Origin of the sequence: Janthinobacterium sp. BJB426, from assembly GCF_002735705.1 — a bacterium.
Classification (GTDB): domain Bacteria; phylum Pseudomonadota; class Gammaproteobacteria; order Burkholderiales; family Burkholderiaceae_D; genus Janthinobacterium.
In genome coordinates this window covers 226,093-282,867 of record NZ_PDZL01000003.1, presented here as the reverse complement: position 1 = coordinate 282,867, position 56,775 = coordinate 226,093, and the positions used below count along the sequence as shown (strand labels likewise).

General features: G+C 63.7%; 54 protein-coding genes (2 of these 54 cut by a window edge). 38 read left to right on the top strand and 16 right to left on the bottom strand.

Annotated elements, in window-relative coordinates:
- From folE2 to CSQ93_RS28755, 6 genes are all read left to right on the top strand, one after another.
- A protein-coding gene (gene folE2 / locus CSQ93_RS06780; protein WP_199534292.1) for a GTP cyclohydrolase FolE2 crosses the window boundary here: on the top strand, window positions 1–85 show its 3' end. The gene continues 836 nt to the left of window position 1, outside the view; only the last 85 of its 921 coding nucleotides appear in the window; its start codon lies off the left edge, out of view; its stop codon occupies window positions 83–85.
- A gap of 24 nt (window positions 86–109) precedes the next feature.
- Complete coding sequence (locus tag CSQ93_RS28760) at window positions 110–268, top strand: hypothetical protein (protein WP_158301156.1); 159 nt, start codon at window positions 110–112, stop codon at window positions 266–268.
- 87 nt (window positions 269–355) lie between these two features.
- On the top strand, window positions 356–1,174 hold the full coding sequence (gene blaOXA, locus CSQ93_RS06775; protein ID WP_099377370.1) for a class D beta-lactamase: 819 nt from the start codon (window positions 356–358) through the stop codon (window positions 1,172–1,174).
- Window positions 1,171–1,566: a hypothetical protein gene (locus CSQ93_RS06770; protein WP_099377369.1), complete on the top strand. Its 396-nt coding sequence runs from the start codon at window positions 1,171–1,173 to the stop codon at window positions 1,564–1,566. Before blaOXA ends, CSQ93_RS06770 begins: the two co-directional genes overlap by 4 nt.
- 74 nt (window positions 1,567–1,640) lie before the next feature.
- On the top strand, window positions 1,641–4,106 hold the full coding sequence (locus tag CSQ93_RS06765) for a penicillin-binding protein 1A (RefSeq protein ID WP_099377368.1): 2,466 nt from the start codon (window positions 1,641–1,643) through the stop codon (window positions 4,104–4,106).
- A gap of 131 nt (window positions 4,107–4,237) precedes the next feature.
- The gene (locus CSQ93_RS28755) at window positions 4,238–5,137 is read left to right on the top strand and encodes a DUF6236 family protein (RefSeq protein WP_158301155.1); all 900 of its coding nucleotides are present in this window, start codon (window positions 4,238–4,240) and stop codon (window positions 5,135–5,137) included.
- 16 nt (window positions 5,138–5,153) lie between these two features.
- Here the strand turns inward: CSQ93_RS28755 and CSQ93_RS06760 are convergent, their stop codons facing one another.
- From CSQ93_RS06760 to CSQ93_RS06745, 4 genes are all read right to left on the bottom strand, one after another.
- On the bottom strand, window positions 5,154–5,888 hold the full coding sequence (locus tag CSQ93_RS06760; RefSeq protein WP_099377367.1) for a hypothetical protein: 735 nt from the start codon (window positions 5,886–5,888) through the stop codon (window positions 5,154–5,156).
- A complete protein-coding gene (locus CSQ93_RS06755; protein WP_099377571.1) occupies window positions 5,885–6,451 on the bottom strand; it encodes a hypothetical protein in 567 nt (188 codons plus the stop codon). The genes CSQ93_RS06760 and CSQ93_RS06755 overlap by 4 nt, the downstream gene beginning before the upstream one ends.
- 77 nt (window positions 6,452–6,528) lie before the next feature.
- On the bottom strand, window positions 6,529–6,816 hold the full coding sequence (locus tag CSQ93_RS06750; protein WP_099377366.1) for a putative quinol monooxygenase: 288 nt from the start codon (window positions 6,814–6,816) through the stop codon (window positions 6,529–6,531).
- Between the two features lie 93 nt (window positions 6,817–6,909).
- A complete protein-coding gene (locus CSQ93_RS06745; protein WP_099377365.1) occupies window positions 6,910–7,482 on the bottom strand; it encodes an FMN-dependent NADH-azoreductase in 573 nt (190 codons plus the stop codon).
- 162 nt (window positions 7,483–7,644) lie between these two features.
- Between CSQ93_RS06745 and CSQ93_RS06740 the strand changes: the two genes are divergently transcribed.
- Window positions 7,645–8,040, top strand: a complete 396-nt coding sequence (locus CSQ93_RS06740) for a winged helix-turn-helix transcriptional regulator (protein ID WP_099377364.1) — start codon at window positions 7,645–7,647, stop codon at window positions 8,038–8,040.
- Window positions 8,041–8,046: 6 nt separating this feature from the next.
- On the opposite strand, the gene CSQ93_RS06735 is transcribed toward CSQ93_RS06740, so the two are convergent.
- On the bottom strand, window positions 8,047–8,943 hold the full coding sequence (locus CSQ93_RS06735) for a LysR family transcriptional regulator (RefSeq protein WP_099377570.1): 897 nt from the start codon (window positions 8,941–8,943) through the stop codon (window positions 8,047–8,049).
- Between the two features lie 145 nt (window positions 8,944–9,088).
- Between CSQ93_RS06735 and CSQ93_RS06730 the strand changes: the two genes are divergently transcribed.
- From CSQ93_RS06730 to CSQ93_RS06705, 6 genes are all read left to right on the top strand, one after another.
- Window positions 9,089–10,303, top strand: coding sequence for a 3-hydroxybenzoate 6-monooxygenase (locus CSQ93_RS06730; protein WP_099377363.1), 1,215 nt, complete (start codon window positions 9,089–9,091; stop codon window positions 10,301–10,303).
- Entirely contained in the window at window positions 10,300–11,352 is a 1,053-nt protein-coding gene (gene gtdA, locus CSQ93_RS06725) for a gentisate 1,2-dioxygenase (protein ID WP_099377362.1), read from the top strand. The genes CSQ93_RS06730 and gtdA overlap by 4 nt, the downstream gene beginning before the upstream one ends.
- Before the next feature lie 21 nt (window positions 11,353–11,373).
- Window positions 11,374–12,081, top strand: a complete 708-nt coding sequence (locus CSQ93_RS06720) for a fumarylacetoacetate hydrolase family protein (protein ID WP_099377361.1) — start codon at window positions 11,374–11,376, stop codon at window positions 12,079–12,081.
- Between the two features lie 64 nt (window positions 12,082–12,145).
- Window positions 12,146–13,507 carry an MFS transporter gene (locus tag CSQ93_RS06715; RefSeq protein WP_099377360.1) on the top strand — a complete coding sequence of 454 codons (1,362 nt, stop codon included), beginning with the start codon at window positions 12,146–12,148 and terminating at the stop codon, window positions 13,505–13,507.
- Window positions 13,504–14,148, top strand: coding sequence for a maleylacetoacetate isomerase (gene maiA / locus CSQ93_RS06710; protein WP_099377359.1), 645 nt, complete (start codon window positions 13,504–13,506; stop codon window positions 14,146–14,148). The genes CSQ93_RS06715 and maiA overlap by 4 nt, the downstream gene beginning before the upstream one ends.
- Before the next feature lie 22 nt (window positions 14,149–14,170).
- Window positions 14,171–15,262 carry a porin gene (locus CSQ93_RS06705; RefSeq protein ID WP_099377358.1) on the top strand — a complete coding sequence of 364 codons (1,092 nt, stop codon included), beginning with the start codon at window positions 14,171–14,173 and terminating at the stop codon, window positions 15,260–15,262.
- A 4-nt stretch (window positions 15,263–15,266) separates the two neighbouring features.
- Here the strand turns inward: CSQ93_RS06705 and CSQ93_RS06700 are convergent, their stop codons facing one another.
- Window positions 15,267–16,307: a helix-turn-helix transcriptional regulator gene (locus CSQ93_RS06700; protein WP_158301154.1), complete on the bottom strand. Its 1,041-nt coding sequence runs from the start codon at window positions 16,305–16,307 to the stop codon at window positions 15,267–15,269.
- A gap of 222 nt (window positions 16,308–16,529) precedes the next feature.
- Here CSQ93_RS06700 and CSQ93_RS06695 point away from each other — a divergent pair, with 222 nt between their 5' ends.
- Entirely contained in the window at window positions 16,530–18,521 is a 1,992-nt protein-coding gene (locus CSQ93_RS06695; RefSeq protein ID WP_099377356.1) for a glycoside hydrolase family 3 protein, read from the top strand.
- Between the two features lie 11 nt (window positions 18,522–18,532).
- Here CSQ93_RS06695 and CSQ93_RS06690 read toward each other — a convergent pair whose 3' ends face one another.
- Window positions 18,533–19,720, bottom strand: a complete 1,188-nt coding sequence (locus CSQ93_RS06690; RefSeq protein ID WP_099377355.1) for a phytanoyl-CoA dioxygenase family protein — start codon at window positions 19,718–19,720, stop codon at window positions 18,533–18,535.
- A 114-nt stretch (window positions 19,721–19,834) separates the two neighbouring features.
- Between CSQ93_RS06690 and CSQ93_RS06685 the strand changes: the two genes are divergently transcribed.
- From CSQ93_RS06685 to CSQ93_RS06650, 8 genes are all read left to right on the top strand, one after another.
- A complete protein-coding gene (locus CSQ93_RS06685) occupies window positions 19,835–20,878 on the top strand; it encodes a LacI family DNA-binding transcriptional regulator (RefSeq protein WP_099377354.1) in 1,044 nt (347 codons plus the stop codon).
- Window positions 20,879–21,045: 167 nt separating this feature from the next.
- Window positions 21,046–21,501, top strand: coding sequence for a homoprotocatechuate degradation operon regulator HpaR (hpaR, locus tag CSQ93_RS06680; RefSeq protein WP_233516081.1), 456 nt, complete (start codon window positions 21,046–21,048; stop codon window positions 21,499–21,501).
- A gap of 365 nt (window positions 21,502–21,866) precedes the next feature.
- A complete protein-coding gene (locus tag CSQ93_RS06675) occupies window positions 21,867–23,033 on the top strand; it encodes a porin (RefSeq protein WP_233516080.1) in 1,167 nt (388 codons plus the stop codon).
- A 28-nt stretch (window positions 23,034–23,061) separates the two neighbouring features.
- Entirely contained in the window at window positions 23,062–23,586 is a 525-nt protein-coding gene (locus tag CSQ93_RS06670; protein ID WP_233516079.1) for a sorbitol dehydrogenase family protein, read from the top strand.
- Window positions 23,587–23,595: 9 nt separating this feature from the next.
- Window positions 23,596–25,206, top strand: a complete 1,611-nt coding sequence (locus tag CSQ93_RS06665) for a GMC family oxidoreductase (protein WP_099377351.1) — start codon at window positions 23,596–23,598, stop codon at window positions 25,204–25,206.
- A complete protein-coding gene (locus CSQ93_RS06660; RefSeq protein ID WP_099377350.1) occupies window positions 25,203–26,603 on the top strand; it encodes a cytochrome c in 1,401 nt (466 codons plus the stop codon). The genes CSQ93_RS06665 and CSQ93_RS06660 overlap by 4 nt, the downstream gene beginning before the upstream one ends.
- 113 nt (window positions 26,604–26,716) lie before the next feature.
- Window positions 26,717–27,169 carry an RrF2 family transcriptional regulator gene (locus CSQ93_RS06655; RefSeq protein WP_099377349.1) on the top strand — a complete coding sequence of 151 codons (453 nt, stop codon included), beginning with the start codon at window positions 26,717–26,719 and terminating at the stop codon, window positions 27,167–27,169.
- A complete protein-coding gene (locus CSQ93_RS06650) occupies window positions 27,156–28,145 on the top strand; it encodes an NAD(P)/FAD-dependent oxidoreductase (RefSeq protein WP_099377348.1) in 990 nt (329 codons plus the stop codon). The genes CSQ93_RS06655 and CSQ93_RS06650 overlap by 14 nt, the downstream gene beginning before the upstream one ends.
- Here CSQ93_RS06650 and CSQ93_RS06645 read toward each other — a convergent pair.
- The gene (locus tag CSQ93_RS06645) at window positions 28,073–28,840 is read right to left on the bottom strand and encodes an SDR family oxidoreductase (protein WP_099377347.1); all 768 of its coding nucleotides are present in this window, start codon (window positions 28,838–28,840) and stop codon (window positions 28,073–28,075) included. The genes CSQ93_RS06650 and CSQ93_RS06645 overlap by 73 nt on opposite strands.
- 123 nt (window positions 28,841–28,963) lie before the next feature.
- Between CSQ93_RS06645 and CSQ93_RS06640 the strand changes: the two genes are divergently transcribed.
- From CSQ93_RS06640 to CSQ93_RS06625, 4 genes are all read left to right on the top strand, one after another.
- Entirely contained in the window at window positions 28,964–29,887 is a 924-nt protein-coding gene (locus tag CSQ93_RS06640) for a LysR family transcriptional regulator (protein ID WP_099377346.1), read from the top strand.
- Window positions 29,888–30,177: 290 nt separating this feature from the next.
- Window positions 30,178–32,370, top strand: coding sequence for a sugar kinase (locus tag CSQ93_RS06635; RefSeq protein WP_099377345.1), 2,193 nt, complete (start codon window positions 30,178–30,180; stop codon window positions 32,368–32,370).
- An 11-nt stretch (window positions 32,371–32,381) separates the two neighbouring features.
- On the top strand, window positions 32,382–34,337 hold the full coding sequence (locus CSQ93_RS06630; protein WP_158301153.1) for a hypothetical protein: 1,956 nt from the start codon (window positions 32,382–32,384) through the stop codon (window positions 34,335–34,337).
- A gap of 29 nt (window positions 34,338–34,366) precedes the next feature.
- The gene (locus tag CSQ93_RS06625; RefSeq protein WP_099377343.1) at window positions 34,367–35,065 is read left to right on the top strand and encodes a hypothetical protein; all 699 of its coding nucleotides are present in this window, start codon (window positions 34,367–34,369) and stop codon (window positions 35,063–35,065) included.
- A 41-nt stretch (window positions 35,066–35,106) separates the two neighbouring features.
- Here CSQ93_RS06625 and CSQ93_RS06620 read toward each other — a convergent pair whose 3' ends face one another.
- From CSQ93_RS06620 to CSQ93_RS06590, 7 genes are all read right to left on the bottom strand, one after another.
- Entirely contained in the window at window positions 35,107–36,234 is a 1,128-nt protein-coding gene (locus tag CSQ93_RS06620) for a metallophosphoesterase (RefSeq protein WP_099377342.1), read from the bottom strand.
- Between the two features lie 72 nt (window positions 36,235–36,306).
- Window positions 36,307–37,821: an ATP-binding response regulator gene (locus tag CSQ93_RS06615; protein WP_099377569.1), complete on the bottom strand. Its 1,515-nt coding sequence runs from the start codon at window positions 37,819–37,821 to the stop codon at window positions 36,307–36,309.
- On the bottom strand, window positions 37,808–39,631 hold the full coding sequence (locus CSQ93_RS06610; protein WP_099377341.1) for an ATP-binding protein: 1,824 nt from the start codon (window positions 39,629–39,631) through the stop codon (window positions 37,808–37,810). Before CSQ93_RS06610 ends, CSQ93_RS06615 begins: the two co-directional genes overlap by 14 nt.
- Window positions 39,628–40,713, bottom strand: coding sequence for an ATP-binding SpoIIE family protein phosphatase (locus CSQ93_RS06605; protein WP_233516078.1), 1,086 nt, complete (start codon window positions 40,711–40,713; stop codon window positions 39,628–39,630). Before CSQ93_RS06605 ends, CSQ93_RS06610 begins: the two co-directional genes overlap by 4 nt.
- Window positions 40,710–41,144 carry an ATP-binding protein gene (locus CSQ93_RS06600; protein ID WP_233516077.1) on the bottom strand — a complete coding sequence of 145 codons (435 nt, stop codon included), beginning with the start codon at window positions 41,142–41,144 and terminating at the stop codon, window positions 40,710–40,712. Before CSQ93_RS06600 ends, CSQ93_RS06605 begins: the two co-directional genes overlap by 4 nt.
- 10 nt (window positions 41,145–41,154) lie before the next feature.
- Window positions 41,155–41,517 (bottom strand): STAS domain-containing protein, encoded by a 363-nt coding sequence (locus CSQ93_RS06595; RefSeq protein WP_034785745.1) that lies wholly within the window; start codon window positions 41,515–41,517, stop codon window positions 41,155–41,157.
- A gap of 7 nt (window positions 41,518–41,524) precedes the next feature.
- Complete coding sequence (locus CSQ93_RS06590; RefSeq protein ID WP_099377339.1) at window positions 41,525–42,412, bottom strand: STAS domain-containing protein; 888 nt, start codon at window positions 42,410–42,412, stop codon at window positions 41,525–41,527.
- Between the two features lie 219 nt (window positions 42,413–42,631).
- Here CSQ93_RS06590 and CSQ93_RS06585 point away from each other — a divergent pair, with 219 nt between their 5' ends.
- The 4 genes from CSQ93_RS06585 (at window position 42,632) to CSQ93_RS06570 (ending at window position 46,381) form a co-directional block, all read left to right on the top strand.
- Complete coding sequence (locus CSQ93_RS06585) at window positions 42,632–43,045, top strand: hemerythrin domain-containing protein (protein ID WP_099377338.1); 414 nt, start codon at window positions 42,632–42,634, stop codon at window positions 43,043–43,045.
- Window positions 43,046–43,080: 35 nt separating this feature from the next.
- On the top strand, window positions 43,081–44,262 hold the full coding sequence (hmpA, locus tag CSQ93_RS06580) for an NO-inducible flavohemoprotein (RefSeq protein WP_099377337.1): 1,182 nt from the start codon (window positions 43,081–43,083) through the stop codon (window positions 44,260–44,262).
- Between the two features lie 128 nt (window positions 44,263–44,390).
- On the top strand, window positions 44,391–44,699 hold the full coding sequence (locus tag CSQ93_RS06575; RefSeq protein WP_099377336.1) for a DUF485 domain-containing protein: 309 nt from the start codon (window positions 44,391–44,393) through the stop codon (window positions 44,697–44,699).
- A complete protein-coding gene (locus CSQ93_RS06570) occupies window positions 44,696–46,381 on the top strand; it encodes a cation acetate symporter (RefSeq protein ID WP_099377335.1) in 1,686 nt (561 codons plus the stop codon). The genes CSQ93_RS06575 and CSQ93_RS06570 overlap by 4 nt, the downstream gene beginning before the upstream one ends.
- Before the next feature lie 62 nt (window positions 46,382–46,443).
- Here CSQ93_RS06570 and CSQ93_RS06565 read toward each other — a convergent pair whose 3' ends face one another.
- A complete protein-coding gene (locus tag CSQ93_RS06565) occupies window positions 46,444–46,899 on the bottom strand; it encodes an RrF2 family transcriptional regulator (RefSeq protein WP_099377334.1) in 456 nt (151 codons plus the stop codon).
- 351 nt (window positions 46,900–47,250) lie between these two features.
- Here CSQ93_RS06565 and ppc point away from each other — a divergent pair, with 351 nt between their 5' ends.
- The 8 genes from ppc to CSQ93_RS06525 all read left to right on the top strand — a co-directional run.
- A complete protein-coding gene (gene ppc, locus CSQ93_RS06560) occupies window positions 47,251–50,004 on the top strand; it encodes a phosphoenolpyruvate carboxylase (RefSeq protein ID WP_199534286.1) in 2,754 nt (917 codons plus the stop codon).
- Between the two features lie 32 nt (window positions 50,005–50,036).
- Window positions 50,037–51,047 carry a type I glyceraldehyde-3-phosphate dehydrogenase gene (gene gap, locus CSQ93_RS06555; RefSeq protein ID WP_099377333.1) on the top strand — a complete coding sequence of 337 codons (1,011 nt, stop codon included), beginning with the start codon at window positions 50,037–50,039 and terminating at the stop codon, window positions 51,045–51,047.
- A gap of 86 nt (window positions 51,048–51,133) precedes the next feature.
- The gene (pyk, locus tag CSQ93_RS06550; protein ID WP_199534285.1) at window positions 51,134–52,594 is read left to right on the top strand and encodes a pyruvate kinase; all 1,461 of its coding nucleotides are present in this window, start codon (window positions 51,134–51,136) and stop codon (window positions 52,592–52,594) included.
- A 37-nt stretch (window positions 52,595–52,631) separates the two neighbouring features.
- Entirely contained in the window at window positions 52,632–52,925 is a 294-nt protein-coding gene (locus CSQ93_RS06545) for a hypothetical protein (RefSeq protein ID WP_158301152.1), read from the top strand.
- An 84-nt stretch (window positions 52,926–53,009) separates the two neighbouring features.
- Complete coding sequence (locus tag CSQ93_RS06540) at window positions 53,010–53,285, top strand: hypothetical protein (protein ID WP_099377331.1); 276 nt, start codon at window positions 53,010–53,012, stop codon at window positions 53,283–53,285.
- 135 nt (window positions 53,286–53,420) lie between these two features.
- On the top strand, window positions 53,421–53,927 hold the full coding sequence (locus CSQ93_RS06535; RefSeq protein ID WP_099377330.1) for a sigma-70 family RNA polymerase sigma factor: 507 nt from the start codon (window positions 53,421–53,423) through the stop codon (window positions 53,925–53,927).
- A complete protein-coding gene (locus CSQ93_RS06530; RefSeq protein ID WP_158301151.1) occupies window positions 53,924–54,904 on the top strand; it encodes a FecR domain-containing protein in 981 nt (326 codons plus the stop codon). Before CSQ93_RS06535 ends, CSQ93_RS06530 begins: the two co-directional genes overlap by 4 nt.
- A gap of 136 nt (window positions 54,905–55,040) precedes the next feature.
- Window positions 55,041–56,775 carry the 5' portion of a TonB-dependent siderophore receptor gene (locus CSQ93_RS06525; protein ID WP_233516076.1) on the top strand. The gene runs 725 nt beyond the window's last position, so 1,735 of the gene's 2,460 nt are visible here — the first part of the coding sequence; it begins with the start codon at window positions 55,041–55,043; its stop codon lies beyond the right edge, outside the window.

Genomic DNA, 56,775 nt, shown 5'->3' with positions numbered 1-56,775 from the left:
GGCGCGTGTTACCGTACGGCATATGGAAAGCCTGCATCCGCACGATGCCGTGGCGCAGGCGGGCAAGCTTGCCGGAGAATACTAGTCAACCACCGTGAAGGAGGGCAGCATGCCGGAGAAAATCGAACGGGACGTCAACGATGACAGCCTGGAAGAAGAAGTGGAACGCGAACGGCGCGAGCATGCGCTGATCGACGAGGAAAAGCTGGGCATGGACGAGCTGGAAGAGGAGCGGCTGAAGCGGGAGCGCCAGCCGGGCGGTCACTAACGTCAAGGCAATGTTATCAGCGCTGGCATCGCGCCGTGCTGCCCGGTACAATTTCGCTTTGTCCTTCTCCCCCAACCCCGGAGGCCCATGAAATATCGCGCATTGTTCCAGTTTATCCTCGGCCTGACGGCCGCCACCCTGGCCGCTTCGCAGGCCCAGGCCGCCACCATCTGCACCGCCATGGCCGACGCCAAAACAGGCGCCGTCTTGCTGCAAGAGGGCAATTGCCTCGACAGAGTCACGCCCGCATCCACGTTCAAGATCGCGCTCAGCCTGATGGGCTATGACGCCGGCTTCCTCAAGGACGAGCACAAGCCGGCCCTGCCGTACCGCCAGGGCTATGTGGACTGGGGCGGCGAAGCCTGGCGCCAGGATACGGACCCGTCGCACTGGATGCAGTATTCCGTCGTCTGGTATTCGCAGCAGATCACGCAGGCTCTGGGCGCCGAGCGCTTCCAGAAATACGCGAAGGCTTTGCGCTATGGCAATGCGGACGTCTCGGGCGATCCGGGCAAGGAGAACAGCCTGGAGCGTTCGTGGATCAGCTCTTCGCTGAAAATTTCACCACTGGAACAGCTGGGCTTTTTGCGCAAGCTGGTCAATTACCAGCTGCCCGTGACGAAACAGGCGATGGAAGCAACGCAGCGCCTGACCCGCCTGGCGGACGTGGGCGGCTGGCAAGTGCATGGCAAGACGGGCGCCGCCTTCCCGCGCAAGGCCGACGGCAGCTTTGACGAAGCGCATGGCTACGGCTGGTTCGTGGGTTGGGCCAGCAAGGGCGAGCGCAGCATCGTCTTTGCGCGCCTGGTGCAGGATGACAAGAAGGGTGAGCAGTCGGCCGGCTTGCGCACGCGCGAGGCCATGCTGAAGGAATTGCCGGCGCTGCTGGAGCAGGCGCAGAAGTGACGGCCAGCATCGTCGTCGCCACCTTCATCGCCACCGATGGCGAGTACCTGGAAGCCGTCATCGACGTGGATGGCCAGCGCCTGCACGTGATGGACGAGTTCGGCGGCGGGCAGATGGCCGCTGGCACGCAAGTCCAGCTCGAACTGTGGCCCATGGCCAGCGAACTTGACGACTGGGACGCCATCTTCCGCGCCAACCCCGGCCGGGAGCAGGGCTTGCGTCGCCTCGATGGCTGGCGCTACCTGGCGCTGGGCGTCGTGACCCAGGTCGATCCCGTCATCTGCGACTGCGGCCTGCTGCAACTGGAAAACCCGTTTACGACGCATGACGCGCGCTGCGTGGGCGCGTATGTCGGCGTCACCCTGGCGCGCCTGGATGCTTGCCTGGCGTAAATTCCGGCCCGCTTTGTTGCCCGCCCTATATACTTGCTGAAACGGATTTTCCGGCATCAGACAAGGTTACAAGCATGGCATCAGGCATGGAGCAGTTTCAGGAAAAAGCACGGCAGGCATGGACATGGGCGCGCGCGCAAGCCTTGCGCGTGGCGGGAGTGACGTGGACAAAGGCGGTGGCGCTGTACCGGCGCGGCCACGCGCACCTGATGACCCTGCCGCCCGTGCGGCGCGCGCTGGTGCTGGGGCTATGGTCTTTCCTGGCCGTGCTGGCGCTGCTGACCTTGTACATGCTGTTGCTGATTCCCCTGACGCCGAGCATCCATGACTTGCGCCAGGCGCGCGCGGCCGCGCCGAGCACCATGGTCAGCGCCGATGGCGAGGAACTGGCCCGCTTCGACCAGGGCTTGCAGGAACGGGTCACCTTGAAGCAGATTTCGCCGAACGTGATCAGCGCCTTGATCTCGACGGAAGATCACCGCTTCTACGACCACCACGGCATCGATTTTACGCGCACGGCGGGCGCCGTCTTGCACACCGCAAGCGGCAACCCCCAGGGCGGTTCCACCATCACGCAGCAACTGGCGCGCAATATGTTCCCCGAGGAAATCGGCCGCTCGCGCAACCTGAACCGCAAGCTGAAGGAACTCATCACGGCCCTGAAAATCGAGGCCACCTACAGCAAGACGGAAATCCTGGAAGCCTATCTGAATACGGTACCCTTCCTGTACAACACTTACGGCATCGAAATGGCGGCCCGTACCTATTTCGACAAGCCCGCCTCGCGTCTCGATATCCTGGAAAGCGCCACCCTGGTCGGCATGCTCAAGGGTACGAATTACTACAATCCCGTCGGCAATCCCGAACGTTCTTTACAGCGGCGCAATGTGGTGCTGGGGCAGATGCGCAAGCACGACGTCATCGACGAGGCGCGCTACAAGCAGTTGATCAAGCGTCCGCTGCGCCTGCATTTCGAGCGTCAGAGCGAGCGGGCGCAATCGGACAGCCATTTCACGGCCTATGTGCGCAAGTGGCTGATCGACTGGGCCGACGAGAACGACTACAACCTGGAGCGTGACGGCTTGATCGTGCACACCACGCTCGACCATGACTTGCAGCAGGCGGCCGAGCGCGCCGTCGAACGCCAGGCGAACGCCCTGCAGGCGATCGCTGACGTGGAATGGAGCCGCGCGGGCGTGCCGTCGTCCACCTCGACAGGCATGTACGCGGGCATGCAGGGCGGCAGCGTGCCCTTCGATTATTTCTGGAAATCCCACCCGGCCTTGCTTGACGCCTTCGTGCGCGAGTCGGGTGACTACCGCAAGCTGATGGCCGCCGGTGGCACGCCGGAGGCGGCTTTGGCACAGCTGAAGGGCGACCGCGCCTTCATGGCGGCCCTGCGCAAGTCGAAGACGCGCCTGGAAGCGGGCTTTACGGCCATGGACCCGGCCACGGGCGCCGTGCGCGCCTGGGTGGGCAGCCGCGACTTTGCGCGCGAACAATTCGACCACGTGTCGCAGGCGGCGCGCCAGCCCGGTTCCACATTTAAACCCATCGTGTATGGCGCGGCGCTGGAAAAGGGCTTGAGTCCCGAGCACGTCTACCGCGATGCCGTGATGGATATCAAGGCGTCCGATGGCACGATTTGGCGCCCGACGGACATGAGCGGCACCACGGGGCGCGACATGACCATGCGCGATGGTCTCGTGTATTCGAAAAACACCATCACGGCGCAAGTGATGCAGGACGTGGGCTTGCCGCCGATCATCAAGCTGGCGCGCGCGCTGGGTATTCGCGACAGCAAGCTGGAAAAAGTGCCGTCCCTGGCGCTGGGCACCAGTCCCGTCACCTTGCTGGAAATGGTCAACGCCTACGCCAGCATCGCGGCCCAGGGCGAAGCGCGCCTGCCGTTTGTCGTCACGCACATCACCGACCGCGAAGGCAAGCTCATCGCCCGCTTCGGCGAAGACAAGCCCAAGCGCGCCATGCAGGAAGCATCGGCCGCCACCCTGACGGACATGATGCGCGGCGTCATCGACCGCGGCACGGGCACGGCCATCCGCAGCCGCTTCGGCATCCGCTCCGACGTGGCCGGCAAGAGCGGCACCACGCAAAACAATGCGGACGGCTGGTTTATTTTGATGCATCCGGAACTGGTGGGCGGCGCCTGGGTCGGCTTCAATGACGCGCGCGTCACCATGCGCAGCAATTACTGGGGCCAGGGCGGCCACAACGCCGTGCTGGTGGTGGGTGACTTCTTCAAGACGGCGCTCGACACGGGAAAACTGTCGCGCGACGCCATCTTCCCCGGCGGCAAGCCACCTCCGCCGCTGCGCCACGTGGAGCCAGTCGACGAGCCCGAGGATGAACCGGTGGAAGAGCCGGGTGACTTGCTGCAAGAGGGCGCGCCGCCGGCGCCGCTGGCCATGCCGGCCGAAGGCGAGGGCGGGCAGGAGTCGCATGGCAAGGCGGTGCAGGAGCCGGCTCCCGCACCGGCTCCTATGCCGCAGCCAGCACCGGTGCCAGCCCTTGTGCCTTAATTTGATTTGAATCGATGTGTATTATTATAGTTGTATGACTCTTGTTTTTCGAAGTTTTATTTAAGTTTGGGTGTTTTTTGATGAGAATCTATATTTAATGAGAAATAACTATATAAATTCGAAAGAAAATTATGGGCGAAGCAAAAAGTCGTAAGCTACATGAGGAAAATTTCGGCAAGGTGCCAAAAGTAAAGGCATATCGGGGTCTTGTTATTAGTCCGCCTTTAGAGATCGAAGGATCAAGATTGTTGGTAAAGTCTGCAGCACTTGATCCACAAGAGTTAAGATTTGCATTGCTTTTCTGGGATAAACTCGTCTGGCCATCATCAAGGGCTATCCATATTGGCAGTGGGCCAAATGAATTGTTTCTTGAAAGTGCTGGCATACTTAGCAGGCCTGACTACACTTTTAATGGTGATGGAGCGCAAGGTGTAGCATTGGGTTATTTTGCAGCGTTTCAGGATAGGGAAAAGGCTGAACCTGGTGTATGGGCAATGTCACAAGGTGAGAGATCGTTAAATTTAATAGGCCAATATCAGGAAAAAGAAAAAGGTGCACTTTTGGAGTTGCATAGGGCTATTCCGCTTCCTTCAATCGACGTTCCCCTGCAGGAAATACTGGAATTTAAGGAAAAAAGGAAAGATGAATTATGGCTCCTTAGAAATCGTCTGGATTCTCTCTTATCTGATCTTGATGTTGCTGATGATCGCGAATTGGCTTTTGCAAAACAGATTAAAGAGATCGATGAGGCTTGCGCAAATTTGATTGCTGTTGGTCGAGACTGGAAATTTCCGGTCCTCTTGTCGAATCTAAAGGCCTCATTTAATCTCACCCCAAGTAAATTTTTACCAGCTATTGCTGGGGGATGGGCAATGGGAAAAGAATATGGGTTAACTGCTGCAGCTACTGCTGCTGGAGTTGCTGGCCTCGTTAGTACACTTGAAATAAAAGGTGACTTTGGTTTGCGCGGAGTGCTTAAACCAAATAGTCCCTATCAATATGCATTTCATATTGATAGGGAACTTGGGTGAACGAAATATCACATACTTACACCGTATTGCGCCGCAACCCCGCTTCGCGCACGAACACTTGCAACGCGGCCATGGTCTGCTGGTGCAGCGTTTTCAGTTCCGCTCGCAGCGCGGGCGTGATGGCCAGGTTGCCGTTCGCTTCCTTGCGCACTGGCAGGCCCAGTACCTGCGCCATTTCCACCGGGTAATTTGTGAAGTCGCCATACGGCCGCTTGCCGTCGACGGACGGAGTGGGCCAATAGCCTTCGGCCAGGTAGTCTTCCGCCGCCATGCCCAGCATTTCCAGCGGCATCCACGACTGTTGCCGCAGCAGTGTCACATGCTGCCTGGTCAGGGCGAAGGGTACCTTGCCGTTGGCATAGCTGCCAGGCTTCAGGTCGGCCATCTGCACGAAGTGGGGCAGCAGCAGCGCCGCCTCCATCAGGCGCTGCGCGGCCAGCGCCGTATCCTTGCTGGCAATGGCCTGCATGGCCAGTTGCAGGGTATCGCCCTTGCCCAGCGGGTAGGCTGGATTGAGCATGGGCGCGCCGCTTTCCACGGGCGACCAGCCGATGTTGAAGCGCCGTATCAGCGCCAGATGCTGCACATTGAGCACCGAGGGCAGCGGAGCGTCGAGGGTGGCCAGGATGCGCTGACGCACGGCGCTGGGCAGGTCCTTGTCTGCCGCGCGTGCGAGTACGGGCGAACACAGCAGGACGCCGGCGAGGCGCAGCAGCTGGCGGCGCAGGGGCTGGATCAGGCGCGGCATCATGGCGTCGTCAAGTCCTGGCGCTGGAACTCGATGCGGTTTTCCTGGTAGTCCCACTTGGTGTAGGGCCCGAACACGCGCCGGTTTTCCTTGCTGTCGGCATTCGACAGCTCGCGCTTCATGCGCCGTACCAAAGCGGGATCCGTGAGCGGCGCCGTCGTGGCGGCGAACACGTCGTGCCGCACGCTCTGTTTGGCGTCGGCGCCGCGCGAGATGATGGTGAGCTTGCGTGAAGCAGGATCGAAGTACACGCGCATGGCGAAGGTATTCATGTCCTGCAGATACAGGCCGTCGTCGCGCTGCTGGGCGTAGAAATAATCGCCGCAGACTGCCTTCGGCTCGCGTTTCCACTCGCAGGACAGGGCGATCAGCAGGTGCCGCTCGTCGAGTTGCTTGACCGAAATGCGTCCTTTGGAGTAACCCCAGGTGCTGGCCGGCACGGTTGCCGACGAGGCAAGATTGTATTCGCCCACCAGCTTGGTCAGGGGAGCTTGCGCCGACGCGCCGGCGCAGAGGATCAGGGCGGCGGCCGCAAGGGCGCCTTGTATCTTGGAAAATGGTGTCATGATGGCCATAAAGAAAAGTTGCCATATTATAGATGGCAACTTTCCAATATGGCCACGCGCTAGCGCAGTGCCGGCCGTTACTTCAGCTTGCTCAACTCGGCCACGTCGATCTTGACGGTCTTGTCGCCCACGGCGGCCACCAGCGTCTTGAAGTGGGGCGTCGCGTAATGCGCCGTCAGCGCGTCCTGGTTGCTCCACTCTTCCAGCATGATGAAGCGCGTAGGAATCTTGTTGTCGAGGTGTAATTCGTAGCGCAGGCAGGCGCTTTCCGTGCGGCTCGGCGCTACGACGGCTTCCAGGGCGGCGCGCACGGCGTCGATATGGTCAGTTTGGGCATCGATGGTGGCGACGACGATCAGGGTCATGGTGGTCCTTGTGGTTGGGGTGCCAGCAGCTTAGCGCATCTGGCGCTTCCTTGCCGGCTGCGCCGCGACGGCTTGCGGCGCAGCGGGCACTCCTTACGCGGCTTGCAGCGCCCCGATCTGCTCGAAGGCCCCCGTCAACGCTTGCGCCCTGGCTGCGTCGCTGACCTTGACGCCTTCGGCGCGCACGATCTCGATCTGCGTGACGCCGAGGAAACCGAGGAAGGCGCGCAGATGGCTTTCCTGGTGTTCCAGTGCCGCCATCGGCGTGTCGGCGCCGTAATAGCCGCCGCGCGTCGAGGCGATGATCACGCGCTTGCTGCCCAATAAACCTTCGGGGCCGTTGGCGCCGTACTGGAAGGTTTTGCCGGGCACGGCCAGCGCATCGAGCCACGATTTGAGCTGGCTGGGGATGGCGAAGTTGTACATGGGCGCGCCGATGACGATGACGTCGGCGGCCAGCACTTGCTCCAGCGCGCCGGCCAGCACTGCGCCGTCGGCGGCGCTGGGGGCAGCCGTAAATTGCGGCAATGGTTGCGCGGCCAGGTCATGGTACTGGACGGTGGCGCCGGGCGCGGCCGTTTGCAGGCGGGCGACGATGGCGGAGGACAATTGGCGGCTGAGGGAATGCTCGCCGAGGATGCTCGAATCGATGTGCAGGATGTTCATGTGGGCCTTCTTGGGTGGTATGATCGGGTGGTATGCTTTTGTAACCGAGTTAAATATAGTGACTATCAAATGAACGCACAAGAAGGCACTTTTTCCACACTGGGGCACACAGATGTGACTATTGGCGATGCCGCCGCGCAAGGAGAGGAGCTGGAACGGCGCATGCGCGACGAGGGCGGCCATGCGGGCGTGGCTGATTCCTGCCGCCCGATCACGGACATCCTCACGCGCGTGGGCGACAAATGGAGCGTGATGGTGGTGATATTGCTGGGCAATGGCACCAAGCGCTTCAACGAGATGCGCCGCCTGATCGGCGGCATCTCGCAGCGCATGCTGACATTGACCTTGCGCGGGCTGGAGCGCGACGGCCTGGTGACGCGCACCGTGTTTCCCACCGTGCCGCCGCGCGTCGACTACGCCTTGACGGACCTGGGCCGCTCGCTATTGATCCCCATCAGCGCGCTGGGCGCCTGGGCCCATGGCCACCGCGACGCCATTGATGCGGCGCGGCTGGCGTTTGACGCCCGGACGGCGAACCATTTGCTGTCCGGCGAATAAGTCACCTCAAGCCGCGCCAAACAGCTGCGCCATCGTCTGGCGCAGCCAGCGGTTCGACGCATCTTCATGGTAGCGCTCGTGCCAGTGCTGCTTGACTGAAAAGCTGGGCAGTTGTACGGGCAGGGGCAGGATGCGGAACGCTTCGTGGTTCTGCATCTGCAGCGCGTAGCGGTACGGTACCGTGACGATGTACTCGGTTTCGGCGACGATGCGTGACACACCGAGGAAACTGGGCAGTTTCAGCACGATGCGCCGCTGCACGCCAGCCGCCGCCAGTACTTTTTCCACGATGGAATGGCCCGTGCCCGAGCTTTTCACTTCGATATGCCCCTCCTGCAGGAACTCTTCCACCGTCATCGTGTCGCGGATGCGCGGGTGGCTGCTGGCCACCAGGCAGACAAAGTGCTGCTCGAACAGTTTTTGCTGATAAAACCCCGATTCCAGGTGCGGCATGAAGCCCACGGCCAGGTCCACTTCACCTCCCTCCAGGCGCTCGGGCGTGTCGGTGGCGATCTTCGACACGTCCAAGGTGATGCCGGGCCCGATCTGCTGCAGGTGGTTGAGCAGGGTGGGCAGCAGCACGATTTCACTGATGTCCGTCATGCAGATGGCAAATTCGCGCGTGCTGGCGGCCGGGTCGAACACGGGCTGGTCGGCCAGCGCATGCTGCCAGGCGGCGATCGCGGCGCGCACGTCCTGCACCGCGTTTTGCGCGCGCGGCGTCGGCTCCATGCCTTTCGAGGTGCGCGCAAACAGGCGGTCGCCGAAATGCGTGCGCAGCTTGCCCAGGCCGATACTTACCGTCGATTGCGGCAAGCCCAGGTTTTCCGCCGCGCGCGTCACATTGCGGCTTTTATAGATCTCGTCAAAGATGAACAGCAATTCGATATCGAAGCGCGACATGGGGAGCACCATTATTTAAAAACTTGATTGTGGCTATTGTATTCCATCGCTTTACCAAATATTGACCTGTCGGCACACTGCTTGCCATACCAAGAGCACGGCAAACGTGCATCGCGCAAGCACACAGATCAATTGGAGGAAAGAAATGGAACATACCCACAAGCCGTCCGTGCTGATCGTCGGCGGCGGCATCGGCGGCATGGCCGCCGCGCTGTCCCTGTCGCGCCTGGGGCTGGCCGTCACCGTGCTGGAACAGGCGTCGACCCTGGGCGAGATCGGCGCCGGCATCCAGCTGGCGCCCAACGCCTTCGCCGCGCTCGATGCCCTGGGCGTGGGCGAACGCACGCGCGCCAAGGCCGTGTTCACGGAGCGCCTGGTGATGATGGACGCCGTCGACGCGACCGAGGTAGGCACCTTTGTCGTCGACGCGGCCTTCCGCGAGCGCTTCAGCAATCCCTATGCCGTGATCCACCGCGCCGACATCCACGGCGCCATCCTCGACGCCGTGCGCATTTCGCCGCTGATCACCTTTGTGACGTCGTCGCAGGTGACGGACGTGGTGGAAGATGCGGACGGCGTCACCGTGCAGGATGCGGCGGGGCGCAGCTTCCGCGCCGATGCGCTGATTGGCTGCGACGGCGTCAAGTCCGTGATCCGCGAGCGCATCGTGGGCGACCAGGTCCGCGTTTCCGGCCATGTGGTCTACCGCGCCGTGGTGCCGGCGGCCGACATGCCGTCCGACTTGCGCTGGAACGCGCCCGTTGTCTGGGCCGGGCCGAACTGCCACCTCGTGCACTACCCGCTGCGCAATGGCGAGCAATACAACCTGGTGGTGACCTTCCACAGCCGCGAGCAGGAAGAATGGAGCGTCACGGACGGCAGCAAGGAAGAAGTGCTGTCCTACTTCGACGGCGTCCATGCGCAGCCGCGCCAGCTGCTGCACAAGCCGACATCGTGGAAACGCTGGAGCACGGCCGACCGCGACCCCGTCGCCAACTGGAGCACGAAGCGCATGACCTTGCTGGGCGACTCGGCCCACCCGATGCTGCAATACCTGGCGCAGGGCGCCTGCATGGCGCTGGAAGACGCCGTGACCCTGGGCGAAGCCGTGCGTGCATGCGACTTCGACATGGCTGCCGCCTTCCAGCTGTACCAGCGTTCGCGCATCGCCCGCACGGCGCGCGTGGTGCTGTCGGCCCGCGAGATGGGCCGGCTGTACCACGTCAAAGGCGTCGAGCGCCTGGTGCGCAATGACCTGTGGCGCGGTCGCACGCCCGCGCAATTCTATGAGGCGCTGGCCTGGCTGTATGGCTGGACGGCGCAAACCTGTCTGGCCACCACCGAGAAGGAGGCAGCATGACTTCCCATCAAACGCCCGAACGCGAAGCTTTATATGAAGCCCTGAGCGGCATGCATTTGTCGCCGCTGTGGCAATCCTTGCACACCCTCGTGCCGCCCCATCCGACGGCGCCGTATGCTCCCGCCCTGTGGCGTTATGCCGACATCGCGCCGCAGCTGGCGCGCGCCGGCGAAGTCATCACGGCCCACGAAGCCGTGCGCCGCGTGCTGGTGCTGGAAAATCCGGCCTTGTCTGGCCGCGCGTCCATCACGCAATCGCTGTACGCGGGCCTGCAGCTGATTTTGCCGGGTGAAGTGGCGCCCTCGCACCGCCACAGCCAGTCCGCGTTGCGCTTTGTGATCGAAGGGCAGGGCGCCTACACGACGGTGGCGGGTGAGCGCACCACCATGCACCCGGGTGACTTCATCATCACGCCGTCTTGGACCTGGCATGACCATGGCAACCTGGGTATCGACGGCGTCTGCGAGCCGGTGGTGTGGCTCGATGGCCTCGACATTCCCATGCTGCGCTATTTCGACTCGGGTTTCGCGGAAAACGACACGGAAGACAGCCAGACCGTCACCCGCCCGGAAGGCCAGAGCCTGGCCCGCTACGGCTACAACATGGCGCCCGTGAAGCAGTTGCACCAGGGCGCGACCTCGCCCATCTTCAACTACCCGTATGCCCGTTCGCGCGAGGCGCTGGAGCTGCTGTCGCGCACGGACGCCATCGACGACTGGCACGGCTACAAGCTGCGCTACACGAATCCGCTGACGGGCGGCTCGCCCATGCCCACCATGGCTACCTTCCTGCAGCTGCTGCCGAAAGGGTTTGCCGGCAAGCGCGCGCGCAGCACGGACGGCACCGTCTACAGCGTCGTCGAAGGCCACGGCAAGGTGACGATAGACGCGCAGGTGTTTGACTTCGCCCCGCGCGACACCTTCGTCGTGCCGTCGTGGGCTGCTGTCTCCTTTGACTGCCCGCTGGACGACGTCGTGCTGTTCAGTTTTTCCGACCGCCCAGTGCAGCTTGCCATGGGCGTGCTGCGCGAGCAGTTTTTGAGCGATTGATTTTTCACACAGGATTTCACCATGACCAACTTCATCTTCGTCCCTCAAGCCATCACCGGCCTGCCCATCGTCGGCAGCGACAGCCAGTTTCCCGTGCGCCGCATCTACTGCGTGGGCCGCAACTACGCCGCCCATGCGCGCGAAATGGGCTTCGATCCGGACCGCGAACCGCCATTCTTCTTTTGCAAGCCGAATGACGAGCAGTCCGTCGTACCCGTGCCGCCCGGCGTGACGGCCACCGTGCCGTATCCGGCGCAGACGTCGAACTACCACCATGAAATCGAACTGGTGGTCGCCATCGGCAAGGGCGGCAAGGACATCGCCCTGGAGGACGCGGCGTCGCACATCTTCGGCTACGGCGTGGGCCTGGACATGACGCGGCGCGACCTGCAGATGCGCATGCGCGAACAGGGGCGGCCATGGGAAATCGGCAAGGCCTTCGACTATTCGGCGCCCATCGGCGCGCTCACGCCCATCGCGGCGTCCGGCGAGATCACCACGGGCGCCATCGTGCTGGAAGTCGACGGCAAGGTCGTGCAGACAAGCGATTTGACGCACCTGATCTGGTCCGTCAATGAAGTCATCGCCAATCTGTCGACCCTGTTCGAACTGCAGCCGGGCGACATCATCATGACGGGCACGCCCGAAGGCGTGGGCGCCGTCACCGCTGGCCAGACGATGGATGCGCGCATAGACGGTTTGACGCCGATCACCGTCGCCGTCAAGTAAACCACCGGGCCAGCGCGGCACAGATCGCGCAGCCCAAGCGAACAATAACAACGGAGACAAGATAATGACTACCCACGCCGGCACCGACGTCCAGCACTTCCTCGACAGCCACCCGTTTTCCCGCTACCAGAAACTGATCCTCTGGCTATGCTTTCTGATCGTCGCCATCGACGGCTTCGACACGGCCTCGATCGGCTTCATCGCGCCGGCCATCCGCGCCGAGTGGGGCTTGACGCCCGCCGCGCTGGCGCCCCTGTTCGGCGCAGGGCTGTTTGGCCTGATGGCGGGGTCGTTTTTGTTCGGCCCCCTGGCCGACCGCTATGGCCGGCGTCCCGTGCTGATCGTCTCCGTGGCCTTCTTCGGCGCGGCCAGCCTGCTGTCGGCCTGGTCGACGGATCTGACCATGCTGCTGGTGCTGCGCTTCCTCACGGGGCTGGGCCTCGGCGGCGCCATGCCCACGTCGGTGACCATGACGTCCGAATACTGCCCGCAGCAGCGCCGTTCCGGCCTGGTGACCATGATGTTCTGCGGCTTTACCATCGGTTCCGCGCTGGGCGGCCTGGCGTCGGCGCAGTTGCTGCACCTGATCGGCTGGCGCGGCGTGCTGATGCTGGGCGGCGCCTTGCCGCTGCTGCTGGTGCCCGTGCTGCTGCTGGCGCTGCCCGAATCGCTGCGCTGGCTGGTGCTGAAAGGCCGCGATGGCAGCCAGGTGCTGAACATCGTGCGCCGCATCGCGCCCACCCTGGCCGCCTTGCCGCGCCTCGTCGTCAGCGACAAGAAACTGGCCGGTTCGCCCATGGCGGAACTGTTCCGCCCCGGCGTGCTCGGCGGTACCTTGCTGCTGTGGTCAACGTTCTTCATGAGTTTATTGATCATTTACCTGCTGTCGAGCTGGATGCCGACCTTGCTCAACGGTAATGGCCTGTCCTTGTCGAACGCTTCGCTGGTGACGATGATGTTCCAGGTGGGCGGCACCGTCGGCGCCATCATGCTGGGCCGCTGGATGGACCGCTACAGTCCCCATAAAGTACTGAGCATCGCTTACCTTGCCGCCGCCGGCTGCATCGTCGTCGTGGCCCTGTCGGGCAGCAGCCTGGCCTTGCTGGTGCTGGCCGTCTTTGGCGTGGGTTTTGGCGTCAGTGGTTCGCAAGTGGGCGCCAATGCGCTGGCCGCCGCGTTTTACCCGACGTCGAGCCGCGCCACGGGCGTCAGCTGGGCCGCCGCCGTGGGGCGCAGCGGCTCCGTGCTCGGCTCCATGGCCGGTGGCCTGATGCTGACCCTGAAACTCGATAACGAAACCATCTTCTTTTTGCTGGCCATTCCCGCCGTGCTGGCGTCCCTGGCCTTGCTGGCCATGGGCCGCCTGATGCGCACCCGAAATGCCGCCGGCGCCGTTCCTGTCACCCTGAAAGAAAGCACCGTATGAAATTGCATGGCTATTACCGCAGCTCCGCGTCCTACCGCGTGCGCATCGCGCTGAACCTGAAAAACCTGCATCCCGACACGGCGTATGTGCACCTGAGCCGCAATGGCGGCGAACAGTTCACGCCGGCGTTTTCCAGCCTGAACCCGCAGCACCTGCTGCCCGTGCTGGAAGACGGCGGCGCCGTGCTGACGCAATCCCTGGCCATCATCGAATACCTGGACGAGACGCAGGAGGGGCAAAAACTGCTGCCGGCCGATGCCCTGGGCCGCGCCCGCGTGCGTCAGCTGGCCATGGTGTGCGCCTGCGACATCCATCCGCTCAACAACCTGCGTGTCCTCAATTACCTGACGGGGCCTTTGGCCCTGTCGCAGGCGCAGAAGAACGCGTGGTACCAGCACTGGACCAATCTGGGCCTGGCCGCGCTGGAAGCGGAACTGGCAAATAGTCCCCACACGGGCCTGTTCTGCCATGGCGACACGCCCACCCTGGCCGATTGCTGCCTGGTGCCGCAGGTATACAACGCGCTGCGCTTCCAGTGCGACCTGGCGCCGTATCCCACGATACGCCGCATCGTCGCGCACTGCGAGGCGCTGCCGGCATTTCGCGAAGCGCACCCCGATGCGCAGCCAGACGCAGAATAAACCACAATAAACGGAGACAAGCATGAGAAAAATCAACGCCATCACCATGGCGCTGCTGGGCACGTGCGCCTGCAGCACCGCCTATGCGCAAGGCAGCGTCACCCTGTATGGAGTGCTCGACAGTTCGCTGGCCTACACGACGAATGCCAACGCGGCCGGCGACAGCGTCACCAAGATGCCCACCTTGACCGGTTCATTGCCGTCGCGTTTCGGCTTCAAGGGCGTGGAAGACCTGGGCGGTGGCTTGCAGGCGATCTTTGCGCTGGAATCGGGCTTCGGCGTCGATACGGGCGTCGCGGGGCAAGGCGGGAGACTGTTCGGCCGCCAGTCGTGGGTGGGCCTGAAGGGCCGCTATGGCAGCGTGATGCTGGGGCGGCAGATGAACATGTCGTTCTGGGCCACGCAAAAGTCCGACATCATGGGGCCGGCCCTGTTTTCCATCAGCAGTCTCGATCTGTACCTGCCGAACGCCCGCAGCGACAACGCCATCGGTTACCTGGGCACGTTTTCCGACGTGACCGTGGGCGCCACCTACAGCCTGGGGCGCGATGCCTCGGCGGCGGGCGGGCCGGCAGCTACGGGCTGCGCGGGCGAAGTGGCGGGCAATGCCAAGGCCTGCCGCCAGATTACCGCCTTGCTGGGCTACGACACGGGCCGCGACGGCGCCACGGCGTCGTACGACATCATGTACGGCAACGCAGGCGCGGCCAACGGCCTCACGTCGAGCCGCCACTTCGACCGCCGCGTGATCGCCAGCGCTTATGCCATGTTTGATCAACTGAAAATCGGCGGCGGCATCATCGACCGCACCATCCGGGCCGCCGGGGGGGCCGTCGACTCGCAACTGCTGTATGTGGGCGCCGCCTGGCCGCTCGCGCCAGCGCTGGTGCTTGACGGCCAGGTGGCCAAACTGGCCGTGAAGGACAGCCCGAACGATGCCACCCTGGCCACCGCGCGCCTGACCTATCACCTGTCCAAGCGCACGGCCATCTACGGCGCCATCGGCCGCATGGACAACGATGGCGCGGCGGCCGTGGCGCTGGACGCGGGCGGCACGGTGGGTGCGGGGCGCACGCAGAATGGCGTGATGGCGGGCGTGCGCCATTTCTTCTGACGTCCTATGAGCTGCCTTGCATGTCGTGCCGGTAGCGCGCCGGCGGCAGCTCGAACTGGGTCTTGAAGAAGCGGGTGAACGCGCTTTGCGAGGAAAAGCCCAGGCGTTCGCCGATTTCCACCACGCTCAGACTCGTTTCGCGCAGCAAACGGCGCGATTCGCGGCTTTTGGCGCGCAGTTCCAGTGCGCGGAACGATGTTTGCTCCTGCTGCAGCTGGCGTTGCAGGGTCCAGCGGTTCATCGCCAGGCCGTCGCACAGGGCCGGCAGCAGCGCGGCGCCGTCGGCATCTCCTGCGCCTTGCCGGCCCAGCAAATCGATGATGGCTTGCTCCACGCGGGCCGAAAATAGCTGCGCGCCCTGCAACTGCTGTAATTGCCCCTGCGCGTGCCGCAGCGCGTGCGGCGCCAGCATGGCGTTGAACTGGACGAAGGGCCGGTCCAGCGCCGGCGCGTCAAACGTCAGCGTGTTGCGCGCCTGACCAAAGGTGGCGGCGGCGCCGAAGCACTCGGCAATGGCCGGCGCGAACCACGGCGCCTTGCCATGGAAGCCGGCATGGAAGGCGGTGGCCGCGCCATCGTCGTAGGCGCGCGCCACCAGCGACAGCATGCGGAAATTGGCCAGCGCCTGCATGGCGCCTCCCAGCGGGCAGAACTCGGACAGGTATTCGATCTCGATGCGCGTGCCATTTTCGCTCATCAGCATGAAGTCGAATTCGCCGATCAGGCCCCGCAAGTGCAGCAGCTCGTGCAGCGCGCTGCGCAGGGTGGGGCGGTTGAAGCAGACGTGGGCGATGCCCGAGTAATGCGCGAACCAGTGCGTCACGTCGAGGTCGAGAATCGCCCGGTGCTGCGGCAGTTGCTGCGCATAAGCCGTCATGCGGCGGTGACGCTCGGCGTTGATGCGCCCGCCAGGCTCGTTCAGCTGCGCCGGCGTGATGCCGGTCTGCCGGAAGAAGTCGGCGGGGTCGTGCCCATCGGCTTGCATGGCGCGCGCGCATTGCTGCGCAATCCGGTTCGAAACCGTGCGCGTATCGGGTTTGTGCAAGGGTGTCTCCTGCTTGTTGTAGTAATTTTTCACAAATATTAGCACTTTGTAGGAGATTGTTGGTTCTCATGCCATCTAACCAAAAATTGTTCTCGCGGGTATAAAGCGCGTGCTGCGCGGTCAAGAAACTCACGCATTCTCACGCTATATTGATTTCGGGCTGGCCCTGATGCCACCCGGATACCTACAAAAACAGTCTTGGAGATAATGATGAATTGCACTATGAAACCGATGGCCCGCATGGTCGCCGGCTGCGTCGCCACGCTTGCCCTGGCCGCCTGCGGCAATAACGGCAGCGAGCAATACACGCAGCCCGTGTTTGGCGCCACCACCTACAGCCAGATCCAGGTCGACGGCTATACCTTCAAGGACATGAACCGCAACGGCAAGATCGACCCGTATGAAGACTGGCGCCTGCCAGCCGAAGCGCGTGCCGACGATTTGTTGTCCCGCATGAGCCTTGATGAAAAAGCGGGCCTGATGATGCACGGCACGGCGCCCACCGTGTCCGACCCTTCCGGCATCGGCCTGGGCGGCGCGTATGACTTGACGGCCCTGCAAGACCTGATCGTTAAGCAGTACGTCAACACCTTCATTACCCGCATGGCGGGCGATACGGCCAATATGGCGGCCCAGTACAACAAGGTGCAGGCAATCAGCGAAACCTCGCGCCATGGCATTCCCGTGTCCATCAGCACGGACCCGCGCCACCATTTCCAGTACACGGTGGGCGCCAGCGCCGGCACCAAGGGATTTTCCCAGTGGCCGGAAACCCTGGGCCTGGCCGCCATCGGCGACGATGCGCTGGTGCGCCGCTTCGGCGACATCGCGCGCCAGGAGTACCTGGCCGTCGGCATCACGCAGGCCCTGTCGCCGCAGGCGGACCTGGCCACCGAGCCGCGCTGGTCGCGCATCAACGGCACCTTTGGCGAAGATGCGGATCTGGCCAAGCGCATGGTGCAGCACTATATCGAGGGCTTCCAGGATGGGAACACGGGCCTGCATGACGGCAGCGTGGTAGCCGTCGTCAAGCACTGGGTCGGCTACGGCGCCACGAAAGAGGGCTTCGATGGCCACAATTACTATGGCCGCTACATGACTTACCCGGGCAACAACTTTGCCTACCACGTGAAGCCGTTCGAAGGCGCGTTCACGGCCAAGGCGGCCTCCGTCATGCCGACCTACGCTCTGCCGGACGGCAATATCACCATCGACGGCATCACCTTGGAGCAGGTGGCGGCCGGTTTCAGCAAGACCATGCTGACGGACTTGCTGCGCGGCAAATACGGCTTCGAGGGTGTGATCCTTTCCGACTGGGGCATCACTTCCGACTGCGACGCCAATTGCCGCAACGGCACGGCGCCGGGCGTGGCGCCTTCCTTCATCGGCTTCGGCACGCCGTGGGGCATGGAAGACGCCACCAAGGCCGAGCGCTATGTCAAGGCCGTGACGGCCGGGATGGACCAGTTTGGCGGCGTGACGGAAGCGCCCTACCTGACGCAAGCCGTGCAGCGGGGCCAGCTGACGGAAACGCGCATCAACGCGTCGGCGCGGCGCATCCTGATCCAGAAATTCAAGCAGGGTCTGTTCGAGCATCCGTTCGTCGATGCGGCCAAGGCGGCCACCACGGTGGGCAAGGCGGACTTCATCGAGGCAGGCCTGGAGGCCCAGCGCCGCTCGCTGGTTCTGCTGGAGAACAAGGAAAAGGTCTTGCCGCTGGCGGCCAACGTCAAGAAAGTCTACCTGTACGGCATCGATGCGGCCGTGGCGCAGCAGTATGGCTACACGGTGGTCGCCACGCCGCAGGAAGCGGACGTGGCCCTGCTGCGCGTGGCCGCGCCGTATGAAACCCTGCACCCGAACTACATCTTCGGCAGCATGCAGCACGAGGGCCGCCTCGATTACGTGGACGGCAATGCCGACTACGAGGCGATCAAGAACGCGGCGAAGTTCGCGCCGAAGACGGTGGTCACCGTGTACCTGGACCGCCCGGCCATCCTCGGCAACGTGCAGGACAAGGCCAGCGCCATCCTCGCCAACTTCGGCGTGAGCGACGGCGCGCTGTTCGATGTCCTGACGGGCAAGGCCAAGCCGCAAGGCAAGCTGCCGTTCGAACTGCCTTCGTCGATGGCCGAAGTGCAGGTGCAGAAATCGGACGTGCCGTATGACACGGCCCATCCGCTGTACAAGTTCGGCTACGGGCTGGCGTACTAAAACGCTGCTGTTCAGGCTTGCTGGCGCCAGGCTTGGCTGTCGAGCGCGTCGAGGAAGCGCGCGGCGGGCCAGTCCTGCGCCAGCGCTTCGTGCATGAGCTGCTGCTGCGTGGGCGGGGCCATGCCGCCGATCGGTTGATCACGATCAAGGTTGCTGGGGAAGGCATAGCCTTCTGCGCAGGCGGCAATCGCGTGAACAATCCCATCGGCGGACAGGGTTTCCTCTGCCCGCAAGGCCTGCAGGGCCGGATACAGCGCGGCGCTCATGGCGCGGCGGTCCAGCGCTTCCATGGCGCGACCGAACGGCGACGACACTTGCAGCAGGTTGGCCATGCGGCGGATGTCGGGCGAGCGGTTGTGGCCCGCCGCATGGAACAGGGCGGGGTTGAAGAAGACGGCGTCGCCTTGTGACAGCGGCAGCTGCACGCAATGCCGGGCAAAATAGTCGCGGAAAGGCCGCTGCTGCCAGGCGAGGAAACCGGCCTGGTAGCGCTGCGAATAGGGCAGGTACAGGGTGGGGCCGGATGCCAGCGGCATGTCGCAGTGGGCGACGGCGCCCTGCAAGGTCAGGAGAGCCGACATCTGGTGCACGGGCGCGGGATAGGCGGCGCAGCTGGCGGCGCTCTGGAAGCCCAGGTGATAGTCGCGGTGCGGCGCCTGGGCCGCCCCGCCCGGGTTGACGACGTTCACTTGCGCCGTCATCTGGTAGGCGGGACCGAGCCAGGCCTCGGCGATCCACGCGAAGACGGGATTGCTGTAATAGCGCGCGAACGCTTCGGGCGCGCGCAGACACAGTTTTTGCTGGGCGTTCCAGATACGGTCATTCGCGCCCGGTTTGGCGAAATGGTCGCCGCCCGCCTGGCCGCTCGCGTGCTGTTCGGCGATCAGTGCGCGAAACACGCCGCTCACCTGTTCCAGCGTCGCCGTGTCGTCGATGGCGCGCTGGAGCACGATGACGCCGGGGCCATCCATCAGCGCCTTGCCCCATTCAGCCTGCAGCGCGCGCAGCGACGCCTTGCTGGCGGCCAGTGCACGCACCTGGTCGCAATCGTAGACGAGAATATTTTCTTTCACCGCAGTGGCGTGGGGATAGTCGGCCAGCGCCGTGCCTTGGCTGATGGTGCGGATGAAGTCATCGAGCTGGCAGTCTTGCTGCGACAGCCAGAAGGGCGCGGGCGGCGCGGCGTCTTGGGTGATCATGCGGTGTCTCCGTTGTTTAAGTTGTAGAATCAGTATAGGGATGAAAATCCGCTTTTTTCATCAGGAAATCCATCAAAAAACCATCAAAAAATTATTTAATAGAATGGACATGGCATGACGCATCCGTTTCCCGTCAAGGTCGTGGCGCTGCAGGCCGGCGTCAGCGTGGCCACCGTCGACCGCGTGATCAAGCAGCGCGGCGGCGTGCATGCCAATACGGTGCGCCGCGTGATGCAGGCGCTCGATGAACTGGCGCGGCAAAGCACGCAGGTGGGCCTGTCCGGCAGAAAATTCATGCTCGACGTGCTGATGGTGGCGCCGCGCCGCTTTACGGACGCCGTGCGCGCCGCACTCGAATCGGAGCTGCCATCCTTGCATCCGGCCGTGCTGCGCTCGCGCTTTCACCTGCATGAAACCCTGGAGGTGGATGGCATCGTCGAGCAGCTCGAACGCATCCGCAAGAACGGCAGCCACGGCGTGCTGCTGAAAGCACCGGACTTGCCGCCCGTGGCCGAGGCGGTGGGCCGGCTGGCTGCGGCCGGCATCCCCGTGGTGACCCTGGTGACGGACTTGCCAGCGTCCGCGCGCCGCAGCTATGTGGGCATGGATAACCGCGCCGCAGGGGAGACGGCTGCTTACCTGATCGGCCAGTGGCTGGGCAGCGCGAGAAAGAAACAGCAGGTGCTGGTGACCCTGAGCAGCAACCGCTTTCATGGCGAGGAAGAGCGCGAGATCGGCTTTCGCCGCGCGCTGCGCGAACGGCACCGCCATTTATCCATCGTCGAAGTGAGCGAAGGCCACGGCATCGATGGCGCCACGGGCGCGCTGGTGCGCCAGGCTCTGGCCGCGCATCCCGCCATCGCCGCCGTGTATTCGATCGGCGGCGGCAATGCCGCCATCGTGCGGGCATTCGCGCAGGCGGACCGGCCCTGCCAGGTCTTCATCGGTCATGACCTGGACGCGGACAACGTGGCGCTGCTCAAGTCGGGCGCCATCCAGGCCGTGCTGCACCATGACCTGGGCCAGGACATGCGCCGCGCCTGCCAAGAGGTGCTGCGGGCGCAGGGCGCGCTGCCGGCCCTGGCGCAGCCGGCGCCCTTGTCCTCCATCCAGGTGGTCACGCCGTGGAATCTGCCCGCGTTGAATTGCCTGACTTGATTGCCGTTTTCTCCGCTCGAACTGATGGTGAGCCGCTACCTCTGTTACGGCGCGCTGATAGCGGCGGAAGGACGGGCGTAGCGAAAAATACATCGTTGCCAGCCTGCCGTTTGCACTGGGTGGGCCGTATAATGACCTTCATTTGCCGGCCATCCAGGGAGTTCCGCTTGCAGCTACCGATCCGTTATCCGAACATGCCGCAACTGCTGCTGAAGGCCCGCGACAGCCTGCTCCAGCATTTCCGTCCCATCCTCAATCACTTCGGCGTGACGGAGCAGCAGTGGCGCATCATGCGCGCGCTGAATGAAAGTCCGACCCTGGAACCGCGCGAGCTGTGCGAGATCTGCCAGATATCGAGTCCCAGCATGAGCGGCATCCTGGCGCGGATGGAAGAAATCGGCCTGATCGGGCGCAGCAAGTTCGAAGGCGACCAGCGCCGCCGCAAGGTGCACCTGTCGGAAGCGGGCGCCAGTTTGCTGATGCAGATGGGTAAGCTCATCGACCTGCAATATGCCCACCTGGAAGCGGCCTATGGCAAGCAGGTGTTCGAAGACATGCGCCGCACCCTGGAAGCCTTCATTGCCCTCGAAACTTTGCCGGTGGCGCCCGCCATCCTGCGCTGACCTTCCCGGTTCCCCCGTTTTTCTGCCCGCCTGACTATCCACCGGGCGCGTGTTTTCCGACACGCGCAGCCGCTGCTTTCCCCATATCTGTTCCGCGTATTTCCGCACGTTGCGGGGCGTGCGGCCGCACGCCTGCCGATTTTGCTATAAGACACAAGAAAGTTTTGCTATAAGACTACGCCTTACAGTCAATTACTTACATGTGAGTAAATAAGCGTATAATTTGCTCCACTTGATTCAAATCAAGAAGAACAGCGGACGCCCCACTCGTGGGAGGGGGGAGCACTGCGGCGCCACGCCTGTATGTCGCCATCACGGCGGTAATACTTGTTGGACGTACAATAAAACAGGAAAATCAGGAAAAAATGAACATTACATGCATGCGCGCTGCGGCGCTGGCCGTCTCCACGCTCATCGGCGCAAACGTTTGCGCCCAAAGCAATGTCACGATTTACGGCGTGGTCGACGCGGCCATGGCGTACACGGGCAACCAGGGCGGCAATTCGAACACCTACATGCGCAGCGGCAGCTTGTCCGCCAGCAAGATCGGTTTCCAGGGCGTGGAAGACCTGGGCGGCGACCTGAAGGCGCTGTTCCTGCTGGAAAACGGTTTTGAAAGCGATACGGGCGCGCAAAGTTCTGCCAGTGCCCTGTTCAACCGCCAGGCTTACGTGGGCTTGCAATCGACCGCTTACGGCAGCGTGACGGCCGGCCGCCAGTACACGCCGTACTACCTGCTGGTGGGCTCGCTGGCGTCGAGCAATGTCTTGACGGGAGCCACCGGCGCCCACCCGGGCGATATCGACGGCCTTGATACGACCGTGCGCATCAGCAATTCCGTCACCTACAGCATGCCGGCATGGCGCGGTCTGCAGGCCAGCGCGCAGTACGGTTTTGGCGAAGCGTCTGATGGCAATGCCGTGGGCAGCACCTTCAGCGCCGCCGTCAAATACAGCACTGCGCCGGCCGAATTCGCGCTCGGCTACCTGAAACTGAAAAATGGACAGAATGGCGCCGGCTGGAGCGACAACGCATCGGGCAGCTTTGGCATCTCTGCCCTCAACCGTGGCTACGCCTCGGCGGACAGCATAGCGTTCATCGCCGCCAGCGCGCGCTACACCATGGGCAAGTGGATGGTGGGCGCGAATGCCAGCAACGTGCAGTACCAGGCAGGCAGCCGCTCGGCCTTCCGCGACACGGCCATCTTCAACACGGCCGGCCTGATCTCGAGCTACCAGCTGACGCCGCAATGGTTCCTGTCCGCCGGCTATAGCGACACCTTCGCCAGCCACGCCAACGGCGTGTCGGACCGCGCGCGCTACCGCCAGCTGTCGCTCGAACAGAATTACGCGCTGTCCAAGCGCACGGCGATCTACCTGATCGAAGCGCGCCAGCTGGCGCGCGGCCAGACCCTGGGCCAGGACGGCGCCATCGTCAACGCCGTCGCTTCGGTCGGCGATTCGCAAAACGGCACGCCGTCGTCGAACGGCGGGCAGACGGTGGTCATGGTCGGTCTCAAGCATTCTTTCTGAACGGTTGCTGAACTCACGGGAGCTTCAATTGGACGCTACACATCACAAGGAGGGCCGCGGCCCTCTGAATCCCGGCCGCCGCATGGTGCTGGCCGGTTTGCTGTCGGCGTCGGCCGCGGCGCTGATTCCCTGGGCGCTGGCCGCACCGGTCGCCAATGCGGAGCAGGGCGCCTTCCTCGGCGTGTCGGCCATGCTGGTCGGGCGCCAGGTGCTCGACCCCGTGCTGGCCAGGCGCCTGTATGACGCACTGGTGGCGCAGGACGCCGCCTTCCCGGCGAAGGTGCGCGCGCTGCTGGCGCTGATCAACGCGCAGGGCTTGCAGGCGGCCGGCCTGCAGGAAGCGCTCGACGGGCTCGATCCGGCCCAGTCGCCGCTGGCGGCCTTGCCGCGCCAGATCGCCAGCGCCTGGTACCTGGGCATCGTCGGCACGGGCGAGGCGGCCGTCTGCGTCGCCTACGAGCAGGCGCTGAACGCTGCCGTCGTGGCCGACGTGCTCAAGCCTCCCACGTATTCCTACGGCGCCTACGGCAGCTGGGCCAGAAAACCAATTTAAGGAGCCATCATGGCTGAAGAACTCTCCGCCGATTACCTCGTGATCGGCTCCGGCATCATCGGTTCCCTGGCCGCGCGCAAGCTCGCGCTGGCGGGTGCCTCGGTGCTGATCCTGGAAGCGGGGCCGCGCGTGTCGCGCGGCGAAATCGTCGCCCGTTTCCGCAACACGACGCGCCGCAGCGACTGGATGTCGCCGTATCCGTCGGTGGCCACGGCGCCGCACCCGATCTACCAGCCGACCGATAACGGCCACCTGGTGCAGGCCGGCCCGTATCCGTACCCGGCCGAATACATCCGCCAGTTCGGCGGCACCTCGTGGCACTGGGCTGCGCAGGCGTGGCGCAATGTGCCGAACGATTTCCGCATCCATACCCTGTATGGCGTGGGCGTCGACTGGCCGATCAGCTATGCAGATCTGGAACCGTTCTACCAGGAAGCGGAAGAAATCATGGGCGTCTCGGGTGCCGACAATACGGGTTCGCCGCGCAAGCAGGCCTTCCCGATGGACCCCGTGACGGAGCCGTACGCCATGCGCCGCATTCGCGAACGCCTCGACCCGTCGTTCAAGGTCGTCGGCAACACGGTGGCGCGCAACAGCGCCAGCTACGATGGCCGCCCGGCCTGCTGCGGCAACAACAGCTGCCAGCCGATCTGCCCTATCGACGCGCAATACCACGGCGGCATCGCCGCGCAGCAGGCGGAAGACGCGGGCGTCAAGATCGTCTGCAACGCCAACGTCTACAAGCTGGAACACGATGCGCAGGGCCGCATCACGGCGGCCCTGTACTACGACGTGGACAAAAACAGCCACCGGGTCACGGCCAAGACCTTTATTCTGGCGGCCAACGGCATCGAAAGCCCCCGTTTGCTGCTCGTTTCCGCCTCGGACACATATCCGAACGGCCTGGCCAACAGCAGCGACATGGTGGGCCGCAACCTGATGGACCACCCGAGCACGTCGATCACCTTCGACGCCGATGAAGACCTGTGGCTGGGCCGGGGCCCGCAAAGCCCCAATTCCATCAACACCATGCGCGATGGCGACTTCCGCAGCCAGCATTCGCCGTACCGCCTGGATTTCACGAACATTTCGAGAGTCGATGGCGCCACCAGGGAACTGATCGGCAAGGGCGTGTTTGGCGAAGAGTTCGAACAGCAGCTGCGTTTCCGCTCGGCCCGTGAAATGAGCCTGAAAAACGTGCTGGAAGTGCTGCCGAACCCGGAAAACCGCATTGCCCTCAGCAGTGAAAAGGATGCCATGGGCATCCCCAAGCCGCAGGCGCATTATGCGATCGATGAGTACACCAAGCGTGGCCACGAGCGTTCGAAGCAGGATTTCGAGCAGATCGCCAAGCTGATGGGCGGCACCAACCTGCGTCACAGCAAGGAAGGCGTGTTCGCCAACAACCAGCACATCTGCGGCACCCTGTCGATGGGTTCCGACCCGGCCAAGGCCGTGTGCGACCAGTGGGGTCGCACGTTTGACCACGTCAACCTGTTCCTGTGCAGCACCGGCGTGCTGCCCACGTCCGGCACCTGCAATTCGACGGAAAACGGCCTGGCCGTGGCACTGCGCACCGTCAAGCACATCCTCGATGAACAACAGGGAGGAACGGCATGATGGCGGCCTACCGACTGGCGGCGGGTGCCGCCTTGCTATCCCTTGCGGCCTTGCCGGTGCTGGCGGCGCAAGCGCCGGGCGCGGACGTGCAGTCGATCGAACGTGGCCGCTACCTGGCCACGGCGGGCGACTGCATTGCCTGCCATAGCGTACCTGGCGGCAAACCGATGGCGGGCGGCCTGGCCCTGGCCACGCCGCTGGGCGCCATTGTCGCCACCAACATCACGCCGTCGATAACGCATGGCATCGGCAACTACACGCTCAAGCAGTTTTCCGACGCCGTGCGCCATGGCGTGCGCGCCGACGGCGCCAACCTGTATCCGGCCATGCCCTACACGGCCTACGCCAAGGTGACGGATGACGATACGGCCGCCCTGTACGCCTACTTCATGCATGGCGTGGCGGCGGTGGACACGGCGCCGGCGCAAACGACGGACTTGCCGTTCCCGTTCAACATCCGCCTGTCGATGGCGGGCTGGAATCTGCTCTTCCTCGACAAGAAGCCCTTCGTGGCCGATGCGTCGAAAAGCATGGAGTGGAACCGCGGCGCCTACCTGGCGCAAGGCCTGGCCCACTGCACCACGTGCCACACGCCGCGCAATGCGCTGATGGCCGAGCAACTGTCGAAGGAGCTGGGCGGGGCCGACCTGGGCACCTGGTACGCGCCGAACATCACGTCGGACGCCAACAGCGGCGTGGGCGGCTGGAGCCAGCAGGAACTGGCCGGCTACCTGCGCACGGGCCGCGCGGCCAACAAGGCGCAGGCGGCGGGACCGATGGCCGAAGCCATCGACCATAGCCTGAAGCACCTGAGCGATGCGGACTTGAACGCCATCGCGCACTACATCAAGAGCGTGCCCGCCATCCGCGACAAGGCGGACGTGAAGCCTGTGACGCAATGGGGCCAGGCGGGCGACGAGTTGAGCAGCATACGCGGCGTGCCGCTGCCGCAAAATCTGAACAGGATGTCGGGCGCGCAGCTGTACGATGCGCAGTGCGCCAGCTGCCACCAGGCCAGGGGCGAGGGCAGTTTCGACGGCAGCTTGCCGCCGCTGTTCCACAACTCGGTGACGGGCCGCAGCAACAGCAACAACCTGGTGATGGCGATCCTCGATGGCGTCGAGCGGCAGGATGGCAGGGGTGCCCATGCGAGTCATCTGATGCCCGCCTTCCGCCAGACCCTGTCGGACGAGCAGATCGTCACCTTGGGCAATTACGTGCAGAAGATGTACGGCAATCCCGCCATCAAGGTGACGGCGGAACAGGTGACGACCCTGCGCAATGGCGGCGCGCCGTCAAACCTGATCGACCTGGCCCGCGCGGGCATCATCGTCGGCGTGCTGGTGTTGCTGGCCTTGCTGGTATGGTGGCGGGGACGGCGGCGCAAGCCGGTGTAAGCGTGAATTGATCGCATAAGCTGGGGCCAGACCGCAAAGTCTGGCCCTTTTTTTATGCCGCAAAAATCGCAACTCAATTGCATCTGCATAGATTATGTACTATCATTAGTTACATGAGACGCGACAGCAAACTATCATCGATCCTCCATGTGCTGCTGCACATGGCCCACGCGGGACGCCCGATGACGTCCGAGGAACTCTCCGGCTACCTGGACACCAACCCCGTGCTGGTGCGGCGCGTGATGGCCGGCTTGCGCGAGCGCGGCTACGTGGCGTCCATCAAGGGCCATGGCGGCGGCTGGCGCATCGTCTGCGACCTGCACCGGGTGACCCTGCAAGACATTTACGTAGCCGTGGGGTCGCCCACCATCTTCGCCATGGGCAACCGCGTCGACCAGCCGGGCTGCCTGGTCGAGCAAGTGGTCAACCAGTCGCTGGCCGGCGCCTTTGACGAAGCCGAGGCGCTGCTGATCCAGCGTTTTGGCGCCGTCACCCTGGCCGACCTGGCTGACCGTTTCAGCCAACAATACGCCACCCACAAAGGAGCACCGCATGCACATTCCTGAATCGCCTGGCATTCCGTTCGATGCCATCATCGTCGGCGGCAGCTACGCGGGCCTGTCCGCCGCCACGCAACTGGCGCGCGCCCGCCGACGTGTGCTGGTGATCGACGGCGGCCGGCGCCGCAACCGCTACGCCAGCCATTCCCACGGTTTCCTGACTCAGGACGGCAGCGGGACGGCCGCCATCGCGGCCGAAGGCAAGGCGCAGTTGATGGCGTATGCCAGCGTCACATGGCTGGACGGCACGGCCGTGCAAGCGGTGGCGAGCGGTGATGGAGATGGTTTCGACGTGACCCTGGCGGACGGCCATGTCGTCCACGGCCGCCGCCTCGTGCTGGCCACCGGCGTGATCGACGAACTGCCGCCCGTCGATGGTCTGGCCGAGCGCTGGGGCGGCAGCGTCTTTCACTGCCCGTACTGCCACGGCTATGAACTGGAGCAGGGCGCTATCGGCGTGCTGGCCACCGGCCCGCTGTCCATGCATCACGCCCTGATGCTGCCCGACTGGGGCACGGTCACTTTTTTCCTGAATGGCGCGTTCGAGCCCGATGCGGCGCAGCTGGCGCAGCTCGATGCGCGCGGCGTTAAGCTGGTGCGCACGCCCGTAGCACGGATCGACGGCGTGGCCGACGTAGTTACGGCCGACGGCAGCCGCCACGCGATGGCCGGCCTGTTCGTGGCGACCCGCACCCGCCTGGCCAGTTCCCTCGCCGGCGAATTGGGCTGCTTGCTGGAAGAGGGACCCATGGGACCGTTCGTGCGCACCGACGAGCAAAAGGCCAGCAGCGTGCCTGGCGTGTTTTGCTGCGGCGACGCGGGCCGCATGGCGGGCAGCGTGGCGTTCGCGGTGGCCGATGGCGCCATGGCAGGCGTGGCGGCGCACCGTTCGCTGATGTTCGGGCTGGATCAGGCGGCAAAACCGCCATCGATCTTCAGTCCGGCGCCCGTGACGAAAGCCGCTTCCGTGCTGGCCAGGTAGGCCACCATGCCGGCGATTTCATCGGCCGTGCCATGGCGGGGCAGGGCCATCAGGCCGTGCATCAGGTCGGCGAAGTCGCCCGTCGGCGGGTTCATGTCCGTGGCGACGGGGCCAGGTTCCACGTTGTTGATGGTGATGCCGCGCGGTCCCAGGTCGCGCGACAGGCCTTGCGTCAGGCCGCTCAGCGCCGATTTGCTCATGGCATAGGCAGCCGCGCCGCCGAACGGCATGCGGTGCGCATTCGTGCTGCCGATGTTGATGATGCGCCCGCCCGTCTGCATGTGCGCCACGGCCGCCTTGATGGCGACGAACACGGCGCGCACGTTGACGTTCAAGGTCTTGTCGAAGTCTGCCAGCGAAAAATCGTCGATGGCGCCGGGCAGGAACACGCCCGCATTGTTGACGAGGATATCGACACGGCCGAACTGCGCCGCCACCTTGTCGATGGCGGCCGTCAGGGCGCTGGCGTCGGCCGCATCGGCTTGCACGCCCAGAGCCTTGCCGCCTGCCGCTTCGACTTTGGCGGCCAGCGCCTGCGCTTCGGCGGCGGAACTTTGATACGTGAAGACGACGTTGGCGCCCTGGCTGGCAAGGCGGCGCACGATGGCGGCGCCGATGCCGCGCGAGCCGCCCGTCACAAACGCGATCTTGTCTTGCAGTGGTAAAGAGGTGCTGGTGGTGGCTGGGGTTTGCATGATGTGCTTTCTGTGTGAGGAGTCGAGGAATTCAGTATCTGCCTTTCATTCCTGCCGCGCTAGCCATCAATCCCTACAATCACTTTCAACCATTAGTATCAAGTGAGCGGGTAGAATGGGCGTATGGAAGCCCTCAATCACTTGCAATCATTCGTGCTGTCTGCCGAGCTGGGCAGCTTTTCGGCGGCCGCGCGCCGCCTGGGGCTGACGCCGGCCGCCGTCAGCAAGAACGTGGCGCGGCTGGAAGCGAGCCTGGGATTGCGGCTGTTCCAGCGCAGCACGCGCCGCCTGACCCTGACGGAAGGGGGCGAGCGCTTCCTGCAGCAGATCGGCGGCGCCCTGTCCACCTTGCGCGAAGCGATCGCCGGCGTGGCGGAAGAGGGCGGCCAGCCGGCCGGCATACTGAAAATCAGCATGGCGCCATCGTTCGGTCGCAGCTACGTGGTGCCCTTGCTGGGCGAATTCATTGCGCGCTATCCTGGCGTCATCCCCGACTGCCATTTCGACAACCGGCAAGTGGACTTGATCGGCGAAGGGTTCGATGTCGCCATCGGCGGCGGCATCGAACTGACGCCGGGCGTGGTGGCGCGGGAACTGGGCCACGCCCACATCGTCGCCACGGCGTCGCCCGCCTTCATGCAGGGCAAGGCCATGCCCGCGCATCCGTCGGACCTGGCGCACTTCGACGGCGTGGCGCGCCGCTCGGCTGGCAGCGGCAGATTGCGCAGCTGGATATTGCGCGACGGATCCGGCGGCGAAGGCGTGGCCGAATGCCGCCCGCGCGCCATCTTCGACGACCCGGAAGCGATGGCGCAGGCAGCCATCCTCGGCGTCGGCGTGGCGCTGCTACCCATGCCGCACGCGCTGGCCCATTTGCGCAGCGGCGCCCTGGTCCGCTTGCTGCCCGGCTGGCATGCTGATTCCGGCCCCTTGTCCGTGTACTATCCGAGCAAGAAGCTCCTGCCCGCGAAGACGCGCGTCTTCGTTGATTTCCTGCTGGAGCAATTCCGCCAGCGCGATTTCGCCACGCAGATACGGCCCGATTAATGCATGGCGATGGCTCTTGTCGTCAGCGCAGCCTGGGCTAGCCGCCGCGTTGTTGTAAATATACTTTCTTTTCACAAATAACATGATATGGCGGGTGGTAGCGACACGATCTGTCGCTATGCTTGTGTAAGATGAAAACATTCTGAAAAGAAAGTTTTTGTCTGTGCCGTCCATCCCTGACAGACCCCATCCACGAATTGCCGCATGCGCTTGCCGCACGACTATAGGCATGGGATCGACATCGCCTGGAGCGCAGTTGTTTAAACCGTTGTCGATAGAAAGTCCTCACGATGCATTCTCCTGAAATTTTGCTGCAAGATTTGAACGCCGCCTTACGCGAATTGCATGGCGCCAGTCAGTTGATTAACGACGAGCGCCTGCGCACGGACATGCCGCTGATCATGCGCCGCCTGTTGCTTGCCGAAGTGCTGGGCACGACGTCGATCCTGGCGATCGGCGGCTCACAAGGGGCGGGAAAAACTACGCTGCTGCGCTCGCTGTATGCGCTGGATGGCGAGGCGGCGCAATGGCTGCAGCCCAACGAAGGCCGCGGCGAAAAACTGCCCGTGCTGGTGCTGGAAGATGCGTCGCACACCGAAGTGCAGGGCGCGCTGCGCTGCCTGCGCAAGCAGGGCGGGCAATACGTGCTGGTAGAGGACGACGTCGATGTCGCCGCCTTCCAGAAAGCCGTATGCGACCCGGAAATGGATGTGCTGCTGCCCGTACTGAAGGTGCCGCAGCGCTATTTCAACCGGGCGAACCAGGCCTGGCTGCTGCTGCCTGGCTACGAGACGCAGGACCGCGAGAATAAATCATGGCAGGAGCTGATGCGCCAGGCCCTTGTCGGGGCGGTCGGCTGCATCGTCGTCACGGACGAGACGCGCATGGCCAACCAGCAGCAGGTCGACATCGTCACCGACATGCTGCAAGGCGAACTGGGCGGCGCGCAAACCCTGGTGGTCATCAGTAAAACGGAAGCCGCCCGCGGCAAGCCGGAGCGCCTGCAGGCGTTGCGCGATACGGCGGCCCATGTGTTCAAGGTGCCAGCCGACTTGGTCGAGACAAGAATCATTTGCGTTGGCGCGGATGACCCGGACTACCGTGAAGTATGGCTGAAGCCATTGGCCAAGGCGATCCAGGACCTGTCCTGCTCGGGCGGCGGCGACCGCAAGGCGCAACTGAGCCGTCTGGCCGGGGTGCTGAGCCGTGACCTGACCTCGGTCCTGGGACTGGTGCACAATAAAACCAAGCTGCTCTTTCATGAGCGCGAGAGCGGCAATGAAGGCTTGCAGGCAGTGCGCAGCTATCTGGAGGCATTCGACGAGGCCAGGGATAGTTTGCGCGAGGACTATCTGGAAGGCGTCGACCACCTGCTGCAAGCGCATCTGGGTGCGGCCTGGAAGACGCTCGAAGGCAGCTTGATCAGCGATCACGAAGGTGTGGTCAACAAAATCAAGGACTTCGCCAGAACGGCCACGCAAAGTCACCAGCACATAGCGCAGAGCGTGAGCGCATCGTGGGGTGGCCAGGCCGACGTGCTGGAAAAGCACACCGTCATGATCGGCGGGCTGACGCAGAAGAAACTGCGCGGTGAGCAGGGTCAGCAAGTCCTCGCTATCGCGCACGGAAGCGATGCGACACCGATGCAAAAACTGGGCTATGTCGATGCAAAGCAGCAAGTGCTTGCCTGGCAGCGTCCGGACGAGGACGATCAGAAAAATCTGCGGGTGATTCTGGGTGTGAAGGGGGCGCCGGAAGGGCAGGCCCAGCTGGTGACCAAGGATGTCGTCAGCGCGATCAAGCTCTTGCCGGCCCTGACGCTGGAATATGCGCGGCTGGCCAGCATGATGCCAGCGCTGGTGGGCCTGACGCCGGAGTTGAAGGTGGCAGAGGAGTCCGATCAAGCCGACATGATGAAAAAGGCGGTGCAGCAATTGGGCGACGGCGTGACCTTGGGCAAGACGGTCTTGCGCAGCATTGCCACCGTCTTTGCCGTCGATGTGCTCAGCGATGGCGATGTCGACGTGATCCCAGCTCTGATGAGCATGTTCAATCCGGCCAGCGCCTCGGCCGCGGCTGCCGGCAGCGGCACCGGCGGGACGGCGGCGGCCGGTGCCGCCATCGGCGGCGTTGGCGCGGCCGTGGTCGGCGCGGTGGCGGTGGGATATCTGGCGTATTCCGCCATGCAGGCCACGCGCATCCATGACGAGAAGGCGCGGCTCGTGTCGCAATCGATGTTGCAGAGCATACAAGCACACCACCACAAGCATTTCATCCACCATTTCAATCAGATGATGGGCCAGATGCGGGGCCGGCTGGAACAGTCATTGCGCGCGCGTTACCGCCTGGATGAAGCGTTGATGGAAAAAGACCGCCTGGCGAAGGCCCTGGCCGATGTGCGTTCGCTGCAGCGTGACCTGCTGTTTGAACTGAGCCGGTCCGGGCATACGATGGCGCTGTTCCAAGTGGATGCGGCCGCGTGAGCCGGGGCAGCATGGCGCCGGCGCAAGCGTCCGGCGTGCGCGCGGCATGGGCACAGCATGACCAGGAGCGGCTGGACTGGGCCTTCCGGGCATATACACGCTTTGCGGAATCGCTGAGCCCTGAAATCCGTGACCGCCTGGCCAGCAAGGATCAGCAGGCGGAAGCCTACGTGGTCGTTTTCGGCAAGACCCAGGTCGGCAAAACCACCTTGCTGATGGAGTTGATGGGAGTGCAGGCGACGCAGATGCTGCGCGTGGCGGGGGTTTTGCGGGGTGGACGCGCGGCCGGGCAATCGGCCACCGCCACCACGATGGAATACCGCCGTTCGCCGGATCAGCGCTGGGGACTGAAAGTCAACGACACGGCCACCGCATGGTACGACGATGACCTGGCCATGGAGGCGGAACTTGGCCGGCTGCGAACGGCGATGGAAATGCGCCAACTGGTCGCACATGCGCCATGCGTCGTGTTCGTCCCGCTGGAATGCTTTGATGCCGATGCCGCGCAGTCGGGCGTGCGCATGCTCGATCTTCCCGGCGACAAACCGGCAAACGCGGCAGAGCAGGAGCATGTGCATGCGATGGCCCGCAAATATGTGCCGCTGGCGGACCTGATCCTGCTGGTGGGGCGCGGTGATGACCTGTCGTTCCTGCAGGGGGGCGGCCTGACGCTGCCGGGCATCGAGGACTGGCAAAGCGCGCCGCGGCGATTTCGGATTGTCACCACCTATTCCTTCACGGCGCAGTCGGTGCGCGACATGGTGCGCGAGCATGCGGGTGAGGCCGAAGTGCCGCTGTACCGGCGGCGCCTGGTCGAACAGATTGAACGTTCGATACCGCTGAGTGACGATGTCAAGCGCGCGGCGAACTTTTTCCCGCTCGAGTTCGGGCAGTCGTGGCTCGACGCCCGCGAAGCCGAGCCCCTTCTGTATGCGCGGGTACAGCCGATGATGTTGACGCTCAAGCAGCAGTTGCTGAGCGATATACAGGCGTCGACCACGCCATTGGCGCGTCTGCGCGTTGCCGTCGATGCGCACATGGTGATTGCCAGGGTGAAGAAAAAACGCCAGGAAGTGCTGGGCGCCGAGAGCGAGGCGCTGCAAGCGGTACTGGGGCGGGCGCACGACGAACAACGGCAGGCGCAACTTGCGGCCGAGAATATCGGCAAACAATGCGCCAGCCTGGAGCAGTCGCAGGAAGCATTGACGGACGAGGTTTTGTCGAAAGACATAGCGCGGCATTTTGTTTTTGCTGTGACGGCGCCTGGCGATCCATACGAAAGCGTCGACGGCTTCAAGGCCGTGATCCGGCGTGCGAAGTCGTCCATGAAGCAGGCCTTGCTGGCCAGCCATCCCGACACGGCACGGATGTCAGGCACGCAGTCGTTCTGGCGCCGTGTGGCGTTGCAGGATGGCGCCCGCGGCAGCGACGACATACTGGACGATGCGTTCAGCAGTTTCCTCTCCACCCTCAATGCCTACTGGGTGGACAAATACTGGAGCACCGGCGAGGGCAGCGACTATGCCAGGGATATCAGGACCTTCAAGCGCTGTGTTGACGATGCCCAGGCAGAGCTCAAGGCGCTTGCCCGCACACGCTGGCTGGCCGCCGCGCACGCCTGGCGGGAAGGCCTGCTGGCGGAGCTGGAGGAGCAACGCTACAAACGCGACGACTTTCAACGGCTTGCCGACGGTGGCATCGCGCCGATCAAGCTGCTGGAGGAGAAACTGGCACAGCACACGCAGGCGCGCGAGCTGTTTGAACAGCGGATGGAAAACGACCTGGCGGAGAGCCGCCGCTTTGCGTCGCTGCTCGATGCGGAATATGTCGCTGAGCTGGAACAGCGGCGACAGGCGATCTGCACCGCCGGCAACCGCGTCACCGCCTTTCTGGGCTTGCTGGCTGCCGTGCGGCTTGTGGACGTACGCAAGCAAGTCCTGCTGCACATCGAACCCGCCGCCATTTAATTCACTTTTACTTCATATTGACCAAGGCCATGAACAATCAACACGATATCGCACGCCAGGAACACGAATTTCAGGAACTATTGCAAAAAGTAATGCAGGAACCGCTGGCGCCTGTTACGAAGTCGGTCCGCGAGCTGGACAAGCGGCTGAACCAGTTTGAATCGATGCTGGAAGATTTACAGGCCATTATCCAGGGCACCAATATGAGTGCGGATGACGCGCTCATGCAGATTCGCTCGCTCAAATCGCTGGCCGAAGAGACGCCGCGCGAAATTCGCCTGTCGTTGCAACCCATGCTGCACCAGGTCCAGAATACGCTGGAACAGGGCACGGTGACCGCCCACCGCGACTCGGTGGAGAAGTTGTCGGGACAGCTGGTGCAGCAAGGCGAGTCCGGCAAGCAATCTTTTGTTCAGCTGCATGAACTGATGGCGCAGCAGCGCCATGAGCTGGGTACGCAGACGGCGGCGTCGCTCATGGAGGTTGCCCGCCTCAACGAGGCCGGGATGGCGCCACTGGTGCAGTCCGTGGCGCAGATGCAATTGGCGTTTGCCGAGCAGCAAATGCAATTGACCGCGCTGGCGATGCAGCAGGAGGCGTGGGCCGCCACATGGGCGGAACAGCTGGCGTCCTCGACACAATCTGTACGGCGCTGGCTGATTGCCACCCTGGTCGTGGCCAGCGCAGGCTGTGCCACCGGCATTGCCTTGTTTGCCGGCAGGGTCTGACCGCTGCAGCGATGAATAAACTGGCCATGCCCCAGGCCTGGTCAGGCGCTGGGTGCCGCCAGCCTTAAGCGCGTAATCTCCGCCGGCGCGCCGATGCGTTTCGGCGGCCCCCAGTAACCGGTGCCGCGGCTCACATAAATCCACAATCGGCCTTGCCGGTGCAGGCCGGCCACGTACGGCTGCTGCAGCGGCACGAACAGGTTCCATGGCCAGAACTGTCCGCCGTGCGTATGGCCCGACAATTGCAGGTCGTAGCCGGCCGCTTCGGCGTCAGGCGCGCTGCGCGGCTGGTGCGCCAGCAGGATGTGGGGGATATCGGCGGGCGCGCCGGCGATGGCCGCTTGCGGGTCGCTTTTCTGAGCAGGGTCGAAACTGGCCGCATTGAAATCGGTGACGCCGGCCAGGGCCAGGCGCGCGCCGTCGTGTTCGAGGACCGCATGTTCGTTCATCAGCACGCGCAAGCCCAGGCGGCGGAACTCCGCCACCCACGGTGCTGCACCCGAATAGTATTCGTGGTTGCCTGTGACGAGAAAGACGCCATGGCGCGCGCGCAGCTCACCCAGCGGCGCCGTATGGCTGCCCAGTTGCGCCACCGTGCCGTCGACCACGTCGCCCGTGATGGCGATGATGTCGGGCCGCAGGCCGTTGGCGCGCGCGACGATGGCTTCCACGTAGGCTCGCTTGATGGTGGCGCCCACGTGGATGTCGCTCAGCTGCACGATGGTCAGCCCTTGCAGCGCCTGCGGCAGGCCGGCAATCGGTACCGTTACTTCGCGCACGCGCGCCACCTTGCGGGCGTTGAGGTAGCCGACGACGGTGGCCAGCAGCGCCAGAAGCAGGACCAGCACGGCGGACGCCTGCGCGTGCGGGCGCATGGCGGGAATCAGCATCAGCAGTTCACGCAGCACGGTGAGCACGAACAGCGAGGAAAAAAAGCCCATGCACAGCGAGCCGGCCCAGCTCAGGCGGTCGGCCAGACGCGCATCGTTGGTGACGGCGCGGGCGAAGATGGTCATCGGCATCAGCATGGTCGAGGCCAGCAAGACGGCGCCGCCCAGCAGCCAGCCAGCCAGGCCGACAGGCAGCGCCGGCAGCAGCAGCCAGCCCAACAGGGCGTGCAGGGCGCCCAGTATCATGGTGATGCGCAGCAGCGGCGTGCGGGTTTTCATGTCATGGTTCCAGAGGTGAGGCGGCCGCCGATTATAGCCGACGCCCTGGCAACACGCAGCCGCCATCCCCGCTCATGGAGCGATATGCAATCCCAGCATGGCTAGCTTGCCGAAATCGACAGGCTTGGCAAAATGTTCATTGAAGCCCGAGGCCAGGGCCGCCTGGCGGTCGTGTTCCTGGCCGTAGCCGGTCAGCGCGACGAGCAGGAATTGCTGCGGTATCGGCAACTGGCGCAGTTTGATTGCCACGTCGTAGCCGCTCATGTCGGGCAGGCCGATGTCGAGAAAGACGATGTCGGGCTTGAATTCCAGGGTGCGTTCGGTCGCTTGCGTGCCCGTGTAGGCCGTGCGCACCGTGTGGCCGTACATTTCCAGCAGTTCGGCCAGGGTGTCGGCCGCATCGCAGTTGTCGTCGACGACGAGGATGCGCTGGCTGCCGCCGGTGGCGGTCTGCGGCGCGGGCGCGGCCGGCAGCGGCACGTTGGCGTCGAGCGGCAGGAGGACTTCGAAGGTGCTGCCCAGCCCCACGCCGGGGCTGTGCACGCTGACCTGGCCGCCGTGCAAGGTCACCAGGTTGCGCACCAGCGACAGGCCGATGCCCAGGCCATCCTGTACCCGGTCGGGCGAGTGGCCGCTTTGCTCGAACAGGCCGAAGATGCTGTCGATATTGGCGGCGGCGATGCCGATGCCGTTGTCGCTCAGGCGGATGCGCACGTTGTCGCCTTCGCGTGCGGCAGTAATGGCGATGCACCCGCCCGGCGCAGTGAACTTGGCCGCGTTGAGCAGCAGGTTGGCGACGATCTGCGACAGGCGCACGGCGTCGCCGCAGACCCACAGTTCTTCCTGGGGCAGGTTCACGTCCAGCGCATGGCCGCGCGCCTCGACGCTGTGCGAACTCGTTTCCAGCGCGCTGCGGATGACGCTGGCCAGGCTCACACTTTCCCACTGCAGCGAGATTTTGCCCTGCGAAATGCGCGACACGTCGAGCAGGTCGTCCACCAGCCGCACCAGGTGGTCCGTGTGACGGCCGATGGTGCGGCGCGCATTGTCCTGCACCGCCGGCACGACGGGGTCGAGCTTGCACAGCAGGGCCAGCGCCGTGCGGATGGGGCCCAGCGGGTTGCGCAATTCGTGCGCCAGGGTGGCCAGGAATTCATCCTTGCGGCGGTCCACGTCGCGCAGCGCGCGCTCGACCCGTCCCAGGCGCAGCAGCGCCTTGACGTTGGCGATCAGTTCATCGGCCTCGATCGGCTCGACCAGGTAATTGTCGGCGCCGCCGTCCAGGGCGCGGATCTTGTCGGCCGTGCCGATGCAGGACGCGGACGTTTGCAGCACCAGGATGGTGCCGGTCTCGTCGCCGCCCTTCAACTGGCGGCACACTTCCAGGCCGTTGATGTCGGGCAGCTTGACGTCGAGGAGGATCAGGTTGGGGCGGTCCTGGCGGGCGCGCAGCAGCGCGTCGCCCCCGTTCGAGGCTTCGATGACCTTGAAGCCGGCGCGTTGGAGGATGCGCGATTTGGCGTAGCGTGCGCCATCGCTGTCATCGACGTTCAGGATCAGAGCATCGCTGTTGTTATCCGGTAGCATGCGCATTGTCCCAGGTGGTTGTGCCTTGCGGCGGAACCGGCTCTTGCCGGTGGTGTGGATTGCCGATCAGCGCGCGCAGGGTGGCCAGCAATTGCTGGCGCGACAGCGGCTTGACGTAGTAGGCATCGGCGCCCAGGGCCAGGCCCTTGCGCACGTCGTCGATCTCGGTGGCGACGATGACGGGCACCTGGCGCCGCAGCGGGTCGTTTTTCAGCTCGGCCAGCCAGTGCCAGGTCGTTTCGCCGTGCAGCAGGATATCGAGGATGACGGCGGCGGGGCGCTGCTGTTCCCAGCGCTCCTGCGCCTCGCGCACGCTGCGCGCGGGAACGACGCGAAATTCGCTGCCTGCCAAAAATTTTTCATACAGCAGGCGCACGGGCGGATTGTCTTCTACCACCAGCACGGCGATGCGCTGGTCATTGCCATTGTCGTTGGCCGGCGCGCACGGCGGCAGGGTGCCTTCGGGTGCATGGTAGCTGGCGGGCAGGACGACGGAAAACAGCGAGCCCTCGCCAGGCGTGCTTTCCACGGCCACCGTGCCGTTGAGCAGGGTGGCCAGGTTGCGGCACAGGGGCAGGCCCAGGCCCGTGCCCTTGACTTTGCGCTGCATGTGGTTTTCCACCTGGCTGAATTCCTCGAAGATCATCTGCACGTCTTCGGCGGCGATGCCCAGGCCCGTGTCGGAGACGGAAAAGCGGATGGCATCCTGCTCCGGCAAGGGCGTGGCGCTGACGATGATGGCGCCGGCTTCCGTGAACTTCAGGGCGTTGGCGATGAAGTTGCGCAGGATTTGCGACAGTTTGCCTTCATCCGTGTGGATGTGCAGCGCCGGGTCGGGATCGATGAAGGTCAGTGTCAGCGACTCGGATACCAGCAGCGGGCGCAGCATGCCGCGCAGGGCGCTGAACAGGTCGGCCACCTGGAAACTGTTGGCGTGCACGTCGACCTTGCCCGCCTCGATCTTGGCCAGGTCCAGCAGGTCGTTGACCAGGTCGCTCAGGCTGACGGCGCTTTGCAGGATGAACAGCACCTGCTTTTCCTGTTCCTCGGACAGCTCGCCGTCGATGCGGTCGAGCAGCAGCTTGGACAGGGCGCGAATGGAGCTGAGCGGCGTGCGGAATTCATGGCTCATGTTCGACAGGAAGCGCGATTTCATCTGGTCGGCGCGGCGCAGGTGGTCGGCTTTTTCGTCGAGTTCCGCGAACAGCGCCACCACGCCACGGTTGGTGTCTTCCAGTTCGCGCGTCAGCTGCAGCAAATCGTCCTGGCGCGTCTTCAGTTCGGCCAGGGTGGTCAACAGTTCGCGGTTCTGCTGCTGGACTTCGGACAGCGTGATATCCGGCGGCAGCGCCTGCAGGCTGCCGGACAGCGCGCCGACGCTCTGCCCGTCGAGCAGGGGCGCGTCGCGCGGGAACAGCTTGTGCAGCGTGATGTGGGTGCCGTCGCCCGGCGTGCTGTGGATATGGCAGCGGTCCATCAGGCGCTGGGCGCCCAGGATGCCCAGGCCCATGCCCGTCGGCGAGCGGTAGGTGCCGGCCAATATTTTGTCGAGCTGCGCGATGCCGGGGCCCTGGTCTTCGATGCGGATGCTGAGCACCTGCGGCGCCGTCTGGCCATCGATGGCAAAATGCACCTTGCCGCTGCCGGCGTAGTTGTAGACGTTGCGCGCCAGTTCCGACACGGCCGTGGCGATGCGCACCTGGTCCTGCACGCCGAAGCCGCACAGGGCGGCGATCTGCCGCGCGCGCTGGCGTGCGCCCACGACATCGAGTTCGCTGCCGATATGGGCTGTCAATATGCGTTGTGTCATGGCGTGTCGTTCCTTTCCGCACCGGCAGGCCGGTGCTCCTCATGTTCGCGCAGCACCACCACCGTGACGTCGTCGCGCCCGCGCGCGAAATCGCGGTACAGCACGGCGGCGACGAGGCTGGGGTGGCATTGCGCCAGGCCCGGATACTGTTCCAGGTCCCAGCGCGTGTGCAAGCCGTCGCTATGCATGATCAGTGTCGCGCCCGGCTGCCATGGATAGCAGAATTCCTGCACCTTGCGCAGGTTGCTGCCGACGATGCCGTTATGCGACAGCAGGTGCCGGCGCTGCTGCGCATCGAAGGCGCAGGCGGCGATGTTGCCCACGCCCGCATAGCGCAATTGGCGGCGTGCGCTGTCGATGTGCGCCACCGCCATGGCCGCGCCGCGCGTGGCGCGCAGGGCGCCGTGGGCCAGTTCGATGAAGGGGGCGGGCAGCGGTGGCAGTCCCGGCGTGTCGTGTTCCAGCAGCGCGCTGGCGCGTTCCGACGCGCGCGCCGCCAGCGGGCCGTGCCCCAGGCCATCGGCCACCATCAGGCTCAGTTCATGGCCTTCGCACACGACGTTCCAGGCGTCGCCGCATACCTGTTCCGAGGCCAGCGGCAGGCACACGGCGCCGATGCACCAGTTCGGACTGGGCGGGATGGCGCTGCAGGCGTTTGGCCCCCAGACCACCACCATCAGCACCGTGCCCTTGCCTGGCGCCGTGTACAGGTCGAATTCCTGGCTCAGGCGGCGTATCGCGCCCAGCCCCACGCCGTAGGTGCCCGTGGTGGAATGGCCATCCTGCATGTGCTGGCGCACGTTGGCCATGCCGGGGCCGTTGTCGATGGCCAGCACTTCAATGCCGCTGGTGCCGCCGCGCAGCACCTTGCGCAGCAGGATTTCGCCGCGCTGCGCGTGCTTGACGATGTTGGTGGCCGCTTCGCTGATGATGATGGCCAGTTGACCTGTGCGCACGTCGTCGAAGCCGATGTGGCGCGCCAGTTCGTTGCCGGCGCGGCGGGCCGCGGCGATCTCGCTCGGTTCGCCGACGGGGAAACTGCGTTGCCTGAGAATGTCAGGTTGTGGTTCCTGGTGGTTCAAAACAGCTTCCATTTCGCGATGGTGACGGTGGTGCCCGCGCCGGGCGCCGTGTCGATGTGAAAGGCGTCGGCCAGGCGCTTGGCGCCGCCCAGCCCCAGTCCCAGCCCGCCGCCGCTGGTGTAGCCATCGGTCAGCGCCAGGGGGATATCGTCGATGCCAGGTCCCGCATCGACAAAGCGCAGCTCCAGTCCCTGGCGCGCGCCATCGCAGACGCGCGCGATGCGCGCTTCGCCGCCGCCGCCGTAGCGCAGGGTGTTGCGCGCCAGTTCGCTGGCCGCCGTGATGATCTTGGTCTGTTCGATCAGGCCAAAACCCATGGCGACCATGCTGTCGCGCACCTGCTTGCGCAGCCGCACGACGTCTTCGTCGCTGTGCAAGGGCAGGATCTGCTGCACCTGTTGCCCCCCCGCCTGCGCCTGCGCGCCTAGCACGGCGCCCCCGTCATGCGCATGCGCCGCCCCGTTCCAGCAGCTTGATGCCCAGCTCCACGTTCAGCGCCGTGCTCACGCCTTCCAGCGTCAGCCCCAGTTCCACCAGGGTGATGGCGACGGCTGGCTGCATGCCGACGACGACGGTGCGCGCGTCGAGGATTTTCGCCATCGCCGCCGTGTTGCTGATCATGCGGCCGATGAAGGAGTCGACGATGTCGAGCGCGGAAATGTCGATCAGCACGCCCGTGGCGCGGTCCGTCACGATGCGGGTGGTCAGGTCATCCTGCAAGGTCATCGCCAGGCGGTCATGCATGTCCACCTGGATCGTCACCAGCAGCAGCCGGCCCATGCGTAAAATGGGGATTCTTTCCATAGGCGCCTCAGTGTTGTTGCTGCTGGTAGGTGATGCTGGAGCCCGTGCGTTTCAGGGCCACGACGAAGGCGTCGGCCAGCGTGGCCTTGGTCATCACGTCTTCCAGGTTGACGCCCAGGTGCACGATGGTTTGCGCGATCTGCGGACGGATGCCGCTGATGATGCAGTCGGCGCCCATCAGGCGTGCTGCGGCGATGGTTTTCAGCAGATGCTGCGCCACCAGGGTGTCGACGGTGGGCACGCCGGTGATGTCGATGATGGCGATCAGGGCGCCCGTATCGACAATCTTTTGCAGCAGGCTTTCCATCACCACCTGCGTGCGCGCGCTGTCGAGGGTGCCGATCAGGGGCAGGGCCAGCACGTTTTGCCACAGCTGCACCACGGGCGTGGACAGCTCCAGCAATTCCTGCTGCTGTCGCAGAATCACCTGTTCGCGCGCTTTCTGGTAGATGGCGATGGTCAGCAGGCCCAGTTCATCGAACAGCTTGCTGGTGCTGACGATGGCGTCGCCCAGTTGCTCCGGATGGGCCGTGATTGCCTTGCGCAGGTAGGCGAACAGCGGCTCCTTGAGGGCAAACATGAAGCTGGCCGTGTCGATCGGCGAATAGCCCTGGCGCACGCGCGACTGCGATATCTCCGCGATCAGCTGGCGCGTATCGTCCCAGGCGCCGCCCTCGATGTCGAATGAGTCGCCGCTTTCCACCGCACTGGCCAGCAGCGGCAGGAATTGCGATGCCTGCTGGCGCAGCTCGTTCTCGGCGATCTTGTCGCGCCGCACCAGGCGGGCGATCAGGCCGGCCATCCAGCCGTCCAGCAATTCCGTGTGGTGCGCGTTGATGATGCCGGCCAGTTGCTGCGCCTGGCCCGTGCCCGTCTTGGCAGTGTCCGTCTTCATTCTCATACTCATCCTTGGCTGGAGTGGAGGGTGCGGCACGGCCGCAAACGGGCCCGCGCTGTGATGAATAAATTATAAGCAGACATGGCCGTAGCTTGTGTTCCATGCCGCACATAGTGGCCATGTCAGTATGAAATACTGGCTATTTAAAGATGCATGTAATTTGCATGTTTAAGTGAATTCCGCTACACTGGGAACACTCAACAAGAGAAACACGCCATGAATATCGACAAATTCAAACAGCAGCACCTGGACATCCTGGCCGCCATCGACGACTTGCGCGAGCTGGCGCGCGGCGGTGTGGCCGCGCAGGCGCGGGCCATTGCCGACCAGATCATCGCCATGAGCGGCTTGATCAAGCTGCACCTGGCCGTCGAGCAGCGCTACCTGTATCCGGCCGCGCAAGCGTCCGGCGTGGCCAGGGTGGCACAACTGGGACGTCAGTACGAAAACGAAATGCACGGCATCGCCGGCGCCTACCTCGATTTCGCCGGCCGCTGGAATACGCCCGTGCGCCTGGAAGCGGAACCGGAAGCCTTCCGCAGCGAAGCCAATACCGTGCTGCACGCGCTGTTCCAGCGCATGCGCCGCGAAGACCACGAGTTATATCCAGCCGTTGAAACGCTGGCCTGAGACCGCTTACAAATAAATATACACAGGAGTTTTACATGCTGACCCAAGAACAACGCGCCATCATCACGGCCACCGTCCCCATCCTCGAGCAGGGCGGTGAAGCGCTGACGCGCCACTTTTACAAGAATCTGTTCCGCGACCATCCCGAAGTGCTGCCGTACTTTAACCAGGCGCACCAGCACAGCGGCGACCAGCAGCGCGCACTGGCCAATGGCGTGCTGATGTATGCCAAACATATCGATAAACTCGATGCGCTCGGTGACCTCGTGGCCACCATCGTCAACAAGCACGTGGCCCTGCAGATCCGCGCCGAGCACTATCCGCTGGTGGGCGCCAGCCTGCTGCAAGCGATCCGCGAAGTGCTGGGCGAAGAGGTCGCCAGCGACGCCGTCATCGATGCCTGGGGCGCGGCGTATGGCCAGCTGGCCGACATCCTGGCCGGCGAAGAAGGGCGCATCTACAAGGCGCAGGCGGCCGCACCCGGCGGCTGGAGCGGCGCGCGCGATTTTCTGGTGCAAAGCAAGGTCGTGGAAAGCGGTGAGATCACGTCCTTCCTGCTGGTGCCCGCCGATGGCCAGCCCGTGCTCGACTTTGCGCCAGGCCAATATATCGGCGTGCTGGCCACGGTCGATGGCGTGCCCATGCGCCGCCAGTACTCCTTGTCGGCCGCCAGCAATGGCCAGACGTACCGCATCAGCGTCAAGCGCGAAGCGGGCGGCAAGGTGTCGACTTTCTTCCACGATCACGTGCAGGCGGGCGACACCGTTCAGCTGACGCCGCCATCGGGCGACTTCGTGCTGACGGATAGCGACAAGCCGCTGGTGCTGATCAGCGGCGGCGTGGGTATCACGCCGACCCTGGCCATGCTGACGGCGGCCCTGCGCGGCAAGCGTCCCGTGCATTTCATCCACGCGGCGCGCAACCACGGCGTGCATGCATTCCGCGCGCAGATCGATGCACTGGCCGCGCAGCATCCGCAGTTGCAGCGTTATTACTGCTACGCGGAACATGGCGGCGAGCAAGATGCGCCCGATGCCGTCGGCTTGCTGAATAAAGAGCAGCTCGGTCACTGGCTGCCGGCCTCGCGCGACGTCGATGCCTATTTCCTGGGGCCGCAGCCATTCATGCGGGCCGTCAAGCAATACCTGCGCGAGCTGGGCGTGCCGGAACAGCAGACGCACCATGAATTCTTCGGACCGGCTGCCGCCTTGAACTGATTTTCTGCCTGCCTTGTGTTGTCCCTGCGAGAAAAAACGCTGCCGTAAGGGGCGGGTAAGCCTCGCGCTGTACTGTGAATCCAAGCTCGCACAAAAGAGCACGCTTTTACATAACAGGAGGCAACACAATGCATGACGATCTGGTTCAAAAAATCAAGGGCGACCCCAGCTATCATCAGCTGGTCAAGGTGCGTTCCCGCTTCGGCTGGGCGCTGACGGGCCTGATGATGCTGGTGTATTACGGCTACATCCTGCTCATCGCCTTCAACAAGGAATTCCTGGCCACGAAAACGGGTGCAGGCGTGATGACCTGGGGCATGCCGATCGGCCTGTTCGTCATCGTGTTTACCGTGCTGGTCACCGGCATTTATGTGCGCCGCGCCAACAAGCAATTCGACGACCTGACCAGCGCCATCCAGGCACGGGTGCAGGCATGAACGGCGCCCCATTGACGCAACGCAAACTCGCCTGCCTGGCAGCCCTGACCTTGCTGGCGGGCGCCAGCAGCAGCGTGCTGGCGGCTGGCGCCGATCTGGGCCAGGCAGTCAAGCAACCGACCAACTGGACGGCGATCATCATGTTCGCCGCCTTCGTCATTTTTACCTTGTTCATCACCAAGTGGGCGGCCGCGAAGACCAAGTCGGCTTCCGATTTCTACACGGCTGGCGGCGGCATCACGGGCTTCCAGAATGGCCTGGCGATTGCCGGCGACTATATGTCGGCCGCATCGTTCCTCGGCATTTCCGCCGCCGTCTTCTTGAACGGCTACGATGGCCTGATCTATGCCATCGGCTTTCTCGTCGGCTGGCCCATCATCACCTTTTTGATGGCCGAGCGCTTGCGCAACCTGGGCCGCTACACGTTTGCCGACGTGGCCGCCTACCGCTTCAAGCAGGCGCCGATCCGCATCTTTTCCGCTTCCGGCACCCTCGTCGTCGTGGCGTTCTACCTGATCGCGCAGATGGTAGGCGCGGGCCAGCTGATCAAGCTGCTGTTCGGCCTCGAATACTGGATCGCCGTCGTCCTGGTCGGTACCTTGATGATGATTTACGTGCTGTTCGGCGGCATGACGGCCACCACCTGGGTGCAGATCATCAAGGCCGTGATGTTGCTGGGCGGCGCCACCTTCATGGCCGTGGCCGTGCTGGCGCAATTCAATTTCAGCCCGGAAGCGCTGTTTGCCAAGTCGGTGGACGTGCACGCCACCAAGGAAGCCATCATGGGTCCTGGCAGTTTCATCAAGGATCCGATCTCGGCCATCTCCTTCGGCATGGCGCTGATGTTCGGCACGGCCGGCTTGCCGCACATCCTGATGCGGTTCTTCACGGTGCCAAGCGCCAAGGAAGCGCGCAAATCCGTGTTCTGGGCTACCACCTGGATCGCCTATTTCTATATTCTGACCTTCATCATCGGCTTTGGCGCCATCGTGCTGGTGAGCACCAATCCCGAGTTCAAGGATGCGGCCGGCAAGCTGCTGGGCGGTAACAACATGGCGGCCGTGCATCTGGCCAAGGCCGTGGGCGGCAACGTCTTCCTCGGCTTCATGTCGGCTGTCGCGTTTGCCACCATCCTGGCCGTCGTGGCGGGCTTGACCCTGTCGGGCGCGTCGGCCGTGTCGCACGACCTGTATGCGACAGTCATCAAGAAGGGCAAGGCCACGGGTGCCAATGAATTGAAAGTGTCGCGCGTGACGACGATCGTGCTGGGCATTATCGCCGTGGTGCTGGGCATCGCCTTTGAAAAGCAGAACATCGCCTTCATGGTGTCGCTGGCCTTCGCGATTGCCGCTTCGGCCAACTTCCCCGTGCTGTTCATGTCGGTCCTGTGGAAGGATTGCACCACGCGGGGCGCCACCATCGGCGGTTTCCTCGGTTTGACCACGGCCGTCGCGCTGACGGTGGTGTCGAAATCCGTGTGGGTTGACGTGCTCGGTCATGGCGAAGCGCTGTTCCCTTACGCCTCGCCGGCGCTGTTCTCGATGACGGCCGGTTTTGTCGGCATCTGGCTGTTCTCCGTGCTCGACAAGAGCCCGCGCGCGCGCATCGACCGCGCAGGCTACGAAGCGCAGCAAATGCGTTCGGAAACGGGTATCGGCGCGGCAGGCGCCAGCGCGCATTGATATAGAGGAGTTGCTGAAAGAAACAATGCCCGGTTCGCCGGGCATTGTTGTTTTTGGCGCGCTTACTTTGCCACGTGCAGGGGGATCACGCCCGCCGCCAGCGCGGGCGCACCCGGCGTCGCTTCGAGTATCGAGGCCAGGGTCACCGTGTCGAGCACGGCCAGAAAGGCGGCCGTGGCCTGGCCCAGCTTGGCCTTCAGCAGGCAATCGGGCGTGAGCGGGCAGGTATTGTTTTCCTTGTTAAAACATTCCGCCATGAAAAAATCGTTTTCCGTCTCGCGCACGACGGTGCCGATATTGATCTCGGCCGGGTCGCGCGCCAGGCGCAGGCCGCCATTTCTCCCACGCACCGTTTCCACGATGCCTGACAGGCCCAGCTGGTGGACCACCTTCATCAAGTGATTCTTCGAGATGGAGTGCAGGTCGGCGATGTCCTGGATGGTCACGAGGCGGTCGCGGTGCACGCCCAGGTACATCAGGGTGCGCAGGGTGTAGTCAGTGTAGGCAGTCAGTCGCATGGGGTTCGTTCATAAGATGTGGATTACATCCTTGTTTCAACCGCAGCATACAGGAGAGGGCAGGCCCTGTGTGTTGCCTGTGTGTTGCGCCGTCACTTTTCAGCCTCGAAAGACAAAAGTTGATTGCCTTTCGCCTAAATGCGTAGTAAATTTTCATATTGTTGCCTTGGCAAACAGCTCGTAAGCCCTTGCTGGTCCTTTGGGTGGGATTTTTATTGATGGAAATCAAGAGGATGGTGAAGCAATAAGGTAAATTTACTACAAATTCGACGATGGGCGTTTCCCGGGCAGGGAAGCGCGAACTACGCAATCTGTGCGGTGCCGCCGTGGCCGCCCCAGGAAATACATACCATGCAAATGAATGAAGTGAAAGACGAGCTGCTGAGCAGCGATATCCGCCAGCTGGGCCGTCTGCTGGGCGACGCCATCCGCAACCACCTGGGCGACCCCGCTTTCGAGCGTATCGAACATGTGCGCCAGCTGGCCATCCGTTTCCGCCGCGACAATGATGAAGCGGCGCGCGCGCAACTGTCGGACGCGCTGCAAGCGCTGTCGCAGGAAGAAACCACGCAATTGACGCGCGCTTTCAGCTATTTCTCGCTGCTGGCCAATATTGCGGAAGACCAGCATCACATCCGCCGCACGCGCGCCCATTTGATCGCCGGTTCGCCGCCGCGCCAGGGTAGCCTCAGCCATGCCGTCGGCAATGTGTTTGACGCCGGCAAGGCCGATGCGCTGGAAACCTTCTTTGAAGATGCGTTCGTCAGCCCTGTCTTCACGGCGCACCCGACGGAAGTGCAGCGCAAGAGCATCCAGAATTGCCAGATGGCCATCGCGCGCCTGTTGAGCGAGCGCGACCGTGTGCAAATGACGCCGGAAGAAGCCGAGCAAAACGAAGAAGCGCTGGGCCGCGGCATCGTCACCCTGTGGCAGACGCGTCTGCTGCGCACCAGCAAGCTGTCCGTCATGGATGAAGTGGCCAATGGCCTGTCATTCTACGACCACACGATTTTGCGCGAATTGCCGAAATTATATTCCTCGCTGGAAACCATGCTGGCCCAGCGCGACGCCCGCTGGGAAGATGCGGAATTACCCAATTTCATGAAGGTCGGCAGCTGGATCGGCGGCGACCGCGACGGCAACCCGTTTGTCACGGCCGACATCCTGCGCAGCACCCTGCAAACGCAGGCCGACAAGGTGCTCGATTTTTACCTGGGCGAATTGCGCAAGCTCGCATCGCAGCTGTCGTTGGCGCAAATACTGAACGCCTGCAGCGAACCGCTGCGCGCGCTGGCGGAACGCTCGGCCGATGCGTCGCCGCACCGCGTGGACGAGCCGTACCGCCGCGCCTTGCACGGCATCCATGCGCGCCTGGACGCCACGCGCGTGGTTCTCTCCGGCAAAGGCAAGCAAGCCGATGGCGTGCAGCCCTACGCGGCCGCTGCCGAACTGCTGGCCGACCTGGACGTGGTCCAGCATTCGCTCGTCAGCAATGGCTTGCGCGCGCTGGCCCGTGGCCGGCTGCGCCAGCTGCGCCGCGCCGTCAAGGTTTTCGGTTTCTCGCTGGCGCCGCTGGACTTGCGCCAGAATTCCGACGTGCATGAGCGCATCGTGGGCGAACTGTTCGCCGGTGCCCAGCCGGGCCTCGTCTACCTCGACCTCGATGAAGAGCAGCGCATCAGCTTGCTGCTGGCCGAGCTGGAGTCGCCACGCCTGCTGACGTCGCCGTATGCGCAATACTCGGAAGAAACGACGTCCGAACTCGACATCTTCCGCGCCGTGCGCGAAGCCCATGTCAAATACGGCGCGGAATCTGTGCCGAACTGCATCATTTCGAAGGCAGCCAGCGTCTCGGACTTGCTGGAAGTGGCCTTGCTGCTGAAAGAAGTGGGCTTGCTGCGCCAGGACAGCCGCGAAGTGGATGTCAACATCATTCCCCTGTTTGAAACCATCGACGACTTGCGCGCCGGCCCCGCCATCATGGCGCGCGCCTTCGGCTTGCCGTTCTACCGTGGCTTGCTCGAATCGCGCGCGGACCAGCAGGAAGTCATGCTTGGCTATTCCGACAGCAACAAGGACGGCGGCTTCCTCACGTCCGGCTGGGAACTCTACAAGGCCGAGATCGAGCTGGTGACGGTCTTCAAGCAATACCAGATCAAGCTGCGCTTGTTCCACGGCCGCGGCGGTTCCGTCGGCCGCGGCGGCGGACCCAGCTATGAAGCCATCCTGGCCCAACCGGCCGGCGCCGTGCAGGGACAGATCCGCCTGACGGAGCAGGGCGAAGTCATCACGGCCAAGTATGCGAACCCGGAAGTGGGGCGCCGCAACCTGGAAGTGCTGGTGGCCGCCACCATCCAGTCGACCCTGCTGCCGCAGGCACAGCTGCAGCCGAAGGCTTCGGCCGGCGCGGGCCACCTGACCGCGATGGAAGAGCTGTCCGGCACGGCCCTGAACGCCTACCGCGACCTCGTCTACGGTACGGAAGGCTTTGAACAGTATTTCTGGGAATCGACGGTGATCGCGGAGATTGCCGCCCTGAATATCGGCAGCCGTCCCGCCTCGCGCAAGAAATCCACGTCCATCGAGGATTTGCGCGCCATTCCCTGGGTCCTGAGCTGGGCGCAATGCCGCTTGATGCTGCCGGGTTGGTTCGGTTTCGGTTCCGCCGTGCAAGCCTACCTGGCCGCCCATCCCGCCGATGGCGCGGACGTGCTGCGTGGCATGTACACGGACTGGCCATTCTTCACGTCCTTGCTGTCGAACATGGATATGGTGCTGGCCAAAAGCGACATCGCCATTGCCGGCAAGTATGCGGAACTCGTCAAGGATAAAGTATTGCGCGAGGCCATCTTCACGCGCATCCGCGCCGAATACGCGGCCACCCTGGACGCCTTGAAACTGATCACGGGCCAGGAAGAGTTGCAGCAAGCCAACCCGCTGATGCAGCGGTCCATACGCAACCGTTTCCCGTACATCGACCCGCTCAATCACGTGCAGGTGGAGCTGTTGAAACGCTTCCGCGAGGGCAAGCAGGATGCGGCGGCGCGCACGGGCATTCATTTGTCGATCAATGGCATCGCGGCGGGGTTGCGCAATAGCGGTTAATTGATTCATTTAAACAATATCAAGGAGACAGCATGACCATCAAAGTTGCCATCAATGGCTATGGCCGCATCGGCCGCAATGTCTTGCGCGCGTTCTATGAAGGCGGCAAGCAGCAGGATATCGAAATCGTCGCCATCAATGACCTGGGCGACGCCAAGTCGAATGCCCATCTGACGCGCTACGACACGGTACACGGCAAGTTTCCCGGCGTCGTCACCATCGACGGCGAGAACATGCTCGTCAATGGCGATCGCATCCGCGTCTTCGCGCAGCGCGATCCGGCCCTGATACCGTGGGGAGAGTTGGGCGTTGATGTGGTGCTCGAATGCACGGGTTTCTTCACGACCAAGGAAAAAGCCTCGGCCCATTTGAAGGGCGGCGCGAAAAAAGTCATCATTTCCGCACCGGGCGGCAAGGACGTGGACGCCACCATCGTGTTCGGCGTCAACCAGCACGTGCTGAAAGCCACGGACACCGTGATTTCCAACGCGTCGTGCACGACGAATTGCCTGGCGCCATTAGTGAAACCGCTGAACGACGCCATCGGCATCGAATCGGGCTTGATGACCACCGTGCACGCTTACACGAATGACCAGGTGCTCTCCGACGTGATGCATGAAGACTTGCGCCGCGCCCGTTCAGCCACGCATTCGATGATTCCCACCAAGACGGGGGCGGCGGCCGCCGTCGGCCTGGTCTTGCCGGAACTGAATGGCAAGCTCGATGGCTTTGCCATCCGCGTGCCGACGATCAACGTGTCGCTGGTCGACCTGTCTTTCATCGCCAAGCGCGACACGACGGTCGAGGAAGTCAACGCCTTGCTGAAAACGGCGTCCGAAGGCGCCCTGAAAGGCATCCTGACGTACCAGACGGAACCGCTCGTTTCCATCGATTTCAACCACAACCCGGCCTCGTCGAACTTCGATTCGACCTTGACCAAGGTTTCGGGCCGCCTCGTGAAAGTGTCGTCGTGGTACGACAACGAGTGGGGCTTCTCGAACCGCATGTTGGACACCACGGTCGCCCTGATGGCGGCCAAGTAAGAACGTAGTACCGCTGATCCAGCGCACCAGGACGGCCGGCCCACAAGGCTGGCCCTTGTAGCAACTTATTTTAGAAAGCAGCAACCATGACCATGCAAGTACAGCAACGCGCCACCAAGATCGTTTCCACCATCGGCCCCGCTTCGAACGACATCGATACCCTGGTCCGCATGTTCAAGGCCGGCGTCGACGTCGTGCGCCTGAACTTTTCGCATGGCAAGGCGCAAGACCATATCGACCGCGCCCGCATGGTGCGCGAGGCGGCAGCCCTGTGCGGCCGCGAAGTGGCCATCATGGCCGACTTGCAAGGCCCGAAAATTCGCGTGGGCAAGTTTGAAGAAGGCAAGATTTTCCTGGAAAACGGCGCCAAGTTCATTCTCGACGCGAAATGGGGCGAGAACGGCGAACTGGGCAACCTGGAGCGTTGCGGTCTCGACTACAAGGAATTGCCGCGCGACTTGCGCGCCGCCGACGTATTGTTGCTCAACGACGGCCTGATCGTGCTGACGGTCGACAAAGTCGTCGGCAGCGAAATCCATACGACCGTCAAGATCGGCGGCGAATTGTCGAACAACAAGGGCATCAACCGTCAGGGCGGCGGCTTGTCCGCGCCGGCCCTGACGGCGAAAGACATGGAAGACGTGAAGACGGCGATGAGCTTCCAGGCCGATTACGTGGCCGTGTCCTTCCCGAAAAACGCCACCGACATGGTCATGGCGCGCCAGCTGGCCAACATCGCCGGCGAAGCGTGGGACCACAAGCCGATGATGATCGCCAAGATCGAGCGCGCGGAAGCCATTCCAGCGCTGCAAGAAATTCTCGACGCTTCCGACGGCATCATGGTGGCGCGCGGCGACCTGGCCGTGGAAGTGGGCAACGCGGCCGTGCCGGCCTTGCAAAAGCGCATGATCAAGATGGCGCGCGCGTCAAATAAACTGGCGATCACGGCCACGCAGATGATGGAATCGATGATCGTCAACGCCGTGCCGACCCGCGCGGAAGTGTCCGACGTGGCGAATGCCGTGCTCGACGGCACGGACGCCGTCATGACGTCGGCGGAAACGGCCTCGGGCCGTTACCCGATCGAAACGGTGGAAGCGATGGCCGCCATCTGCCTGGACGCGGAAAAGTGGGATACCTGCAAGCTGGACGCCGATTTCCTCAACGCCACGTTCTCGCGCATTGACCAGTCGATCGCGTATGGCGCCCTGTTTACGGCCCATCATTTGCGCGTCAAAGCGATTGCCACCCTGACGGAATCGGGTTCGACGGCACTGTGGATGAGCCGTTGCAACATCGATATCCCCATCGTCGCGCTGACCCCGAGCGTGGGTACGCGCCGCAAGCTGGCCCTGTACCGCAACGTCAGCACCCTGGAACTGACGTCCGGCACGGACCGCGACAAGGTCTTGCAGCAGGCGGAAGATTTGCTGGTGGAACATAAAGTCGTGACCAAGGGCGACACCGTCGTGCTGACCTGGGGCGAGCCGATGGGCAAGGTCGGCGGCACGAATGCGCTGAAAATCATGAAGATCGGCCAGCACTGACCGTCTCGCCCGCCGCCAGTGGCCTGCAGCCTTAAGAATGGCTGAAAAACAGGCGGTTGGCCGCCCACCGCAATGGCAGATGCCCAATCTGCCATTGCGGTCGCCACATTTCCGTGTCAGCATGGCTTTCCTGCCTTCCAAGGCGCATCCGGAGTTCATGATGACCGAGTACTTGCCTGCCTTGATCTGGTCGCTGTCGGCCTTCGCTTGCCTCTTCATCGCCAAACGCCGCGCCTTACGAATAACGGCCATCCGTGCCGTCATGGTGACTTTCCTGGGGCCGTTTGTCATTCCTTTCGTGCTGGCCGCAAGGCCCGAGATGCACGGCTAAGCGTGTGGCCTGTGCGCGTTCCTCTTTGCTATATTCAAGTTTTTAGCTGAGGACTGCCCATGCAGCGCAGCGCGCCACGGGGCTGTGGAAGGTGACGCCCGCCACCTCGCCATTTTCCTGGGAAATCTGCGTCGACCACGCGCGCGTCCGGACGCCAGGCTGGCCGTCACCTTCAAGGGCGACCTGGCCAGGGCATATACCCTGAGCGCCGACGCCACCGTGCAAGTCAATGGCAAGAGCAAAGTGCAGCGCACGGAACTGGCGGCCATGTTCCAGGGCGCTTGTCCGGCGGGCTTGGCGCCGGGCGCGAAGAAGATGCGCGGCGGCATGGTGATGAAGAGCTTGTATACCGACCGCTAGAAGATTACCGCCACGCTGAAACAACAGTTTCCAAGGATAGGCAGGCGCCGGCATTGACGCCGGAGCCAATGATTTGTGATAATGAGAATTATTATCAATTAGCCGCGCCTTGCCTTGCGCGCATCGGAGTCCCCAGTGAACATTGCGCAGTCCAGCGAGTCGATAGCCGGCATTTACAGCCACCACCATGGCTGGCTGATGCGCTGGCTGCGCGCCAAGCTGCAGTGCGCCGACCATGCGGCCGACCTGGCACAGGATACCTTCGTGCGCCTGCTGACGGCGCCGCCGGAGAACCGGCAAAGCTTGCGCGAGCCGCGCGCCTATCTGACGACCGTGGCGCAGCGCCTGCTGATCGACCATTACCGACGCCTGTCGCTGGAACAGGCCTGGCTGGAAACCCTGGCGCAGCAACCCGATCTGCTGATGCAGTCGCCGGAAGAGCGTTTGCTCGTGCGCGAAGCCCTGCAGCGCATCGACGCCATGCTGGACGGCTTGCCGCCGCTGGTGCGCAATGCCTTTCTGCTGGCCCATGTCGACGGCCTCGGCTATGGGGAAATCGCCCGGCGTCTGGCCGTGAGCGAGCGCAGCATCAAGCGCTACATGGTGCAGGCGTTCGAACGTTGCATCCTGCTGATCCTGTGAGCTCCACCAGCACGGCGGCCATCGATCCCCGCGCCGCGCGCGCGGCAGCGCAATGGCTGGTGCGCCTGCACGCGGGCGCTTTGACGCCCGACGAGCAGCAAGCGTTCCAGGCCTGGCGCGCCAGCGAACCCGCGCACGAAGCGGCCTGGCAGCGGGCCGAGCTGGTGTGCAGCACCCTGTCCAGCGTGCCGTCCGCGTTGCGCCAGACGGCGGACGCGGTGCCGAAGTCGCCGCAGCGGCGTGCCGTGCTCTACGGCCTGGCGGGGTTGATCGCGGCCGGGCCGGCGCTGTGGCTGGCCAGCCAGTCGGCACCCTGGCAAGCGTGGCGCGCCGGCATCCGCACGGCCAGGGGCGAAATCCGCCACATGACATTACCCGACGGCACGCAGCTGGTGCTCAATACGGACACGGCCATCGACGTGCATTTTGATGACACGACACGGCTGGTGGACTTGCATGCGGGCGAACTTCATATTGCCACGGCGCACGACAGGGCCGTGCCGGCCCGTCCCTTCCTCGTGCGCAGCAGCAATGGCGCCGTGCGCGCGCTGGGCACGCATTTCAGCGTGCGCCAGCGCGGTAGCGTGCTGGCGCCGCGCACCGAGGTGAGCGTCAGCGAAGGCGCCGTCGAGATCGCGCCGTCGCGGGCGCCCGAGGCCTTGCGCAGGGTCGATGCGGGCCGGCAGGGCAGTTTCGACGACATGGCCGTTTCCGCCTTGACGCCGCTGTCACCTCATGCGGATGCCTGGCTGCAGGGCGTGCTGATCGCCGAGCGCATGCCGCTGGGCGAGGTGCTGGAGCAGGTGGCGCGCTATCGCTATGGCGTGCTGCGCTGCGATCCGGCGCTGGCGGCCATGCCCGTGGACGGCATTTTCCAGTTGAACGACCCGGACAACATCTTGCTCTTGCTGCAAGGTTCTTTGCCGATCCGGCTGGCGCGCCGCACGCGCTACTGGATCAGTGTCGAGGCGGCGTAAGCCGACATGCGCGCAATTTGCTTTTTCCCTGTCCCTTTTTTCGGATTGCTTCGTCATACAAGGTAGAGAACGAACAATCCGAACCATCGAAAGGGTCCACATGGCTTTGCAGCACCGCAGTTTGACAACAGCACGCATGACGCTCCATCCCACCACCGGCGCCGTGCGCGCCGCGCTGGTCCTGCTGCTCGCCGTGGGCACGGCCGGCGCCACCTTGCCGCAAACAGCGCTGGCCGCGGAGGCCAGCCCGGCCGCCAGCCAGCGCGACTACAGCATTCCCGCCGGCAACTTGCGCGGCGCACTGGCATCGTTTGCCATCGCCGCCGGCGTCAACCTGTCCACCCAGGGCGTGGCGCTCGACGGCCTGGTGACGCCGGGCTTGCAGGGGCGCCACGGCGTTTCCGCCGGCCTGCAAAAACTGCTGCAAGGCAGCGGCCTCGAAGTGCTTGATAACGGCAATGGCAATTACCTGTTGCGCAAGATCAATACCAGCACGGCCGATGGCGGCCTGACCAGCATGCCGGCCGTGGTCGTCAGCGCCGAGGCGGACCGCGCCACGGAAGGCACTGGCCTATATACAGCCCGTAATATGTCGACGGCCACGGGCTTGAACCTGTCGCAGCGCCACACGCCGCAAACGGTCAGTGTCATTTCGCGCCAGCAAATGGAAGATTTCGATCTGACCACCCTGCAGGACGTGGCGCGCGCCACGCCTGGCCTGTATGGCAAGACGCAGGGCGTATCCGACCAGGAAACCAGGTATTTCGCGCGCGGCTTCGCCTTGAGCCATGTGAATGTCGATGGTTTGCCGCTCGACGTCACGGATTTCAATGAGCGCAACGTCTCGGCCGACATGCTGATGTACGACCGCGTGGAAGTGGTGCGCGGCGCCACCGGCCTGATGGAAGGGGCGGGCGCGCCGTCGGGCAGCATCAACATGGTGCGCAAGCGTCCCACGGCCACGCCCTTGCTGGACGCATCCATTCACCTGGGCAGCTGGAAGGACCGGCAATTGACGGTGGACGCCAGCAATGCGCTGAACGACTCGGGCAGCGTGCGCGGGCGCGTGGCGGCCAGCCTGCGCGACAGCGACAGCTTCGTCGACGTGGTCAACAACAAGAACAGCACCGTGTATGCGATCGTCGAGGCGGACCTGACGCCATCGACCACGGCCGGCATCGGTTTTTCGCGCCAGCACAGCCGCACCGGCGGCGTGTTCGTCGGCTTGCCGACCTTGCCCGATGGCCGTCACATGGACTTGCCCCGCTCGACTTTCCTGAACAATGCTGATTCCTTCCAGAAACGCGACAACAACGTCGTCTTCGCCGACCTGGAAACGAAGCTGGAGAAGGGCTGGCGCAGCCGCTTCGCCATCACGCATATCGACGCCTCGTCGGACACGCGCAATACCACCAACAGCCGCGTCGCTGGCGAAACGTATCTGCTGGAACAGTCGGAAACTGGCTGGAAGTACAGCACGGAACAAGTGGTGGCGGACTGGCGCTTGAGCGGCCCCGTCACCTGGTTTGGCCGCCAGCATGACGTCATCGTCGGCGCCAGCTACCGCCATGACGATTCGGACGCGGCCCAGAGTTGGGAAGGCGCGCAAACGCGCGTGATCGATATCCGCCACTGGAATCCGCGCGCCTACCGCATGAACGGCGCGCCATTTGAGCCGTACAACTGGGGCCGCAAGACGGACGAGAAGGGGCTGTATGCGGCAGGCAACTTCAGCCTGGCCGATCCGCTGCGCCTGGTGCTGGGCGGGCGCTTCGGCTGGTATGCGCAGGATGTCACGGGCTGGTATGCCACCAATCCGACGTGGCGCCGCAGCCTGACGGAAAACGCGAAATTTACGCCGTACGCGGGCC

Bases quoted from the DNA above. Each gene is read 5' to 3' on its own strand.
- CSQ93_RS28760 (WP_158301156.1), top strand. From the start codon at position 110: ATGCCGGAGAAAATCGAACGGGACGTCAACGATGACAGCCTGGAAGAA.
- blaOXA (WP_099377370.1), top strand. From the start codon at position 356: ATGAAATATCGCGCATTGTTCCAGTTTATCCTCGGCCTGACGGCCGCC.
- CSQ93_RS06765 (WP_099377368.1), top strand. From the start codon at position 1,641: ATGGCATCAGGCATGGAGCAGTTTCAGGAAAAAGCACGGCAGGCATGG.
- CSQ93_RS28755 (WP_158301155.1), top strand. From the start codon at position 4,238: ATGGGCGAAGCAAAAAGTCGTAAGCTACATGAGGAAAATTTCGGCAAG.
- CSQ93_RS06760 (WP_099377367.1), bottom strand. From the start codon at position 5,888: ATGATGCCGCGCCTGATCCAGCCCCTGCGCCGCCAGCTGCTGCGCCTC.
- CSQ93_RS06755 (WP_099377571.1), bottom strand. From the start codon at position 6,451: ATGACACCATTTTCCAAGATACAAGGCGCCCTTGCGGCCGCCGCCCTG.
- CSQ93_RS06750 (WP_099377366.1), bottom strand. From the start codon at position 6,816: ATGACCCTGATCGTCGTCGCCACCATCGATGCCCAAACTGACCATATC.
- CSQ93_RS06745 (WP_099377365.1), bottom strand. From the start codon at position 7,482: ATGAACATCCTGCACATCGATTCGAGCATCCTCGGCGAGCATTCCCTC.
- CSQ93_RS06740 (WP_099377364.1), top strand. From the start codon at position 7,645: ATGCGCGACGAGGGCGGCCATGCGGGCGTGGCTGATTCCTGCCGCCCG.
- CSQ93_RS06735 (WP_099377570.1), bottom strand. From the start codon at position 8,943: ATGTCGCGCTTCGATATCGAATTGCTGTTCATCTTTGACGAGATCTAT.
- CSQ93_RS06730 (WP_099377363.1), top strand. From the start codon at position 9,089: ATGGAACATACCCACAAGCCGTCCGTGCTGATCGTCGGCGGCGGCATC.
- gtdA (WP_099377362.1), top strand. From the start codon at position 10,300: ATGACTTCCCATCAAACGCCCGAACGCGAAGCTTTATATGAAGCCCTG.
- CSQ93_RS06720 (WP_099377361.1), top strand. From the start codon at position 11,374: ATGACCAACTTCATCTTCGTCCCTCAAGCCATCACCGGCCTGCCCATC.
- CSQ93_RS06715 (WP_099377360.1), top strand. From the start codon at position 12,146: ATGACTACCCACGCCGGCACCGACGTCCAGCACTTCCTCGACAGCCAC.
- maiA (WP_099377359.1), top strand. From the start codon at position 13,504: ATGAAATTGCATGGCTATTACCGCAGCTCCGCGTCCTACCGCGTGCGC.
- CSQ93_RS06705 (WP_099377358.1), top strand. From the start codon at position 14,171: ATGAGAAAAATCAACGCCATCACCATGGCGCTGCTGGGCACGTGCGCC.
- CSQ93_RS06695 (WP_099377356.1), top strand. From the start codon at position 16,530: ATGAAACCGATGGCCCGCATGGTCGCCGGCTGCGTCGCCACGCTTGCC.
- CSQ93_RS06690 (WP_099377355.1), bottom strand. From the start codon at position 19,720: ATGATCACCCAAGACGCCGCGCCGCCCGCGCCCTTCTGGCTGTCGCAG.
- CSQ93_RS06685 (WP_099377354.1), top strand. From the start codon at position 19,835: ATGACGCATCCGTTTCCCGTCAAGGTCGTGGCGCTGCAGGCCGGCGTC.
- CSQ93_RS06675 (WP_233516080.1), top strand. From the start codon at position 21,867: ATGAACATTACATGCATGCGCGCTGCGGCGCTGGCCGTCTCCACGCTC.
- CSQ93_RS06665 (WP_099377351.1), top strand. From the start codon at position 23,596: ATGGCTGAAGAACTCTCCGCCGATTACCTCGTGATCGGCTCCGGCATC.
- CSQ93_RS06660 (WP_099377350.1), top strand. From the start codon at position 25,203: ATGATGGCGGCCTACCGACTGGCGGCGGGTGCCGCCTTGCTATCCCTT.
- CSQ93_RS06655 (WP_099377349.1), top strand. From the start codon at position 26,717: ATGAGACGCGACAGCAAACTATCATCGATCCTCCATGTGCTGCTGCAC.
- CSQ93_RS06650 (WP_099377348.1), top strand. From the start codon at position 27,156: ATGCACATTCCTGAATCGCCTGGCATTCCGTTCGATGCCATCATCGTC.
- CSQ93_RS06645 (WP_099377347.1), bottom strand. From the start codon at position 28,840: ATGCAAACCCCAGCCACCACCAGCACCTCTTTACCACTGCAAGACAAG.
- CSQ93_RS06640 (WP_099377346.1), top strand. From the start codon at position 28,964: ATGGAAGCCCTCAATCACTTGCAATCATTCGTGCTGTCTGCCGAGCTG.
- CSQ93_RS06635 (WP_099377345.1), top strand. From the start codon at position 30,178: ATGCATTCTCCTGAAATTTTGCTGCAAGATTTGAACGCCGCCTTACGC.
- CSQ93_RS06630 (WP_158301153.1), top strand. From the start codon at position 32,382: ATGGCGCCGGCGCAAGCGTCCGGCGTGCGCGCGGCATGGGCACAGCAT.
- CSQ93_RS06625 (WP_099377343.1), top strand. From the start codon at position 34,367: ATGAACAATCAACACGATATCGCACGCCAGGAACACGAATTTCAGGAA.
- CSQ93_RS06620 (WP_099377342.1), bottom strand. From the start codon at position 36,234: ATGAAAACCCGCACGCCGCTGCTGCGCATCACCATGATACTGGGCGCC.
- CSQ93_RS06615 (WP_099377569.1), bottom strand. From the start codon at position 37,821: ATGCTACCGGATAACAACAGCGATGCTCTGATCCTGAACGTCGATGAC.
- CSQ93_RS06610 (WP_099377341.1), bottom strand. From the start codon at position 39,631: ATGACACAACGCATATTGACAGCCCATATCGGCAGCGAACTCGATGTC.
- CSQ93_RS06595 (WP_034785745.1), bottom strand. From the start codon at position 41,517: ATGGAAAGAATCCCCATTTTACGCATGGGCCGGCTGCTGCTGGTGACG.
- CSQ93_RS06590 (WP_099377339.1), bottom strand. From the start codon at position 42,412: ATGAAGACGGACACTGCCAAGACGGGCACGGGCCAGGCGCAGCAACTG.
- CSQ93_RS06585 (WP_099377338.1), top strand. From the start codon at position 42,632: ATGAATATCGACAAATTCAAACAGCAGCACCTGGACATCCTGGCCGCC.
- hmpA (WP_099377337.1), top strand. From the start codon at position 43,081: ATGCTGACCCAAGAACAACGCGCCATCATCACGGCCACCGTCCCCATC.
- CSQ93_RS06575 (WP_099377336.1), top strand. From the start codon at position 44,391: ATGCATGACGATCTGGTTCAAAAAATCAAGGGCGACCCCAGCTATCAT.
- CSQ93_RS06570 (WP_099377335.1), top strand. From the start codon at position 44,696: ATGAACGGCGCCCCATTGACGCAACGCAAACTCGCCTGCCTGGCAGCC.
- CSQ93_RS06565 (WP_099377334.1), bottom strand. From the start codon at position 46,899: ATGCGACTGACTGCCTACACTGACTACACCCTGCGCACCCTGATGTAC.
- ppc (WP_199534286.1), top strand. From the start codon at position 47,251: ATGCAAATGAATGAAGTGAAAGACGAGCTGCTGAGCAGCGATATCCGC.
- gap (WP_099377333.1), top strand. From the start codon at position 50,037: ATGACCATCAAAGTTGCCATCAATGGCTATGGCCGCATCGGCCGCAAT.
- pyk (WP_199534285.1), top strand. From the start codon at position 51,134: ATGACCATGCAAGTACAGCAACGCGCCACCAAGATCGTTTCCACCATC.
- CSQ93_RS06545 (WP_158301152.1), top strand. From the start codon at position 52,632: ATGGCTGAAAAACAGGCGGTTGGCCGCCCACCGCAATGGCAGATGCCC.